Raw genomic sequence first — 57,671 nt, forward strand, 5'->3', positions numbered from 1 at the left:
GTCAGCGAACGTTCGCCACCTTCCGCACAGCGCTGCGCGCCGTGCCCTTCAACGTCTTGCTCATGTCGCCGCGGAGCGTCGACATCGAGTCGAGAATGTAGTTCTGACGGACCAACCAGGGACCGTGGTCACCCTGGCGGGGGAACTCGTCGATGGATCGCTGCACGTACCCCGACTGCAGATCGAGCAGGGGACGTTCCTCGAGCGGGCCCCGAGGTGACGGCACCACCGAGGCGAGATCGTTCTTGTCCATGTACTCGAGCACGCGGCAGACGAGACGCGACGTCAGATCGGCCCGCAGGGTCCACGACGCGTTGGTGTAGCCGATGCAGATGGCGAAGTTGGGAACGCCGGTCATCATGGCGCCCTGCCAGACGAACTGCTTCGACAGGTCGACGGCCACCCCGTCGACGTGCGGCGTGATTCCGCCGAATGCCAACAGCTGCAGTCCCGTTGCGGTGATGATGACGTCCGCGGGCAACGTCTTTCCGGACTTCAGGCGAATGCCGTCCGGGAGGACAGTGTCGATGTGATCGGTGACGACCGAGGCCTTGCCCTTCTTCATCGCCTTGAAAAGGTCCGCGTCCGGGATGGCGCACAGGCGCTGATCCCACGGGTTGTATTCCGGCGTGAAGTGTTCCGCGACCAGCTTCTCGTCACCGAGGATCTTGGTGGAGAACTTGGTCAGCAGCGCGCGCGCCGACTCGGGCCGGCGCCGGCAGAACTGGTAGAAGCCGGTGCTGAACAGGATGTTCTTCGTGCGAATGATGCTGTGCGCCATGCCCGCGGGGAGGTACTTGCGAATCCTGTCGGCCAGCTTGTCCCTGCCGGGCACCGCACTGATCCAGGTGGGCGAGCGCTGCAGCATCGTCACATGGTTCGCCGTGCGCGACATGGACGGCACGAGAGTGACTGCAGTGGCACCACTTCCGATCACGACGACATTCTTGCCCGCGTAGTCCAGATCCTCCGGCCAGAACTGCGGATGGACCGTGGTTCCGGCAAACGTGTCGAGGCCGGCGATGTCGGGGTTGTACCCCTTGTCGTAGTCGTAGTATCCGGCGCAGCAGTACAGGAAGCCGCACGTCATCTGCGTGGTGGAGACGCCGGACTCGTCGGTGACCTGCAGCGTGAGAGTCCACGTCGCATCGGCCGTGCTGTAGTCGGCGTCGACGACCTTCGTGCCGTACCGGATACGACGGTCGATACCGAACTCGGCGGCGGTCTCCTTGATGTAGTCCAGGATCGTCTCGCCGTCGGCGATGGACTTCTCCGCGCGCCACGGCTTGAACTGGTAACCCAACGTGTACATGTCGGAATCCGAGCGCACCCCCGGGTAGCGGAACAGATCCCACGTGCCGCCCATGCTGGTTCGCGCCTCGAGAATCGCCCAGGTCTTGCCGGGATGCTCCGTCGACAAGCGGTAGCCCGCGCCGATTCCGGACAGTCCTGCCCCGACGACGACCACGTCGACGTGCTCGAGGGTCGAATCGGTGAACGACGGATCGAGATGATCGGCTGTGGATGTCATACGACCAGTCTCCCGACTCCGACGCGACATTGCTTGACTCTGGACGACATGTCCTTGATTCTTGGCGACATGCCCGCCATTCGATCCGCCGGTTTGAGAGGCTTCCGCGCCACGGTGGCCGAACTGGGGGGCGACGCGGAGAGCTACGCGGTCGCCGCCGGACTTCCCGTTGCCGCGCTGGACGCGGACGACCTCCTGGTCGAGGACGTCGCCATGGCCGGCGTGCTCGAGATCGCGGCCGCGGAACTCGACTGCCCCGATCTCGGACTCCGCATCGCCCGCCGACAGGACCTCGGGATGCTCGGTCCTCTGGCGTTGGCTATCCAGAACTCGGCGACCGTGGGTGAGGCCCTCGAGTGCACGGAGCACTACCTCTTCATCCATGCCCAGTCGCTGTCTCTGCACCCCGAGCGTGACCCCTACGGAACACCGGGAATCGTCGGATTGAGGTACGGCACCAGGCCCGGCATCATCGCGCCGATCCAGGGCACCGACATGGGACTGGGATTCCTGCACCGGGCCACCATCGCGCTGGTCGGTGGTCCGTACGGTCTGAGGTCCGTCGAGCTCCCGTACGTACCCGTCGCTCCGGTGTCGGTGTACGAGAACTTTTTCGGCGTCGCCGTCCGAACCGGCCGACCCGCCGCCATCCTGCGGGTGCCGGCGTCCCTGATGGACCGGCCCATGCACGGCGGCGACTCCAACCTGCACCGGTTGGCGCTGGCGTTCCTGGCCCGACAGGGCGCCGGACCGACCACCGACGTCACTCCGCGGGTCCGGACCATCCTGCAGCAGTCACTCGGGACCACTCCCCCGCACATCGACCACGCGGCGCGCCTCCTGAGCCTGCATCCACGCACGCTGCAACGCCGATTGTCCGGCGAGAACACCACGTTCGCGGCGATCGTCGACCAGGTCCGACGCGAGGAGTCGCTCCGCTACCTGACGACGACATCGCTGCCCATGAGTCAGATCGCCGCCGCCGTCGGACTGTCCGAGCAGTCGACGTTCACCCGCGCGTGCCGCCGATGGTGGGACCTCACTCCCACCGACGTCCGTCGCCACAGTCCCGGCGACGGACGACGGCTCAGCTGAAAGCGCTGGACGGAAGCTCTTTCTCGTCGTCCACGATGGCACTTACGATGCGCGCGGCGACGTCGTCCGGATCGAGTCCCGCCGGCATCGACGGCGCAGTGCCGGAGATCGCACGCGTCGCCAGTCCGGTTTCGGTGTGGGGCGGACGGGCATCGACCACCCGCACCTTGCGCCGACGCGCCTCGGGTCGTACCGCCTCGACGAATGCGCTGATACCGGCCTTCGCCGCGCAGTAGGCCGCCATCCCGCCGACAGGCTTCTCGGCGATGACCCCACTGATGCTCAGGATGACGCCCCCGGCCTCGACGCGTGTCAGGGCGGACCGCACGAGGCGCAGCGGCGCCAGCAGGTCGACGAGCAACAGATCGTCCACCGTGTCGTCGTCCACCTCCGCGGCCGGCCCGAACGCCACGATCCCCGACGCGATCACGACTCCGTCGAGGTGGCCGACGTGCGACGTCGCCTGCACGACGAGGTCCTCCGGTGCACCGGGGTGGGCCAGGTCTGCTGCCACGACGTGCGCCCCGTCCACGCCGAGCGCGGACAGCGCGTCCGCCGACCGTCCCGAGATCGTCACGGTCGCACCCGCGTCGACGAGACGCGCGGTGATCCGCGAGCCGAGAGCACCCGAGGCGCCCGTGACCAGGAAATGCTTACCGGCGAGTTCCATGTCAGACGCCCATCTCGGAGAGCGAGCCGACGGTCGCCGCGGTGGCCGACCGCGTCCAGGCGACGGGATCCTGCCCCTGCGGGCTCACACACACCGTGTCGACGCCCAGGGCGGCGAATCCTTCCATCTCACGGAGGAACCCGGCACCGTCCGCGACCGGATCGAGCGAGGTGATGATGGTCTTCTCGATATCCGCGTAGTCGCGTCCCTCGCGCTCGCAGTGACCGCGCAGGACGTCGAGCTTGTGGGCGACGGTGTCCTGGTCGGGCGCGAAAAGGTTGCAGAGTGAGCCGTACCGCGCGACGAAGGCCAGCGTCTTCTTCTCCCCGGACCCGCCGATCATGATGGGCGGCTCGGGGCGCTGCAGCGGTTTCGGCTCACAGATCGTCTCGGCCAACGAGTAGTGCTGTCCGTCGAACGGACCGTCGTCGTCGCTCCACATCTGCTTGCAGATCCGCACGGCCTCCTCGAGCCGCTCGAATCGCTCGGCCATGGAGGGGAACGGGACACCCAACCCCTTGTGCTCGCGTTCGTACCAGGCTGCGCCGATTCCCAGCATCGCCCGACCCCCGGACAGGACGTCGAGCGTCGTGACGGTCTTGGCCAGCAGACCCGGATGACGGTAGGTCACGCCGGTGACCAGCAGGCCCAGCCTGATGCTCTCGGTCCGTCCCGCGAGGAACCCCAGCGAGGTGTAGCCCTCGAGCATCGGGTCCTGCGCGGTGGCGAGGTTCTCCATCTGGAACCAGTGATCCATCAGCGTGAACAGAGTGCACCCCCCGTCCTCCGCGGCGCGTGCGCTGTCCGAGAGCAGTCCGGCCGTCGCGGCGGCCCCGCCCGGAAGGGTGAAGTACGGATAATGAACGGCCAACTGCACGATGGGGTCTCCTCGTTCGTCTCTCGCAACGGATCTGCTGCTACTTCGTCCCTGCGTACGGTTCCGGACCGTCGGAAGCCACGGCGAGGGAACATTCGGGGTCGTCGCGCGTTGTTCGGAGTGTGAATGAATCGGCTCCGACTCGGACAGTAGTGGCAACGGCTTTCGGCGGCCCTGAGGTCGTCGAGCTACGTGAGGTGGACCTGGGCGAACCCGGCGACGGCATGGTTCTCGTCGAGGTACGGGCGGCCGGGGTGAACCCCATCGACTACAAGCTCTACAGCGGCGCGTTCGGCACCGACTCCAGTCGCCTTCCGATGCCGCTGGGTGCCGAAGCATCCGGTGTCGTGCTGGCCGTCAGCGCGAATGCCGACGGCCCCGCGGGTCCCGTGTCGGTCGGAGACGAGGTCATCGTTCTCGCCGACGGCGCGTATGCCGAGCGCATCATCGCCCCGGCGGGCTCGATCCTGCCCAAGCCCGCCTCTCTCGACTGGGCCGAGGCGGCGTCGTATCTCCTCACGGCTGCCACCGCCTGGGACATCGTCGAACTGTCCGGCGTCGGCGAGGGCGACTGCGTGCTGATCCATGGCGCGTCCGGGTCCGTGGGCTCACAGGCGATCCAACTCGCCGTCCATCGCGGTGCGCAGGTGATCGGTACCGCGAGTCCTCGCAATCTGGACGCGGTGCGTGCACTCGGCGCCGTGGCCGTTCCCTACGGCGACGGTCTGCTCGACCGTGTCCGGACTGCCGCACCGGACGGAGTCGACGTGGCGCTGGACACCGTCGGAACCGACGAGGCGGTGGACGTGTCGCTGGCCCTGGTCGAGGACCGCACCAGGATCGTCACCATCGCGGCCTTCGGCCGGGCCGCGGACGAAGGTTTCCCGTCCGTGGGCGGGGGGAACGCGGAGAGCGCAGCCCGTCGTGAACGTGCCCGCCTGACGTTGCTCGACCTCGCGGGGTCCGTGGTCACCGTGACGATCGCCGCGAAGTACCCGTTGGACAAGGCTGCGAGGGCTCATCGCGAACTGGGCACGAATCACCCGCGCGGAAAGTACGTTCTCGAACCCTGACCGGCAGGTCGGGCCGCAGCAGACTACCGTTGTCCCCGAGAACACAGACATTTTAGGAGTGGACACATGAGCGTCGAGACGAACGAGAAGAAGCGTCACCGCGTCGTCGTCATCGGTTCCGGATTCGGTGGCCTCTTCGGCACGCAGGCCCTCAAGCGAGCCGATGTGGACGTCACGCTCATCGCGCGTACCACCCACCACCTGTTCCAGCCGTTGCTGTACCAGGTTGCCACCGGCATCCTGTCCGTCGGCGAGATCGCCCCCGCCACCCGCGTCATCCTGCGCAAGCAGAAGAACGCCGAGGTGTTGATGGGTGACGTCGAGACCATCGATCTGACGAGCAAGACGGTCACGTCGCGTCTGCTCGAGCGCGAGACGGTGACGCACTTCGATAGCCTGATCGTCGCGGCGGGTGCCCAGCAGTCGTACTTCGGCAACGATCACTTCGCCGAGTTCGCGCCGGGTATGAAGACCATCGACGACGCCCTCGAGCTGCGCGGCCGGATCCTCGGCGCGTTCGAGCAGGCCGAGCTGTCGACGGACCCTGCGGAGCGCGAGCGTCTGATGACGTTCGTCGTCGTCGGCGCAGGCCCCACCGGTGTCGAGCTGGCCGGCCAGATCTCCGAGCTGGCCAACCGCACCCTCGACGGAGCGTTCCGCAACATCGACGCCAGGGACGCCAAGGTCGTCCTCCTCGACGCTGCGCCTGCCGTTCTGCCGCCGATGGGCAAGAAGCTCGGCGAGAAGGCAGCCAAGCGCCTCGAGAAGCTGGGCGTCGACATCCAGCTCAACGCGATGGTGACCGGCGTCGACAACGACGGTCTGACCGTCAAGGAGAAGGACGGCACCGAGCGTCGCATCGAGGCCCAGTGCAAGGTGTGGTCGGCCGGCGTGCAGGCCAGCCCCTTGGGCAAGCAGCTCGCCGACCAGTCCGACGGCACCGAGGTGGACCGGGCCGGACGTGTCGTCGTCGAGCCCGATCTGACCATCAAGGGCCACCCCGAGGTCTTCGTCGTCGGCGACATGATGTCGGTGAAGGACGTTCCCGGCATGGCGCAGGGCGCCATCCAGGGTGCGAAGTACGCCGTGAAGCAGATCAAGGCGTCGCTCGACGGTCAGAGCCCGGCAGAGCGCAAGCCGTTCTCGTACTTCGACAAGGGCTCGATGGCCACCGTGTCGCGTTTCAGCGCGGTGTGCAAGGTCGGCAAGCTCGAGTTCGGTGGCTTCATCGCATGGGTCGCGTGGCTCGGCCTGCACCTCTTCTACCAGGTGGGATACCGCAACCGCTTGACGACGGTCATCTCGTGGTTCGTGACCTTCCTGGGTCGCGGTCGCGCGCAGATGGCGTCGACCGAGCAGCAGGTGTTCGCCCGTCTCGCGATCGAGCAGTTGCACACTCTCGAGAAGGAGAACCGCGTCGAGGGCATCTCCATCCCGACGCGCACGGTCGAGGCGACCAGCAAGGCCGCCGACCGCGAGTCCGGCGTCACGGTGGACGCCGAGGGTCGGCAGAAGCAGCAGGACAGCACCGAGAAGCGTGCCGCGTCGGGTGCGTCCCCCACTGCGGAGGAACGTCAGGGAGCAGAACCGTCCTCGGCGGAGTCCGCAGGAGCCAAGCGCGCAGGCTGAACGACCGGTAGCCGATGGCCGAGCCAGGTGGAGAGAGTTCCACCGCCGGCCATCGGCATCGTCGTGTGCAGGCCCGATCGCACATCACCGGTGGCGTCCGGCAAGGCCGTCGAGGGGCACGTGAGAGTGCTCATCGCCGCCATCGGGGCGAACAGGGCGTCGTGACCGTCGGCTCCCGGCCCGAGGTCCAGCCGGTGACGGAGCACCGGCGTCGTACCGGTATCGACGTCGAACGTTCCCGTCCATCGCGCGAGGTGTTCGCCGGTGCGGCCGAGCTGCACCCGCTCGCGAACCACTGCCCGCGACCCCGTCCCGAGGTGCAGACCGACCGTCGAGTGATGCTCGGCCGAACCCGCGACGATGGTCGGCTCCGGGTCGAAGACCAGGTTTCCACCGTCGTGCACCTCGAGAGACCACCGCGCGTGTGAGACGTCGGTGATGCGTCCAGGGAGGGCCACCGACGCGGCGACGGTGCAGACCTCGAGTCGGGCACCCGCCTCTACGACGATGCGAACCTCGATCGTGTCCCCACCGAGAGGTGTTGCGGCAGAGCCGATCAGGTGCACCCGATGCGCTCCTGTCCGCCGCACCGCCAACCCACCGCGGGCCTCGATCCGCGGTGTGCGGGCACGCGACGCCACGATGGTCACGACGGACTGCAGCGTCCCGCGGCCGACCGGGGCCGTCGACTCAGACAGCGACGGCGGCGAGCTGATCTCGCACCCACCTCAGCACGTCGGTCGCGGCCGGATCCTCAGTCAGTGAGATCAACGCGGTCGGCCGCCCTTCGCGCACTCGGACAGCGTCGTTCTCCATGACCGTGAGATCCGCTCCCACCATCGGAGCCAGATCCGTCTTGTTGATGACCAGCAGATCCGAGTACGTCACCCCCGGACCGCCCTTGCGGGGCACCTTGTCGCCGCCGGCCACGTCCACCACGAAGATCTGGACGTCGATGAGTCCGGACGAGAACGTCGCGGTGAGGTTGTCGCCACCCGACTCGACGAGGATGAGATCCAGCGGCGGGTTCGCCTCGATCAAATCGTCGATGGCGTCGAGGTTCGCTGTGATGTCGTCGCGGATAGCGGTGTGCGGGCATCCCCCGGTCTGCACGGCCGTGATGCGCTGGTCGGGCAGCACCGCGTGACGACGGAGGAAGTCGGCGTCCTCCGTGGTGTAGATGTCGTTGGTCAGCACCGCGAGAGACAGCTCGTCCCGCAGTTGTCGGCACAGAGCAGCGACGAGCGCCGTCTTGCCGGATCCCACGGGGCCGCCGATGCCGACCCGCAGAGCCTCGCCGGGTGTGCGAGAACGCTTCGGGCGGTCCAGGTCGTGCGTGTGCGGTTCCCCGTCGATGAGATGCGGAGGCATCGTGAAGGCTCCTTCGGTGTTGTCGGTCAGGACGCGAACAGTGGTCGTTCACGCTGTACGTGGCGTTCGCCCAGGAAGTCGAGCAGCGGGTCGGACAGGTTCTCCAGTCGAGGGAGGCCGGCGGTGACCGAGTCGGCGATGCGGTCGCACTCGCTCGCGAGGCCGATGGTGCAGGCCGCCACGGCACCGGGGTCGAGAGCCAGGAGCCGCTGCGCGGCGATCGCCGCGCCGGTCATCGCGGTGTAGATCTGAACGGACGCGGTCTCCGACGGGGTGGACCCGGTGAGCGCACCGACGACACCGGCGACGACCGGAAGATGCGGACGACGACCGAGCGTCGACCAGTCGTGATCGGGCCACACGGTCTCGGCGAGTCGGCGCAGTCCCCGTCCCTGGGACCGAGAGGCCGCGCGCGCGGCGGGAGACGGTGTGCGAGCGTCCGTCTCGTGATCGGCGTCGACCGGGGACAGGATGCCCGCGCAGACGGCCGCCGCGAGGGACGCCGCGACCGCACCACTGATTCTCATCCGACGACGCAGGTACGCGTCGAGAGTCACCACGTCGCGCACGAGGCCTTCCGTGATCGCTTCCTCCACTCCACCGGAGTGCACGTGACCCCCGATGGGCAACCGGGAGTCGGCGAGGGTGAAGAGCATCGCGAGCCCGGACGGTGCAGACAGTGATGTCCTCGGATCCAGTGTCGTCATCAGAACAGGAAGTACCGCTGCGCCATCGGCAGTTCGGTCGCCGGCTGCTCGGTCCACACGTCGCCGTCGATACGCACGGTGAACGTGTCGGGATCCACCTCGATGCGCGGCACCGCGTCGTTGTTCACCATCTGCGCTTTGCCGATGCCGCGGACGTTGCCCACGGGCACCAGACGGCGGGAGACGTCGAGCCGGTTCGCGAGACCGTCCTCGAGTGCCTGCGGCGCAACGAAGTGCACGGACGTGGCCGCCGCGGCTTTCGGTGTCGCACCGAACATGGGCCGAGGGAGCTCGGGCTGAGGTGTGGGGATGGACGCGTTCGCGTCGCCCATCGTCGCCCAGGCGATCATGCCGCCCTTGATCACCATGTGCGGACGGACACCGAAGAATGCCGGTTCCCACAACACCAGGTCGGCCAGCTTGCCGGGTTCGATCGAACCGACCTCGGCATCGAGACCGTGCGCCACGGCGGGGCAGATCGTGTACTTGGCGACGTACCGCATGGCGCGGTTGTTGTCTGCGCGATAATCGCCGGCAAGGAAGCCGCGGCGCTTCTTCATCACGTGCGCGGTCTGCCACGTCCGCAGGACGACCTCCCCGATCCGGCCCATGGCCTGGGAATCGCTCCCGATCATGGAGATCGCTCCCATGTCGTGCAGCAGGTCCTCGGCGGCGATCGTCGACGGTCGGATCCGACTTTCCGCGAACGCGAGATCCTCCGGAATCGACGGACTGAGGTGGTGGCACACCATCAGCATGTCGAGGTGCTCGTCGAGAGTGTTGACCGTGTGCGGCCGAGTGGGATTGGTGGAACTGGGGAGTACGTGGGGCTGCGAGGCGACCGTGATGATGTCGGGTGCGTGACCGCCTCCGGCTCCCTCCGTGTGATACGAGTGGATTCCTCGACCGGCGATCGCACCGAGCGTGTCCTCGACGAAACCGGCCTCGTTGAGGGTGTCCGAATGGAGTGCGGCCTGCACGCCCGCCTGATCACACACCGTCAGGCAGGCGTCGATGGCGGCAGGTGTCGATCCCCAGTCCTCGTGCAGCTTGAACCCCGAGGCGCCGGCGCGTAACTGCTCCCACATCGCATCGGGTGAGACCGTGTTGCCCTTGCCCAGCAGCGCCACGTTCATCGGCCATCCGTCGAGAGCCTCGAGCATGCGTGCGAGGTGCCATGCGCCCGGAGTGACCGTGGTGGCCTTCGTCCCCTCGGCGGGACCGGTGCCGCCGGCGATGATCGTGGTGATGCCTCCGCCGAGCGCTTCCTCCATCAACTGCGGTGCGATCAGGTGCACATGGCAGTCGATGGCTCCGGCGGTGAGAATCCTGCCGTTGCCGGCGATGATCTCGGTGGAGGGTCCGATGACGAGGTCCGGATGCACCCCGGACATCGTGTCGGGATTGCCCGCCTTGCCCAGCGCGACGATACGGCCGTCGCGGATACCGACGTCGGCCTTGATGATTCCCCAGTGGTCGAGCACGACCACGCCCGTGATGATCGTGTCCGGCGCGCCGTCGGCACGGGTGGCGCGGGACTGACCCATCGACTCGCGGATCACCTTGCCGCCGCCGAAGACGGCTTCGTCACCGGCGAGACCCGGCCCGCCGCAACGGTCCTCGGTGATCTCGACGACGAGATCGGTGTCCGCCAACCGGATTCGATCGCCGGTGGTGGGCCCGTAGAGCTGCGCGTACCGCGATCGGTCGAGAAAGGACATCAGAGTCCGCCCGTCTCGACAGCATCCAGCCGACCGGGGGGTGTCAGGGAGATTCCATACACCTCACGGGATCCGCCGATGTCGACGGCGGTCACGCGATGCGCGATACCCGGTTCGAAACGCACGGCCGTTCCCGCAGGGATGTCGAGCCGCTTGCCGTGTGCCGCTTCGCGGTCGAACGTCAAGGCGGCGTTCGACTGCGGCAAGTGCACGTGGCTGCCGACCTGCACGGGACGGTCGCCGTCGTTGACCACGTCCAGCGTGACGGTTGCCCGGCCGGCATTGAGTTCGATGACACCGTCCTCGACGAGGATCTCACCCGGAACGATTCTGCCGTCATCCATGCGCTCGGCGCCCTTCATGAAATGGGATCGTGGACGGTGATGAGCTTGGTGCCGTCGGGGAAGGTCGCCTCGACCTGCACCTCGGGCAGCATCTCCGGGATGCCGTCCATGACGTCCTCCCGGGTGAGCACCTCGCGTCCCGACGACATCAGTTCGGCGACGGTCCGCCCGTCACGTGCACCTTCGAGGAGGTGATCGGTGATGACGGCGATCGCTTCGGGGTGATTGAGCCGCAGACCGCGCTGACGTCGCCGACGCGCGAGTTCGGCGGCGTAACTGAGCAGCAGTCGCTCCTGCTCGTGCGGCGACAGTCTCATGCCTCGACCCTGCTCACTGGTGTGACGTCCTTTCGGGAATGCGACTGCGGCTCCGCAATGCTGGCACGCGGCGGGGCATCGCGCACGGCAGGCGGGAATCGCCCGGGTTCAGGCTCCGCCGATGGCCGCGGTGTCCTCGATGTTCTGCAGCCGCACCTGACCGCGTGCGATCAGCCGGTCCGACTCGTCGGTGATCGTGACCGTCCAGATCTGCTGTGTGCGTCCGCGGTGCACCGGAACCGCTTCCGCGGTGAGGACTCCGGCGCGAGCTGCGCGGATGAAGTCGGTGGTGTTGTTCACTCCCACCACGTGGCCGCGGCCGCCGAGCCACAATGCTGCAGCGGTGCTGGCGACGGATTCGATGACGGAACAGTGCACTCCCCCGTGCACGATGCCGAACGGCTGCAGCAGCTCGTCGCGGACCGTCCACCGCGCGGTGACGCGATCGGGTTCGAGATCGTGGAACTCGAGCCCGATGAGCTTGCCGAAACCGGTGTCGAGCTGCGCTCTCATGTCGTCCAGGGACGTCGTGGGTTCGGTCATCGGGAGACTCCTCGTGGCTGCCGGGATGGGAGTCCCAGTGAACCAACAGGGTCCGACCGAAAAGTCGGCGGGCCTCGCAGTGGTGTGCGAGGCCCGCCGGGGCACGGATGCCGGTGTCGCTGCAGCCCTCAGGTCACCGGCACGGTCCGAAGTCGATGTGTGCTCGTCGGCACGGATTCAGCATATAGGACAGGCTTGCCTAAGTCACGGGTATCGACGACGGCGGACCTGCCACCCGGCGCCGGCCAGGGCGTCGAGAAGCATCTGGCCGCGTCGCCATCCCGCCTCCTGGTCGTGGTCGGTACCCAGCATCGGAACCCGCGCGGATGCACCCAGTACGGAGTCTCCGACGATGCGCCCCAGCCCGGTTCTGTCGATCGGTCCGAGCGTCGACAGTCCCTGAGCGGCGACGTCCAGCGATCGGGACGCGCGATGCGCGATCCAGGCTGCGAGAGCCTCGTCGCACGGCAGACCCACCGTGCCGCTACTTCGCCCGACCGACGCCGACGACACCGAGCGCAACGTGGTGTCGCGAACTCCCGCCCAGTCGACGCAGACGTCGCTGTCCAGATGGATCCACAGGTTCTCGGGGCCCGGGTCCCAGGACCGAGCGCACGCGACGAACGCTGCAGCGGAGCGTCCGACGACGGCGTGGACCAGCGCCGCCGACACCTGCTCGATCGCCCGATGTGGATCGGGGTGGTCGAGCAGGGCACGCCCGTGCAGTGCGGCGAAGCGGCCCGACTCGCATCCGGTGGCGAAGGACCACCACCGACGTTTGCTCTGTTCTGCCATGTCGGCGACCGCGTAGACGCGAGGAGCGTTCGCATCGAGGTGGCGGAGCGTGGTCATCGTGCGACGGAACTCGGCACCGACGGTCGCTCGGCGGTCCGGTGGCGAGACGACGATGTCGGCGAGAACTGTCATCGGTGTGCGCTCCTCATGATCGGACGGGACGGCGTTGCGCCATAAGGTAAGCCTAACCAATACTCGACGTGCAACCGGTTGTGGTGCGCGTCACCGACCGACCCTGCGTACGCAAGTGCTTAGGATTGCGTAACCTTCCAAGGAGAGACGTGAAGAGAACGACGTTCGACGGGAGGGATTCAGCGTGAGTGACACTGCACCCCTCGCGCACGCTCCCGACTCGGGTGCACTCCCGGAACCCGCGGATACCGTCCGCGCGGACCGCGACTACTCCACGCTCGACGAGACCCGCCAGGCACCCAGCGCCGCGTCGGTCGTCGCGGCAACTGCCGTGGACATCGCCCTCCCCCTCCTTCCTCTCGCCATCGGTGCGGTGATCGTGCGATCGCTGGCCGACGACAACGGCGGCGGCCAGGTCGACCGCGTCGTCTTCGCCGCCATCTCCGTTCTCGCCGCCGTCGCAGTCCTGGTGTGGAATCGCGGGGTTCGCGACGGGCGTGCCGGTCAGAGCGTCGGTAAGTCGTTGTTCGCGCTGATTCTGCGGACCAGCGACGGCAACGCCACCGGTGTACGCGCAGCACTGGGACACCGGCCGCGCTCGCGCATCACCACCGTCCGACTGTCCGTGGCGGTCGCCGACGGCTTCCGACCGATCGAGCAGGACACGTCGTCGGCCGCGGCGCGCCGGCGCCGGACGACCGGACTGATCATCCTTGCCGCGGCGCTGGTCCTGGTCGCCCTGATGAGCATCGCGGTCGGTGCGCGACCTCTCACCTTCGCCGAGATCTTCCATGCGCTGTTCTCTGCCACCGGAACCGACACGGACGTGATCGTGCGGTCCTTGCGACTTCCGCGCACCGTTCTCGGACTGGTCGTCGGCATCGCGCTCGGCGTCGCGGGTGCGTTGATCCAAGGACACACCCGTAACCCGCTTGCCGACGCCGGCCTGCTGGGACTGAACGCGGGCGCCGCGTTCTTCGTCGTCATCGCGATCTTCCTGTTCGGCATCACGTCCCCGAGCGGATACCTGTGGTTCGCGTTCGCCGGTGCGGCGGCCGCGAGCGTCGTCGTGTTCGGCACGGCCTCGCTCGGCGGAGCTCGCGCCAACCCTCTGTCTCTCGCGCTGGCGGGCGCGGCCATCGCGTTCTTCCTCCAGGCCATGACCAATGCCGTCGTCCTGCTGGATCAGACCACGCTGGACAGCTACCGCTTCTGGGTCGTCGGATCGGTGGCCGGACGAGGACTCGACATCTTCTGGACCGTGCTGCCGTTCATCGTCGTCGGCCTGATCATCGCGGTCGCCGGTACTCCCGCCCTGAACACCATCAGCCTCGGAGACGACGTCGCGCGGTCGCTGGGCACCAACATCACGCTCACTCGAGTCGTCGGCATCGTCGCGATCACGTTGCTCACCGGTGCTGCCACGGCCGCCTGCGGTCCCATCGCCTTCGTCGGACTGGTGGTCCCGCACGTGGCGCGAGCGATCACCGGACCCGACTACCGCTGGCTGCTGCCGTTCGCCGGCGCCCTCGGCGGAGTGCTTCTCGTCCTCGCGGACGTCATCGGCCGGGTTCTGGTGCGGCCCGGCGAGCTGCAGGTGGGCATCGTGCTCGCCCTGGTCGGAGCACCCTTCTTCATCGCCCTGGTGCGCCGCAGAACGCTGGTCTCGCTGTGACCCGCGCTCTGGAAGCCGACGTCACGTCGTCGGCGGTGGCAGGCAGGCCCGCGTTCCGGCTGGGCCCTCTCTCGACGGTGCGTCGACCGGCCCGGGTGATCGTCGCGATCGCTCTCGCGGCAGCACTGTTCCTGGTGTTCTGCCTGAACGTCGGGCGCGGCGACTACCCACTGTCCATCCCGGACGTCGTCCAGGTCCTGCTCGGTGGAGGTAGCCGGATCGAGCGCTTCGTCGTCATGGATCTGCGACTCCCCCGCGCGCTCACCGGCGTGCTCGTCGGGGCGGCACTGGCGGTGTCGGGCGCTCTCATGCAGTCGATCACCCGCAACGTCCTGGCCAGTCCCGACATCCTCGGCATCACCTCCGGCGCGAGTGTCGCGGCGATCTCGCTGATCGTGCTGTCGGGAACCAGCACCGCCGTGGGAGTGTTCGCGACGCTCGGTCTCACGATCGCCGCTCTCGTCGGCGGACTGCTCACTGCCGCGGCCGTCTATCTGCTCTCATGGCGCGGCGGCGTGCAGGGAATGCGGCTGGTGTTGGTAGGCATCGCCGTGAACGCCATGATGGTGGCGCTCATCGGATGGATGCTGGTCAACGCCGACATCACCGATGTCACCCGCGCTCAGCTCTGGCTCACCGGCACGCTGTCCGGCGCGACGTGGTCTCAGGTCTGGCCCGTCACGGCGGCGGTCGTCGTCCTCGGCGCCGCGTCGGTCGGTATGTCCTTCCGACTCACCGCGATGCGACTCGGCCCGGACACCGCCCGGTCGCTGGGCGTGAACGTCCAGAAGTCGCAGGCCGTGCTGCTCGTCATCTCCGTTGCATTGGCCGCCATCGCGACGAGCGTCGCAGGCCCCATCGGCTTCGTCGCGCTCGCCGCGCCGCAGATCGCAGTGCGACTGACTCGGTCGGCAGAGCCGCCCCTGATCGCGTCGGCACTGACCGGGGCGCTGGTCGTGGTGGGCGCCGACCTGGTGGCGCGGACCGTGCTTCCCGTGGAACTGCCCGTCGGCATCGTCACTTCCGTCATGGGCGGACCCTTCCTGCTTTACCTGCTCGTTCGAGTCAACCGAAAGGCGACGATATGAGTGCGCACACACAGGCCGGTGCGGCGGAGGCAGTGCATCCCCATCGCCTGGTCGCCGACAACATCTCCGTCGGCTACGGCGACCGCATCGTCATCGACAGCCTCGACCTCGAGGTGCACACCGGAGTCATCACCACCGTGATCGGGCCGAACGGCTGCGGTAAATCGACGCTGCTCCGCGCGCTGGGCCGTCTGCTGTCGCCGCGGCAGGGGCAGGTGACTCTCGACGGCAAGGCCATCGGCCACATGAAGACGAAGGACGTGGCCCGCACCCTCGGCGTCCTCCCCCAGTCGCCCATCGCACCGGAGGGTCTCACCGTCGCCGACCTCGTCGCCCGCGGCAGGCACCCGCACCAGTCGTGGATCCGCCAGTGGTCCCGCGACGACGAGTCCGAGGTGGCCCGCGCACTCCAGCTCACCGGCATCGAGGATCTGGCCGAGCGTCCCGTGGATCAGCTCTCCGGTGGACAGCGGCAGCGAGCATGGATCTCGATGGCGCTCGCGCAGGGGACGGACGTGTTGCTCCTGGACGAGCCCACGACGTACCTCGACCTCGCCCACTCCATCGAGGTGCTCGATCTCGTCGACAGGATGCACGACGAGATGGGCAGGACCGTCGTCATGGTCCTGCACGACCTCAATCTCGCCGTCCGCTACAGCGACCGACTCGTCGTCATGCACGAAGGCAGAATCGTCGCCAGCGGCACGCCGTCCGAGGTCATCTCGGAGGAGATGTTGGCCGACGTGTTCGGCCTGACCGCCGCCGTCATCGACGACCCGGTCTCGGACCGCCCCCTGATCGTCCCGATCGGCACCCGGCACGTCACCGTTCGATCATCGTCCTGACCAACTTGACGCCCTGCCCGAGGGACACGTCGGGCAGGTAGGCGCGGCCGATCGCGTTGGCGATGCTGGGCAGGGCCACCGCGTCGGGGAACGTCATGTACATCGGCTCGTACACGGGCTGGAACTTCGACTTGAAGGCCAGCAGCGACCGGAACCCGTACACCGGTTCCAGGGTGCGCCCCACGACGTCGAGCAACCGTTCGAGCAGAGCCGACAGGGTCGAGGTCGCCGGCGACTCCTCGGTGGGGTCGCCCACCTTCGCCAGCGGCGCACCCGACAGGCTCAGGAACTGCGCGCCCTCCTCCTGCAACGACAGGGCGGCCGAGGCGATGAGGAATTCCATCGCCGGCCGGAAGCCCTCGGACCGTCGACGCATGAAGTCGAGCGTCCATCCCACCACCTCGCCGTCCCGGTAGACCGGCATCCACGACGTGATGCCGTGCACCGTGCGGTGTTCGTCCACCGCGATGAGGCATCGGACCTGCGGATCGTCCACCTCGTCCAGACCGCCGAGAGTGAACCCCATCTCGGGCATGCCCTTGTCGGCCACCCACTCCTCGGAGATCGCCGTGATCTGATCGGTGATGGCCAGCGGCGCGGTCGGGAAGCTGATCCACTCGGCTTCCACGCCGGCCTTCTTGGCCCGGTTGACGGCTGTACGCACATCCTGGAACTTCTTGCCCGTGAAGGCGAGACCGTCGAGAGGGAGCACGGTCTCCTCCCCCACCTGGATGCTCTCCCACCCGAGCGCGCCGGTGATGGACGCGACGTCGGGAGTCACCGAGTAGAAGCAGGGAGACCAGCCGTTGGCCGACGCGTACTCCGAGAAGCCGACGATGGCCGCCTTCCGGTCCGCCGGGGGCCCGACCGGATCTCCGGTCGTCAGGGCGATACCGGAGATCACGCGGAACGCGACGTAGCTTCGGCCGTCGCCGGAGAACCAGTAGCGATTGCCGCTCCACGTCGTCATCCAGGACAACGCGCTGCCGCTGCTCGCCGACAGCACTGCGCGGGCACGCTCGGTCGCATCGGTGTCGACGCCGTACGCGGGCTTCACGAACGATCCGGCCGTCAACACGATCAACGTCGCCCAGAAGGCGATGCCCGTCCACTCGTACAGGACGGTCGCGAGTCCGCTGTCCGGAAGGAACGGCGGGTCGAACCACTGCAGCAGGATCGGGGGTACCAGCCGCTGCGGGAAGTCTCCCAGCAGCGCCAGGGCGGACGGACTGCCGTCGAAGCCCCCGCGCACCAGGGTCCCGACGGCCACGTAGATCACGGCCAACGCCACCGCAGCCGACGCGGTCCCGACCCACACACGGCGATAGGTATCGGCCGGTGCCCGCACGTCGAAGTTCTTCCTCGTGACCACCAGCAACGTCAGGACGGCCAGCGGCACCAGGAACGGGACCGCCGTGCGGTACAGCGTCGCATCGCCGACGCCGTAGTAGAGCGTCTCGCCGTTGTCGAGGTCCGCGAATCTGATGAGGTAGTTGGCCAGCGCGAGGGCGACCAGGACGAACTGGGACAACACCGCGCCGATCCACGCGAACCGTCGCCCGCGACGTAGGCCGTCGGCAAGAACGAGCAGATAGAGCGACGGCAGCACGCTGGCGACGGTCGGGCCGACACCGCCGAGGCGTAGGTCGAGCAGACCGCGTCGGCAATCGGTGGACCCCGGGTCGGCGCCGCAGACCAGGTCGACTTCGTCGACGGTCCACTGCTGACTGCGGAACAGCTCACGCAGGACAGCGAACGGGCCGACCGCGTTGGGCGAGAACGCCGCGATCATCGGACCGACGGCGCTGGCCGCGACGATCAACGCGACCAGGACGCGACCCTCGCGGCGCGTACCGGCCAACCTCGACGCGCGGGGAGACTTGCCTACGATCAGCGGTCCGGCGAGCCCGCCCACCAGGACGGATCCCAGTGTCGTGATGTCCGTGAGGTGGCCACCGAAGAGAGCCATGACCACTGTCAGGGCCACGAGACCCACCCGCACTCGACGACGCCACAAGGTGCCCATGTCGGAGCTGGCCACCATCAGGGTTCCGAGGATCCAGGCCGTCGGTCCCGAGGTGACACCGAGATGAAGTTGGAAACCCCACCCCTCGTCGAGAAGTTGGCCCAGCGCAGCGAGAGCCAGACCGAGCAGTGACCCACCGATCTGCGTCACCAGGACCGCCACGGCGAAGCGCCGGGTGCCCATCCGGTGCTCGACCGGCGCCGCGACGAGAAGGAACAGAAGCGTGGAGACGACCAGCGCCGCGACTCCGAGAGCGAACAGTCCGGACGTCACCGGGGTCCAGAGTCGAACGTTCTCGATCGGCACTATGCCCACGGCGATGTGGTGGTCGAGGAAGCTGCGGTAGCTGCGGGTGGTCAGCGAGATGACGACGACGCCGATCCACATCGCGGCGAGCAGCGTCAGGCTGACGGGCGCACCCTTCGCGCCGTACGCGACAGTGGAACCGACCCGCGCACCCTGCCGGCGCGTGCGTGCCCACCAGGCGGCGACGTCCGTGCGGACACGGCCGAGGCGGCTCGGCGCATCGGTGGTGGGGTCGCCGTCGTCCGTGGAGGTCGCGGTCACGAGGTGAGCCCCAGACGCGTTGCCAACCAGCCGATCTCGAGTTCCAACCCGGCCGACCAGGTCTCGTAGCTGTGTCCCCCGGGGACCTCCGCGTACTGCACGTTCATACCGGCTTTCTGTGCGGCGGCGAGCAATTGCTGCGCCGACTTCTGGTAGTCGGGGTCGCTCGCACCGACGACGAAGACGCCGGCGGTGTCGGGGAACTGCGTCGATGCCATCAGGTTCATCGGGTTCACGGCCTCGAACGCGGCTTCACTACCTCCGAACGCCGCGTCGAGAGTGCGCTGCTTGTCGCCGAGCGTCGGCTCGAGTTGTCCGGACAGCACCAGGAACGTGGGATAGATCGCCGGGTAGTTCGTGGCCATCTGCAGCGCGCACGTGCCGCCGTACGAGAGTCCACCGACCGCCCAGTGCTTCGGGTCCGGATCCACCTGCAGCGTGGAGTTCACCCAGGCCGGCACATCCTTCGACAGATACGTGGCCACATTGCCGAGCGGCGAGTCGACGCACAGAGGATTCGCGATGGTCGACCCGGTGGCGTCGGCGACGACCACCACCGGCGCCAGACCCTTGTGCTGTTCCGCGAAGCGATCCATCGTCGACACCAGGCGCCCGCCGGTGAGCCAGTCGTCGGGTGAGCCCGGTTGTCCGGCCATCAGGACGAGGACGGGGAGCAGTGGGCGCCGGTCGGTGAAATAGGCCGGCGGCAGGTAGACCTTGGCGTCGCGGGCCGAGAAGCCGGATGCCGTACCGGGGATCGGCGCGTCCAGGATGCGGCCTCCCGCCGGCATCTCGGCGGGGGCGGTCCACGATGCCTCGAGCGGAGTACCGGTCACAGGATCGGCGGTGCGCCCGGTCACCTCGTCGACGCCGACCTCCTCGACCGACGAGATGCCCACGGCGGTGCCGACGGTCGGGTAGGCGTCGAAGACGAGGTTGACCTGAGCTGCCGCGGTCGCGACGACCGCGATGAGCGCGAGGACGGTGATCACCTTGGACCACCACCGTGCTGCGGCGAGCAGGCGAGGAACCGTCAGCAGCAGCCCGAACACTCCGAGTCCGACCCACACGTAGACGGATATCTCCACCGGATCGGGAAACACGCGCCAGATCTTCTCGATGATCACCCAGGATGCGACGGTCAGTGCTGCGGCGATCACGAGGGTGATCGGCACGGCACGGGTCAGATGCCGTCGACTGCGGGCGAGAACGAGCCACACCAGACCCAGGACACCGGCCACCGTGACGACGATCGGAACGGGTCCGCTGACCAACGACGTGTCCAGGATTGCCACGGCGCAACAGTAGCCGCGGCGCCCGTCCGACGGCGCGCGTTGCGAGCGCGCCGCGCCGCGTTCACGTGCGACGACCCGCTGCTACACCCTGTAGTACGCATTCGCGTCGGAGGAGACGTATCATTTCCGGAATGGCAGGCCTGGGCGATCTCGAACGAGCAGTGATGGAACATTTGTGGTCGAGTTCGGAGCCACAGACCGTGCGCCAGGTGCACGAGGCACTCGCGGAGAAGCGCGAGCTCGCCTACACCACGGTGATGACCGTGCTGCAGCGTCTGGCGAAGAAGAAGCTCGTCACCCAGCAGCGAGACGACCGCGCCCATCGGTACGCTCCAGTACATGGGCGCGAGGAACTTGTCGCGAGTCTCATGGTCGACGCTCTCCAACAGGCGGATCGATCCGGAGGCCGCGCTGCTGCGCTCGTGCATTTCGTCGGGCAGGTGGGCGCCGACGAGGCCGCTGCGCTCCGTGAGGCGCTCGCAGCGCTGGAGAAGCAGGACGACTCCCGACGCGGGACCGTCTGAGCGACCAGGCAGGCTCATCACCACTTCGGCACCGACGGTGAGGACATGAACGCACCGACAGCAGTGATCTTCGCGGTACTCGCGTTGATTCTGGCGGGCCCCGTTCCCGCACTGCTGGCCCGCGCCACCTGGCCGCACCGCACTCCGCGCGCAGCTCTCGTCCTCTGGCAGGCCATCGCGTTGGCCGCCGTGCTCTCCGCCTTCAGTTCGGGGCTGGCCATCGCCAGTCAGCTGCTCGTTCCCGGGGCGGACGGTCGCCCCACCACCTCCCCCACGGCGGAGATCGACGCTCTCGGACTTCCCGTGTGGATCCTCTACGTTTCGGTGCTCGCCATCACCCTCGTCATCGGCGCTCGACTGCTCTGGGCCACGTCCCTGGTGGCCGTGAAGACGAGGCGACGGCGCGCTCGGCACCGCACACTCGTCGACATCCTCGACCGCAGCGCCGATCAGGTCAGTCCGCACGGCACCGACGTCCGCGTCCTGGAGACTCTCGATCCCATCGCCTACTGCCTGCCCGGGCTCCGGCAACGTGTCGTCCTGAGCGAAGGCACACTGTCCAACCTGGACGACGACGAGCTCGCCGCCATCCTCACCCACGAGCGGTCGCACCTGCGCGCGCGCCACGACCTGGTCCTCGAAGCTTTCATGGCCGTCAACCAGGCGTTCCCGTACTTCGTGCGTAGTCGCTCGGCCCTGGGTTCGGTCCAGTTGCTCGTCGAACTTCTCGCGGACGACTCCGCGGTCCGCGTCACCGGGCCCCGGCCCCTCGCTCGAGCCCTGGTCGCATGTTCGGGATCCTCGGCTCCGCGAGGTGCGCTTGCGGCGGGTGGTCCCAGCACGCTGGTCCGTGTCCGCCGCCTCGCCACCCCGGGCTCGACGCCCGGCGTCGCCCCGTTGGCGTACCTGGCGTCGGCCGCCATCCTCGTGGTCCCGACTATTTACGTCGCCGTGCCGTGGCTGACCGAGCTGAACCGGCTTCTCCAGCACCGACCCTGACACTCCGTCCCCTGACACCCCGGGAGTCGACTGGCTCACACGAGTCGGCATGTGGAGCGCCCATCGCGTAGGGTTGACCTCGGTTCATCAGAACCATCCGTTAGTCGATATGGCACAAACTTCGCCGTCGGACAGCGCGAGTTCATCGAACTCCCGCACCGTACGGACGACAAGACACCTCACATTGCGCCCGAGCTCCGCTTGCGCATCGATGACCAGGTGATGTGTGCCCTGGCTCGTTACTGCTGCGCGGTGATCATTCGTTGCTGCGTGGCGACGCGCCTGCAACCCCGAGAGGTACCACCGCGTTGACCAGCGCTACACCCGTTTCTGATTCTGCTACCAGCACCACCGGCCCCGTGGCCGAGTCGGTCGACACCACCACCGTCGACGGCACCCCCGAAGGTGCGACCAGCACCGAGACCACGTTCTCCGATCTCGGTCTTCCCGCAGCCATCGTTGCGGCACTCGCGAAGAACGGCATCACCGTTCCTTCCCCCATCCAGAAGATGGCCATCACCGACGCACTCGGCGGACGTAACGTCCTGGGCCGTGCGCAGACCGGTTCGGGCAAGACCCTCGCCTTCGGTCTCCCCATGCTCACCCGCCTCGCGGAAGCCGGCGTCAAGCCCGCCGCGAAGCGCCCCCGTGCACTCGTTCTGGTTCCCACCCGTGAGCTCGCCTTCCAGGTGGTCGATTCGCTGCAGTCCTACGCCACGGTGCTCGGACTGAGCGTCCGTCCCGCTGTCGGCGGCACCCCCTTCGGTCGGCAGGCCGATCAGCTCCGTCGCGGCGTCGACGTTCTCGTCGCCACCCCCGGACGCCTCGGCGACCACCTGCGTCAGGGCACCTGCGTCCTTGAGGCAGTGGAGATCACCGCACTCGACGAGGCCGACCAGATGGCCGACATGGGCTTCCTGCCCGAGGTGCGCGACATCCTCGGACAGACCGCGAACGGTGGCCAGCGCATGCTGTTCTCCGCCACGCTCGACCGTGAGGTGCAGTCGTTGGTCCGCCAGTTCCTGGCCGACCACGTGCAGCACTCGACCGGTGACAGCAAGGCTGCCGTCGAGTCGATGGATCACTACATCCTGAACGTCGGCCGCGGTCAGAAGGACATCGTCCTGTCCGAGATCGCTGCTCGCGAGGGTGGCCGGACCATCATGTTCGCCCGCACCAAGCTCGGCTGCGACGGCATCACCGACCGTCTGCGCGCCGTCGGCATCCACGCCGAGTCGCTGCACGGCGGCAAGGCGCAGAACCAGCGCACTCGCGTTCTCGATCGTTTCAAGAGCGGTCGCACCCCGGTGCTCGTCGCCACGGACGTCGCTGCACGCGGCATCCACGTCGACGGCATCGACCTGGTCGTCCACGTCGATCCGCCCGCGGATCACAAGGACTACATGCACCGCGCCGGCCGTACGGCTCGCGCCGGCGCTGCGGGCACCGTCGTCGCCATCGCGCTGCCCAACCAGCGACGCATCATCAGCCGCCTGACCGGTCAGGCCGGCGTCAAGGTCAAGTCCGTCGACGTCTCCCCCGGTTCGGCCGAACTCGGCTCGATCACCGGCGCCAAGGCGCCGTCCGGCGAGCCGGTGCGCGAGGCACCGCGTCGCGAGCGTCCGAGCGGCCCGTCGCGTTTCGGCGCATCGGGTTCACCTCGTACGGGTGGCTACCGCGGCGGCGACTCCGGTGGTTACCGGGGCCGTGACGAGAACCGCACCGGCGGCTACCGCGGCGGCGAATCGAGCGGTGGCTACAAGGGCCGCGACGAGAACCGCACCGGCGGCTACCGCGGCGGCGAGTCCAGCGGTGGTGGCTACAAGGGCCGCGACGAGAACCGTACCGGCGGCTACCGCGGCGGCGAGTCCAGTGGCGGCTACCGCGGACGCGACGAGAACCGTTCGGGCGCAACGGATTCACGCTCCGGCGGCTTCCGCAGCCGCGCTGCGGGCACCGCGCGCGACTGACAGCTACACCCTCCTTGTCCGGCCCCGACTTTCGCGTCGGGGCCGGGCAGGGAAAGCTGGGGGAATGACTTCCTCTGAATCCACTCCTCTCGCTCAGATCGGTGTCACCGGACTCGCGGTCATGGGATCGAACCTGGCGCGCAACTTCGCCCGGCACGGACACACGGTGGCGGTGCACAACCGCAGCTACGCCAAGACGCAGACGCTCCTGGACACCCACGGTGGTGACGGAACCTTCGTCGCCTCGGAGAGCGTGAAGGACTTCGTCGCAAGTCTCGAGAAGCCGCGCAAGGTCGTCATCATGGTCAAGGCCGGAGACCCCACCGACGCCGTCATCGAGGAACTCGCCGGTGTCATGGACGAGGGCGACATCATCATCGACGGCGGAAACGCCCTCTACACAGACACCATCCGCCGCGAGTCCTCGCTGAAGGACCGCGGCCTTCTGTTCATCGGCGCCGGAATTTCCGGCGGTGAAGAGGGCGCATTGAACGGCCCGTCGATCATGCCGGGCGGACCCGCGAAGTCCTACGAGTCGGTCGGACCGCTGCTGGAATCGATCTCCGCCCATGTCGACGGCACCCCGTGCTGCACCCACATCGGCCCGGACGGGTCCGGCCACTTCGTCAAGATGGTGCACAACGGCATCGAGTACGCCGACATGCAGTTGATCGGTGAGGCCTACAACCTTCTCCGCGACGCGCTGGGCATGGACCCCGATGCCGTCGCCGGCGTGTTCCGGCAGTGGAACGAGGGCGACCTCGAGAGCTACCTGGTCGAGATCACCGCGCAGGTTCTCTCCCACAAGGACGCGAAGACGGGCAAGCCTCTCGTCGACGTCATCGTCGATGCCGCCGAGCAGAAGGGCACCGGCCGCTGGACCGTCAAGGCAGCGCTGGACCTGGGCGTCCCGGTCACAGGAATTGCCGAGGCCGTGTTCGCCCGCGCGCTGTCGGGCGCACGCGGACAGCGCGAGGCGTCCAAGGGTCTGGCGTCGGGAACGCTGTCGGCGAAGCCCGAGGACATCGAGACCTTCACCGAAGACATCCGCTCCGCGCTGTACGCCTCCAAGGTCGTCGCCTACTCACAGGGCTTCGACCAGATCGCCGCAGGCTCGGCCGAATACGACTGGAACCTGCACCCCGGCGACCTCGCCACCATCTGGCGCGGTGGATGCATCATCCGTGCCCGGTTCCTCAACCGCATCAAGGATGCCTACGACGAGAACCCGGAACTGCCCGCACTGTTGCTGGCGCCGTACTTCCGTGACGCGATCGAGAACGCCGTCGACAGCTGGCGCCGTGTCGTGTCCACGGCGACACTTCTCGGCATCCCGGTGCCCGGCTTCGCATCCGCCCTGTCGTACTACGACGGACTGCGCGCGGAGCGTCTGCCTGCCGCGCTGACGCAGGGTCTGCGTGACTTCTTCGGCGCGCACACCTACGAGCGCATCGACGCCGAGGGCAAGTTCCACACGCTGTGGAGCGAGGACCGCTCCGAGATCGACGCCTGACACACCCGTGAGTTCGCCCGTCCTGGCAGTTCTGCTGTCGCTGGTGGCTGCGTTCCTCTTCGCCTGCGCCGCGGTGGCGCAGCAAAGCGCGGCCTCGGCAGTCCAGGACGGGCGTTCTCTCGTGTCCGGCCTCGCCACCAGCCCTCGGTGGTGGGCGGGGGTCGTCGGTGATCTGGGTGGCTATCTGGTCCAGGTCGCCGCCCTGGCGGTGGGATCGGTCAGCGTCGTGCAGCCTCTCCTGGTCAGCATGCTGCTCTTCGCGCTTCCCCTGGCGGCCAAGTATTCGGGGCTCCGCATGCGCCGGGCCACGTGGCTGTCCGCAGTCGGCCTCACCACCGCCCTCGTCGCGTTCGTCGCGGTGGGCGATCCCACGGAGGGCAACTCGAACGCACCGCTGTCGGAGTGGGCGCTTCCCGTCGCGGCCGTGGTGGTGATCGCGCTGATCGGCGCGGTAGCCGGTGCCGCCGTGAACGACAGCGGCCGCGCGGCGCTGTTCCTCGGGATAGGCGGCGGGTTGCTGTTCGGTGTCGCGGTGGCGTTCACCAAGTACGTGACGGACCTGGTGGAGGCAGATCCCCTGGGAGCCCTCGCCGCCTGGCAGACGTACGCGCTGGTGGCGTCGGGCGTGGCCGGCTTCTATCTCCAACAACGGGCCTTCCAGGCCGGTCCGCTGGCGGCCTCGCTCCCGGCCGTGACGGTGTGCGAGCCGTCGGCAGCGGTGTTCCTGGGGGTCGTCGTGCTGGACGAGCGCATCACGATGGACGGCGCGCGGGGGCCGATCGTCGTCGCGGCGGCACTCGCGATGGTCGTCACCACCGTGGTCCTCTCGCGTGAGCAGGGGCGTGAGCACGCACCCACGCCCGACGCGGCGACTCGCCACCGCTGAATCGCGTACTCTTGTGCCCCGTGCATTTCCTTCGTGACCAACGGCCGCCCTACGACCTGACGTACGACGACGTCTTCCTCGTTCCGAACCACACCACCGTCACCTCCCGCTTCGATGTGGACCTCTCGAGCGTCGACGGCTCGGGAACGACCATTCCGATCGTCGTGGCGAACATGACGGCTGTCGCGGGTCGCCGGATGGCCGAGACCGTCGCTCGCCGCGGCGGCATCGTCGTCATCCCGCAGGACCTCCCGACGGCCGCGGTCGCGGAGACAGTCGCCTTCGTCAAGAGCCGCAACCTGGTGGCGGACACCCCCGTGGTGCTGACGCCCGAGGACTCCGTGTCGGATGCGCTGGCGCTGATGCCCAAGCGCGCGCACGGTGTCGTCGTGGTCGTCGAGAACGGTCGGGCCGTCGGCGTGGTGTCCGACGCCGCCTGCAGCGATGTCGATCGCTTCGCGCGCCTGTCGACGGTCATGGACAAGGACTTCGTCACGGCCTCCGTCGAGACCGGCCCCCGCGAGATCTTCGAGATGCTCGAGTCTCGGCACGAGAATCTCGCCGTGCTCACCGCGTCCGACGGGACTCTGGCGGGTGTGCTGACCCGCACCGGAGCGCTCCGGGCCGGGATCTACCGTCCCGCAACCGATTCCGACGGTCGGCTGCGCATCGCGGCGGCCGTCGGCATCAACGGCGACGTGGGCGCGAAGGCGGCGGCACTGGTCGAGGCCGGCGCCGACGTGCTCGTGCTCGACACCGCGCACGGTCACCAGCAGAAGATGCTCGACGCCCTGCGCATCGTCGCCGCTCTCGATCTCGGTGTTCCCCTCGCCGCGGGCAACGTGGTGTCCGCAGCCGGCACCAGGGATCTGATCGAGGCCGGCGCCGACATCGTGAAGGTCGGTGTCGGTCCGGGTGCGATGTGCACCACTCGCATGATGACCGGGGTCGGCCGCCCGCAGTTCTCCGCGGTGGAGGAGTGCGCTGCCGCCGCTCGCGCTCTGGGCAAGCACGTGTGGGCGGACGGCGGCGTACGACATCCGCGCGATGTCGCTCTGGCTGTCGCCGCAGGCGCATCGAACGTCATGATCGGATCCTGGTTCGCCGGTACGCACGAGTCGCCCGGTGACCTGCGTGTCGACTCCGCGGGGGTCGCCTACAAAGAGAGCTTCGGCATGGCGTCCAAGCGCGCCGTCGCCGCCAGGACCGCCGCGGACAGCGCCTTCGACCAAGCGCGCAAGGGCCTGTTCGAAGAGGGCATCTCGAGTTCGCGGATGCGCCTGGACCCCGAACGTCCCGGCGTCGAGGATCTGATCGACCACATCTGTGCCGGAGTGCGCAGCACATGCACCTACGCCGGGGCACGCTCGCTCGAGGAACTGCACCGCGACGCCGTGTTGGGAATCCAGTCCGCGGCGGGATTCGCGGAGGGACGGCCACTGCCCTCCGGTTGGTGACCGACCGGCCACACCCCGGTGAGTCGGTGCCGAGGGCGCAGCGACGATACGATGACGGCGATAGCGGCACCCGTTCGCGGGTACAGCTGTGATGCGCGTGCGCGGCACTTGCCGGTGCCGACTCCTCCACTCGAGGAGCAGCCGCACTCCGACAGGAAGGACACCGGTGCCCGAGGCACCCACGACGACGCCGACCGCAGGGTCCGGCCCCACGTCCCCACCCCCGCTCGGCGGCGACAGCCCCGCCGAGGACGGTTCCCGATCGGAGGGATCCTCTAGGTCGCCGGGTCTACCCGGCATCTACAGGCGAGTCCGCGCGGCGGTGACGAGCACATGACCGCGTTGATCACCGTTCTGTCCCTGGTCGGCTTCGTCGCTCTGACAGTCGGCACAGCCATCTTCGTCGCCGCGGAGTTCTCTCTGACCGCACTCGAGCGCAGCACGGTCGACGCTGCGGCTCGCGACGGCGACATGAGGTCGCGGCAGGTCCAGCACGCGCACAAGACCCTCTCGTTCCAACTCTCCGGTGCGCAGCTGGGCATCACGATCACGACGCTGATCACCGGATACATCGCCGAGCCGGTACTCGCCCGGTTCATCACGCCCGTGGCGGAGGCTCTCGGAGCGTCGGAGTCGGTCGCCGGAGTCATCTCTCTGGTGGCTGCGCTGCTGATCGCCACGTCGGCGTCGATGGTCTTCGGAGAACTGGTGCCGAAGAACATGGCGATCTCCAATCCCATGAAGGTCGCCCGGGCCACCGCCGGACTGCAGGCCGGGTTCTCGCTGGTGTTCAAGTGGGCCATCAACGGTCTGAACGGATCCGCGAACTGGGTCGTCCGACGCCTGGGCGTCGAACCGGCGGAGGAACTGCGCTCGGCCCGCTCCCCGCAGGAGCTGGGATCGCTGGTGCGGACCTCCGCCGAACACGGCTCCATCGACGAGCGCACTGCGCTCCTCGTGGACAGATCACTGCAGTTCGGTGAGCGCAGCGCGGAAGAACTGATGACTCCGCGCGTGAAGATCGAGACCCTCGCAGCGGACGACACGGTCGCCGATCTCATCGACACCGCAGCGCGCACCGGTTTCTCGCGGTTCCCGGTCGTCGCAGGGGATCTGGACGACACTCTCGGCGTCGTCCACATCAAGCATGCGTTCACCGTCCCGTCCGGTGAGCGAGCCACCACCACGGTGCGGTCCCTGGCCCAGCGGGTGCCCAATGTGCCCGCCAGCCTCGACGGCGACACCGTCATGGAACGGGTGCGTGCCGACGGTATGCAGGTGGCCATCGTCGTGGACGAGTACGGCGGCACCGCCGGCATCGTGACCATGGAGGACCTGATCGAGGAGATCGTCGGCGACGTCCGCGACGAGCACGACAACCCGGAAGTCGACGTGCAACGCGTCGCCGACGGGTGGCTGTGCTCCGGACTGCTCCGCATCGACGAGGTCGGCGAGTTCACCGGATACGCGGCGCCCGAGGGCGAGTACGACACCCTCGGGGGCCTGGTGCTGACGCAGTTCGAGCGCATACCCGACGCCGGTGACCAGGTCGTCCTCCCGGCTCCGAGTGGTGATCTCGAGTCCACCGATGCCGGTGGATGGATCGCCCGCGTCGACTCGATGGACGGCCGCCGCATCGACCGGATCCTGGTCCGTCCCGCAGCCGAGGACGAGATCGCGCGATTGCGGTCGGAGACGGACACACGGAGGGAGGCTCACGATGGGTGACGTCTACGCGGTGCTGCTCGCCGTGCTGCTGCTGTTGTTGAACGCCTTCTTCGTCGGTGCAGAGTTCTCTCTGATCTCGGCGCGCCGCGACCGGCTCGAGAGTCTCGTCGTCCAGGGGAAGAAGCGCGCACAGACGGTCATCGAAGCGGGCCAGAACCTGTCGATGATGCTCGCCGCAGCTCAGCTGGGCATCACGATCTGCTCGATCCTGCTGGGTCGAGTCGGTGAGCCGGCTGTCGCGCACCTGATCGAGAAGCCGTTCGACGTACTCGGTGTGCCCGAATCCCTTCTGCACCCCATCGGCTTCGCACTCGCGCTGGCCATCGTGGTGATCCTGCACATCCTGATCGGCGAGATGGTTCCCAAGAACATCGCGATCGCCGGACCGGAGGCCACAGCGATGCTGCTGGTCCCGATCCATCTGTGGTGGCTGCGTGCCGCCAAACCCCTGATCTCGTTCTACAACCTCTGCGCGAACGGCTCGCTGCGGCTGCTGCGCGTGGAGCCGAAGGACGAACTCGAATCCGCCGTGTCGGCCGACCAGTTGTCGGACATGATCGGCGAGTCGCGGTCCGAGGGCCTCATCGATGCGGAGGAGCACCGTCGTCTGACGCAGGCTCTCGAAACGTCGGGACGCACGGTCCGCGAGGTGCTCATCCCGCTCGACCGGGCCCGAACGGTGGTCTGCGGTCCGAAGGGGCCGACACTCGGCGCCATCGAGGACGCCGTCCGCGAGACCGGGTTCTCCCGATACCCGGTCCGCGACGAGGTCGACGGTCTTATCGGCTACCTGCACATCAAGGACGTCCTGGACCTGATGGCGGACCCACTCGCCGACAGCGACACCGTGATCCCCCGCTCCGATGTCCGCCTCCTGCCGATCATCGACGCCCGTACGCCGCTGGACGAAGCGCTCGCAGGGCTGCGTCGACGCCGTAGCCATCTGGGCGCCGTCGTCGAGTCCGGTAAGGGCACCATCGGCATCGTCGCACTCGAAGATCTCGTCGAGGAATTCGTGGGTACCGTCCGCGACGGAACGCATCTCGTCGAGGACGTCGTGCCGGGACCCGACGGGAACGCATGACGGCGCCGGCGCAGACCCTCGACGTGCTGGACGCCGCCGAGTGGCACGGTCGTCGCGCGGCGCACGTCGATGGGGTGAACGACCTGGTCGGGCAGTACCTCGACCGTCGTGCCGCCGGGCACGCGCACCCCGTCCTCGACTTCCTCTTCACGTACTACAGCCTGAAACCGGCGCATCTGCGGCGGTGGCATCCCGGCTTCGGAGTAGCACTGATCGGGGACGGCATCGAGGACTATCGAGGGCGCTCCGGATACGGGGACACGACGGTGCGGGGAGTTCCCGCGGTGACGGTCACGTCCGATCTCCTGGAACGCCGAGGGTCCGCGGTCGACTTCGTCTCGACACTCGTCCGGCGAACGGCGGCTCGGCCGGCCCAGTTGGGCTGCTTCGGTCTGCACGAATGGGCGATGGTCTACCGCGGGGGCGACGCTGCTCTGCGTCACGACGTCCCGCTACGGCTGGGACACGACGGCACCGACGCCGTCGTGGAGTCGATGCCGCTGCGGTGCACGCACTACGACGCGTTCCGCTTCTTCACCCCGGAGGCGGTTCCGAGGAACGCGCTCGAGCTGACTCCGGATCACCGTCTGCTCACCGAGCAGCCCGGATGCCTGCACGCGTCGATGGATCTGTACAAGTGGGTCGCGAAGCTGGGTCCGCTGCTGCCCTCGGACCTGCTGCTGGACTGCTTCGCCGTCTCGATGACTGCCCGCGAACTCGACATGCGGGCGAGCCCGTACGACCTGACGGAGTACGGCTACTCCCCCGTGCGCATAGAAACGCCGACCGGACGCGCGGAGTACGTGCGCGCCCAGTCGGCGATCGCCGAGTCCGGCTCGGATCTCCGGCGGCGGCTCGGCAGGGCGCTGGACGCCCTACCTCGCTCGACCACCTGACAGGTCAGGCTCCGATCGCGGACAGTTCCTCGAACTCGTCGTCGGTGAGCTCGATCCCCGCGGCCGCCACGTTGTCCTCGAGGTGGCCGACGCTGGACGTCCCCGGGATCGGCAGCATGACGGGCGAGCGACGCAGCAGCCACGCCAGTGCCAGCTGGGATGGCGACACGCCGTGACGCGTCGCGAGTTCGGTGAGCGGGCTGCCCTCGCCGGTCAGCTGACCGGTGGCCAGCGGGAACCACGGGATGAAGCCGATGTTCTGCTCGGTGGACCAGTCGAGCAGTTCCTGCGAGGACCGGTCGGTGAGGTTGTAGAGGTTCTGCACGGAGACGATCTCGGCGACCTTCTGCGCCTGCTTCACCTCGTCGACGGATACCTGACTCAACCCGATGTGGCGGATCTTGCCCTCGTCCTGCAGTGCCTTGAGCTCGCCGACCTGATCCTCGACGGGAACCTCCGGGTCGATGCGGTGCAGCTGGAACAGGTCGATGCGGTCGAGTCCGAGACGACGCAGGCTGAGCTCGGCCTGCTGGCGGAGGTAGGCGGGGCGACCGACCGGGTACCACTGGCCCGGTCCCTGCCGCGTGAGGCCGGCCTTCGTCGCGATGACGACGTCGTCCGCGTACGGATGAAGCGCCTCGGCGAGAAGGTCTTCGGCCACCTCGGGCCCGTAGCTGTCGGCGGTGTCGAAGAAGGTGACGCCGAGTTCGACCGCGCGACGCAGGACGCGGATCGCCTCGTCCCGATCACGAGGAGGACCCCAGACGCCCTCACCGGGAAGTTGCATCGTGCCGTATCCGAGTCGGACGACCTCGAGGTCGCCGCCGAGCAGGAAGGTGCCCGACGAGCGGGCCGGGGCTGTGGTGTCGGAAGAAGTCATAGGCGTTACGACGCCGCGCGGACGACTTCTATTCCGCTGCACCTCGGGTGACGCGACGAGCGAGATCTACCTCTGGGTAACATCGGGGCGATCCAGCGCGGCACTGTGGCCGCGGTAGACGATTCTAGTGAGGGGCTGTGATGACCGAACGCGTTCAGGTCGGCGATCTGCAGGTGGCGGCTGTGCTGCACGAATTCGTGGAGAAGCAGGCGTTGCCGGGTACCGGAGTTGATTCCGACGCGTTCTGGGCCGGTGTCGGTTCCATCATCGCCGACCTCGCACCGAAGAACCGTGCGCTGCTCGACGTCCGCGACGACATCCAGGGCAAGCTCGACGCCTGGCACTCCGAGCATCCCGGCGCGGACTACGACAAGGCGAAGTACAAGGCGTTCCTGTCGGAGATCGGCTACCTGCAGGACGAGCCGGCCGCCTTCCACATCACCACCGAGGGCGTCGACACCGAGATCACCACCACCGCCGGGCCGCAGCTGGTCGTGCCCGTGCTGAACGCACGGTTCGCGATCAACGCGTCCAACGCCCGCTGGGGATCGTTGTACGACGCGCTCTACGGAACCGACGCCATCTCCGAGGCCGACGGTGCCGAGAAGGGCACCGGCTACAACAAGGTGCGCGGCGACAAGGTGATCGCGTTCGCGCGCGGCTTCCTCGACGACTCCGTCCCGCTCACGTCCGGTTCGCACGTCGATGCCACCGCGTACGTGATCGACGGATCCACGCTCGCCGTCACGCTGTCCTCCGGTGAGACGGTGGGCCTCGCGTCACCCGACGCTCTCCTCGGATACACCGGCGACCCGAGCGCGCCCACCGGAATCCTGTTCGTGCACAACGGCTTGCACTTCGAACTGCAGATCGACGCGGAAAGCCCGATCGGTAAGACCGACGCAGCCGGCGTCAAGGACGTCGTGCTCGAGTCCGCTGTCACCGCCATCATGGACTTCGAGGACTCCGTCGCGGCCGTCGACGCCGACGACAAGGTGCTGGGCTACCGCAACTGGCTGGGACTGATGCGCGGAGACCTCGCCGAGGAGGTCACCAAGGGTGGCAAGACCTTCACACGCACGATGAATCCGGACCGGGTGTACACGGCCCTGGACGGATCCGAGCTCACCCTGCACGGTCGGTCGCTGCTGTTCGTCCGCAACGTGGGACACCTGATGACCACGGACGCGATCCTGGACAAGGACGGCAACGAGATCCCCGAGGGCATCCTCGACGCGATCCTGACCTCGCTCACCGGAAAGCACAGTCTCGCCGAGGGCGTGGCCCTGAGCAACAGCCGTACGGGATCGCTCTACATCGTCAAGCCGAAGATGCACGGCCCCGACGAGGTGGCCTTCACGAACGAACTGTTCGGACGCGTCGAGGACGTGCTCGAGCTGCCTCGCAACACCCTCAAGGTCGGCATCATGGACGAGGAACGACGCACCACGGTCAACCTCGCCGCCTGCATCCTCGCGGCGAAGGAACGCGTCGTGTTCATCAACACCGGCTTCCTCGACCGCACCGGCGACGAGATCCACACCTCCATGGAGGCGGGCGCCGTCGTGCGCAAGGCCGAGATGAAGAAGCAGACGTGGATCGCCGCCTACGAGGACTGGAACGTCGACACCGGCCTCGCTGCCGGCCTCGAGGGCAAGGCTCAGATCGGCAAGGGCATGTGGGCGATGCCCGATCTCATGCACGACATGCTCGAGCAGAAGATCAACCACCCGAAGGCGGGTGCCAACACCGCGTGGGTTCCGTCTCCCACCGCGGCGACTCTGCACGCGACGCACTACCACCAGGTCGACGTGTTCGCGCGCCAGGAAGAGATCGCGAAGTCCAGGCGGGCATCCGTCGACGACATCCTCGAGATCCCGCTGGCGTCGGACACGTCGTGGACCGATGCCGAGAAGCAGAACGAGCTGGACAACAACTGCCAGTCGATCCTCGGCTACGTCGTTCGCTGGATCGACCACGGTGTCGGCTGCTCCAAGGTGCCGGACATCGAGGACGTCGCACTCATGGAAGACCGTGCCACGCTTCGCATCTCGAGCCAGCTGCTGGCCAACTGGGTGCGTCACGGCATCGTCTCCGAAGACGACGTCGTCGCATCGCTGAACCGGATGGCGCCGGTGGTGGACCGTCAGAACGCCGACGACCCCACGTATCGGCCGTTGGCTCAGGACAGTGAGAACAACATCGCGTTCAACGCGGCCAAGGATCTGATCCTGCTGGGCACTCGTCAGCCCAACGGCTACACGGAGCCGATCCTGCACGCGCGTCGCCGCGAGTTCAAGGCTGCCGAGGCGTCCTGACCCGTAGATTCGAGGTCGACGGAGACCCGGGGGCAGCCGGGTCTCCACAGACATCACGAGAGGGCACGGGGACGACATGGGTGAGCACCGTCGGGCGGGATCCACGACGGTAGGGCGACGCGGCGTGAGCCGCGGGCCCATCGTGGTCCTCGTCGTCCTCGTGCTGATCGTGGCTGCCGTCTTCGGGTGGTTCGCGTTGCGGGATCGCATCGTGAACGAGGGCGAGCAGGCAGCCAAGGCGTGTGTCGAGGGGCCTGCGACCTTGGCTGTCACCGCCGACCCCGACATCGTCGACGCGGTGCGCAGCGTCGCCGCGGCCTACGACGCGACCGCACCGGTCGTACGCGATCACTGCGTGAGCACCACGGTCACCGCGACGCCGTCCGCTGCGGTCGCGCAGGCGCTGGCGTCCGAGAACTACGACGAGTCGCAGGCCGGTCCCCGACCGTCGCTGTGGATCCCGACGTCGTCGGGCGATGCCGCCGAGGTCGTTGCGGCCCGCTCGGTCGACAGCACGCCGCGGTCCCTCGCCACCAGCCCCGTCGTACTCGGGGTCGCACCGGGACTCGCGGACACCCTCGGCGGCGCCGCCGTGGGATGGGCGGATCTCCCACGTCTCGCCACACAGTCGCAATCCCTCGATGCCATCGGGGCAACCGGCTGGGGGTCGCTTCGTCCTGCACTGCCCTCGTCACCCTCCACGACCGCAGCCGTGGAGGCGATCGCTGCGGCGACCGCGGATCCGGCGGCGACCGGCGCTCCCAGCGCGGAACAAGCCGCGAGCCCGGCCGTCGTCGCCGCGATCTCCCAGTTGTCCCGCGCCGCCTCGTCGGCGGCGTCGACCCCGCCTGCCGATACCGACGCCGCGCTCGATGCGATGGTGCAGGCCGGGGATCCCGCGGCAGCGCCCGTCCACGCCGTTCCCGTCACCGAGCAACAGCTCTTCGGCCGCATCTCCGAAGGCCAGCAACTTGCTGCCTTCCGGCCGGCCGGCGCCACACCCGTCGCCGATCATCCCGCTGTCGTGCTGTCCGGATCGGACGACACGCAGCGTGCCGCGGCCGCCGAGTTCGCCGAGTTCGCCCGCGCGTCCGATCAGCACCGGACGTTCCTCGACCGGGGTTTCCGGATCCCGGCTGCCTCCGGCGGTACCGACACCACGCCGGCCCCCGTCGCCGGCCTCACATTCCCGGCCGTCGGGCAACCGGCAGCGGTGACCGATCCCGCCGCGCGTCGAGCAGTGCTGGCCACCCTCGCATCGCCGACGCGTCCGTCCAGCACCACCGTGCTTCTCGACGTGTCGGGGTCGATGGAATCCCTCGACGGCGGTTCGACACGGCTGGCGAATGTCACCGCGGCACTTCGCGGAGCGATCGACTCGGTGCCCGACGTCGGACGAGTCGGATTGTGGACCTACAGCCGAGCACTGGACGGACCGCGCCCGTACCGTGTCGAACAACCGCTCGGTGACCTGACCGCCGACACGCGTGCTGCCCTGGACGCGTCACTGTCCTCGCTGACGCCCGCCACCGCGACGTCGACTTATGCGTCGGTGCAAGCTGCCTATGCGTCGGCAGTTCAGAACAAGGGTGGAGACGGAATCGACTCGGTTCTGCTCATCACCGACGGGCCCAACGACGACACCTCCATCTCGTCCGCACGCTTCCTGCAATCCATCGCCGACGCGTCCGACCCGGCTCGGCCGGTGCGCGTCGACGTCGTCTCCCTCACGGACAACACCGACATCGACACGCTGCGCACACTTGCCCAGCAGACTGGTGGAGAACTCGTCGAGGTGTCGTCGTCCGATCCGACGCTCGCCGCCACCCTCGGTCGACTCTCGACCGACCGGTAAGTCGCCCTACCCGCTCCCGAAGGGCACCCCCTGTGATCCGCATGCTCACCTTCGCCGTCGTTCTGGCGATCGTCACCTACGTGCTCCACCGACGCCTCGTCGTGGCGACACGGCTGTCCGGTACCGCCCGCCACGGCGCCGACCTGGTACTCGTCCTGTTCTGGGCCGCGGCCGTCATCGGAATAGGGAGCGGCGAAGTGCTGAACCCGTCCTGGGCACGCTACGTCGCGTACCCCGGTCTGACCTGGTTGGCAGCGCTGCTCTATCTCTCGCTCGGGGCGATCGTGCTCGCGCTCGGCGCGCTGGTCGTCCGCATCGCCGGACGACTCTCCCGCCGTGACACCTCTCGCGCGCGGGCCACGTTCCTGCGCCGCTCTACGGCGGTGCTCGTACTCGGCACCGTCGCGGCAGTGGCGTACGGAGTCGTCGAGGCCGCCACACCACGCGTCACCCGGACGACCGTCGAGCTGTCGGCACTTCCGCCGTCCTTCGACGGGATGCGCGTAGGGCTCGTCTCCGACCTGCATGTCGGTCCGGCGCGAGGACGCGCGTTCGTCCAGAGTGTCGTCGACTCGCTGATGGCGGAGAAGCCCGATCTGATCATCGTCGCCGGCGATCTCGTCGACGGCACCGTCGACCTGGTGGGGCCGTCGCTCGAACCGCTGAGCCAGCTGTCGGCTCCGCAGGGCGTCGTCGTCACCAGTGGGAACCACGAGTTCTATGCCGGTGACGGAGGCGCCTGGTTGGACCTGTACGACTCGCTGGGACTGACCGTGCTCCGCAACGAGACACTGTCACTGGATCGAGGTGTGGACTCGATCGACCTGGTCGGCATCGAGGACCTCACCGCACCCGAACCGTACGAACCCGACCTGGCCTCGGCGCTCGAGGGCACGGACCCCGACGATTTCCAGTTGCTCGTCGCGCACCAGCCGAAGCAGGCTGTCGAGGCGTCGGAGCTCGGGGTGGACATGCAGGTGTCCGGGCACACGCACGGCGGTCAGATCTGGCCGATCGTGTATCTCGTTCCGCTGCAGCAACCGTCGGTCGAAGGGCTGGACACGGTGGGAAGGACCACCCTGTTCACCACGCGCGGCGCCGGCGCGTGGGGTCCTCCGGTGCGTATCGGCGCGCCGCCCGAGATCTCCGTGCTGGAGCTTCGGACGGCGCGCTGACGGTCGGACCCGAAGGTCAGGCGAAGGCTTCGATCGGCGGGCACGAGCAGACGAGGTTGCGGTCGCCGTGTGCACCGTCGATGCGACGCACGGACGGCCACACCTTCGGCCGAGACGTTCCCGCCGGGTAGACGGCGATTTCCCGCGAGTAGGCGTGGTCCCACTCGGTGACCAGGCAGTGCGCGGTGTGCGGTGCACCCCGGAGCGGATTGTCGTCCACGGTCCACTCACCCGACGCGACGCGGTCGATCTCGGCGCGGATGGAGATCATCGCGTCCACGAAAGCGTCGATCTCGTCGAGGTTCTCGCTTTCCGTCGGCTCGATCATCAAGGTTCCCGACACCGGGAAGCTCATCGTCGGGGCGTGGAACCCGTAGTCCGCCAACCGCTTCGCGACGTCATCGACTGTGACGCCCGTGCGCTTGGTGATCGGCCGCAGATCGAGGATGCACTCGTGTGCCACCATCGAGCGGTCACCGGTGTAGAGCACGGGGAAGTACTCGTCGAGTCGACGCGCGATGTAGTTGGCCGACGCGATGGCGGTGAGCGTCGCGCGGCGCAGGCCGGCAGCACCCATCATCCGGATGTACGCCCACGTGATCGGGAGGATGGAGGCGGACCCGTAGGGAGCTGCGGAGATCGCGCCCGTCTCGCCGAGACCCTCGACGAACGGGTGACCCGGCAGGAACGGCGTGAGGTGCGACCGCACACCGATGGGACCCACTCCGGGTCCGCCGCCGCCGTGTGGGATGCAGAACGTCTTGTGCAGGTTGAGGTGGCTGACGTCGCCGCCGAAACGACCCGGCCGTGCGACACCAACCAGCGCGTTGAGGTTGGCTCCGTCGACGTAGACCTGGCCACCGGCGTCGTGCACTGCGGCGCAGATGTCGCCGATCTCGTGCTCGAAGACTCCGTGGGTGGACGGGTAGGTGATCATGATCGCCGCGAGGGCCGCCGCGTGCTGGTCCACCTTGGCGCGGAGGTCGTCGACGTCGACATCGCCGTTCACACGGCAGGCGACGACGACGACCTTCATTCCCGCCATCACGGCGGACGCCGCGTTGGTCCCGTGTGCGCTGGACGGGATCAGGCAGATCGTCCGTCCGTCGTCGCCCCGGCTGCGGTGGTAGTTGCGGATGGCGAGCAGTCCCGCGTACTCGCCCTGGCTGCCGGCGTTCGGTTGCAGGGAGACCGCGTCGTATCCCGTGACGGCGACCAGCCATTCCTCGAGATCGGAGATGATCCGCGCCATGCCCGGCGCATCGTCCGCGGGAGCGAAGGGGTGCACCCCGTTGAAGCCCGGCCAGGTGATGGGCTCCATCTCGGCCGTCGCGTTCAACTTCATGGTGCAGGACCCCAGCGGAATCATGCTGCGGTCCAGCGCGATGTCCTTGTCGGACAACGCCCGCAGGTACCGGAGCATGGCCGTTTCGGTGCGGTAGCGCGTGAAGGCCGGGTGCGTCATGAACTCCGTGGTGCGCGTCGACTCCGCGGGGATCGCCGGCTCCGCGGGCTGGGCAGGTGCCGTCACTCCGAAGGCGTGTAGCACAGCGTCGATATGCGCATCGACGGTCGCCTCGTCGCACGAGATACCGACGTGGTCGTCGTCGACGAAACGCAGGTTGATCGCCGCACCGGACTTGGCAGAGGCGACGACGGAGGCCGCGCGTCCGGGAACGTGGGCCAGCACCGTATCGAAGTAGTGCGCGTGCACGACGGTGACGCCACCGGCGGTCAACGCGGCGCCGAGCGAGGCTGCGTGGCCGGCGACGCGGCGTGCGATCGAGGTCAGTCCGTCGGCGCCGTGGTAGCTGCCGTACATCGCGGCGACCACGGCCAACAGCACCTGTGCGGTGCAGATGTTCGACGTCGCCTTCTCGCGGCGGATGTGCTGCTCGCGAGTCTGCAGGGCGAGGCGGTAGGCGGGGGCACCGTCGGCGTCGACGGAGACTCCGACGAGGCGGCCGGGGAGCTGACGGGCATGAGCGGTACGCACGGCCAGGTAGCCGGCGTGCGGTCCGCCGTACCCCATCGGGACGCCGAAGCGCTGCGAGGTGCCGAAGCAGGCGTCTGCACCCTGTTCACCCGGTGAGTGGATCAGGGTGGCGGCGAGCAGGTCGGCTCCGACGGCGACCAGGGCACCACGCTCGTGCGCGTCGGCGATCACGGACGTCAGATCGACGATTCGTCCGGACGCTCCCGGAGTCTGTGAGATGACGCCGAAGAAGTCACCGTCCGGCAGACCCACGGCGAGATCGGCGTCGACCAGGTCGATACCGAGCGGCTCCGCGCGCGTCGCGATCACGGCGCGCGTCTGCGGGAACAGGTCCGTGTCCAGCACCAGGCGCGGGGACTTCGACTTGCCCGCGCGGCGGAGCAGCGTCATCGCCTCGGCCGCGGCGGTGCCCTCGTCGAGCATGGAGGAATTGGCGATGTCCATCCCGGTCAGGTCGGACACCATCGTCTGGAAGTTGAGCAGGGCTTCGAGTCGGCCCTGGCTGATCTCGGGCTGGTACGGCGTGTACGCGGTGTACCAGGCCGGGTTCTCGAGAATGTTGCGGACCAGCACCGGCGGCGTCAGCGTGTCGCTGTATCCCTGCCCGATCATGGACGTCGCGACGGTGTTGCTCGCGGCGAGCGCAGCCAGTTCGGCGAGCGCCTCGTGCTCCGACACCGGAGTCGGCAGAGCGTCGAGCCCGGCGGCGATACCGTCGGTCGTTGCATCGAGGATGTCGGCCGGAACGGCGGCAGCCGCGAGATCGTCCAGACTCGACACCCCGATGACATCGAGCAGACGTGCGGTCTGGTCGGCGTCGGGACCGATGTGCCGGTCGACGAACGTGCGGAGTTCGGGTGTGCGAGGTTCGGCGGTCACGTGTACTCCCGGGGTGGTGGCGAGGTGCACGCCCCCCACGCAGGGAGAGGCGCCCCTCTCCCTCTGTCGCGATGCCCTGCCGCAGCGGGGCGCCTGAGAGATTCGGTCACCGCGAGCGGCGCCTTTCCCCGTGGGCGGGTGGTCGATTCCACCACTTTCCAGAGGCGTCGGAGCCCGCACGGTCCGGGTGCCTGAGAGATTGACGGAGAGGTGCTGCTCCTTCGGCGCTCGCCCGGGCTCGTTCGGTGAAAGAACGTGTCCGGTCGAAGCTCTCCCGTGCGGCGTCGACGCAGAGTCGAGTATATGTGACCGGCGCCGGAAGTAGCGTGCGGGCGGTCAGCCGGTCTTGCGGCTCGCGCGGTTCTTGCGGCGTGACGCCAGCTCGTCCTCGGGGGTCGGCTGGGCCTCGCCACCGTCGGCGCGCTCGGCCGGGAAGTCGGCGATGGCACCGGTGAGCTCGCGCATCGCACCGCTGACGGCGATACCGAAGACGCCCTGACCGCCCTGCAGGAGATCGACGACCTCCTCGGCAGAGGTGCATTCGTAGACCGTGGTGCCGTCCGAGAACAGCGTGATGCGGGCCAGATCGGCGACGCCGCGTCGGCGCAGATGGTCGACGGCCACGCGGATGTTCTGCAGCGAGATACCGGTGTCCAGGAGCCGCTTGACGATCTTCAGGACGAGAATGTCCTTGAACGAGTAGAGACGCTGACTACCGGAACCGGCAGCACCACGAATGGACGGTACGACCAACCCGGTCCGCGCCCAGTAGTCCAGCTGGCGGTAGGTGATGCCGGCGATCTGGCACGCACTGGGAACCCGGTAGCCGACCAACTCGTCCGGAACCGAATCGTCGGGGAACAGACCTGGCTGGGCCTCGTCCACGTCGTTCGATGCCGGCAGGTTCGTCTGCTCCGGCTCCTGCGGCTGATCTGCCACGTGCTTTTCTCCCTCTCGGACGACTGTGGTCGTACTCCCCAGATCGGTGAGTGCGACGACGACGTCCGTGGCGTACGGCGAGGTCGAGAATACGCCCCCGTCGAGAAGAACGACACGTCCTTCATCGACCCGAACGCTATGGACAGAATCGGGCGAATTCAACGCGCCACGCGGTAAGCCTCAACCTCAACTCAAGGGTGAGACTCGATCGTTATGAACCGCCGCTCGCCTTGAAGTCGTCCGGCGAGATGGTGTCCAGGAATTCCTTGAACTTCTCGACCTCGTCCTCGCGCTCGTCCGGCATGACGAGCCCGGCCTCGGCCAGAACCGGCTCTTCCGCGTAGATCGGAACTCCGGCCCGCAGAGCGATCGCGATGGAGTCCGACGGGCGCGCCGAGACCCGCACGTTCTGGTCGAACACGAGGTCCGCGTAGAAGGTGCCCTCCTGAAGGTCGACGATGCGTACTTCCTTCAGGGATCGACCCAGAGCGGTGACGATGTCACCGATCAGATCGTGCGTCAGAGGACGAGGGGGTTGGACACCCTGCTGCTCCAACGCGATGGCCGTGGCTTCGGTCTGACCGATCCAAATCGGCAGGTAGCGTTCACCATCCGACTCCCGCAACAGAAGGACCGGCTGATTCTGCGGCTGCTCCACCCGGATACCGATCACGCGCATCTCACCCATTGCGCCGCCTCCCAGCTGCTGTGTCTCGACCGTGATTCACCAGACTCGCGGACGTCTACTCCAGTGTATCGACCGCACCGCCGACGACCGATCCGACAAACGATCCGGCGACGGACCGTGCGGTGGACCGGAGTTACTTGTCCAGTATTCCGTGGACCGCGGACTTGACCAACGACGTGTGCAGCGACAGCGAAAGAGCCGCGAGTTCACGGATCAACTCTTCGGCGCGATCCCGGGCACCCGCGTCGCGGCCCAAGGCCACGGGCCCTGCCACCTGAGCCAGCAGGGTCGCCTCCCTGTCCGCGGCGAGCTTGAACGCGCGCAGATGACGGACCTCGAGCCCGTACTGCGCCATCGCCGCCGCGGTGGACACGAGGACCACCGCTTCCTCGTCGTAGAAGCCGGCGGGCCCGGCCGAGAGGAGTCCGCTCTTCTGTAGTTCGAGCAGGAAGCTCTCCTCGACGCCCGTGCGGGTGAGCAGATCGTCCCTGCTCATCCGGACACGTCGTTCCCCCAGGAACTCCGTCGGCGACACGCTGCCGGGTGCCAACGCCAGGATCCGGGCGCTCCGAGGTGCGGACGTACCGTCCACCACCGCGACGGTCGCCCGACTGTCAAGAGCGTCGAGCTGCTCCTTGATCACCTTGAGCGGAAGGTAGTGATCACGTTGAGCCGTGAGTACGTACCGCAACCGCTCGCAGTCCTCGATGGAGAACCTGCGGTAACCCGACGCCGTTCGTTCCGGGGAGATCAGTCCCTCGGCCTCGAGAAAACGGATCTTCGAAATGGTGACGTCGGGGAAGTCGGGGCGCAGTCGATCGAGTACGGACCCGATCGACATGCCACCACCGGACTGTTGCCCGACAGCCGTCATCAGCTACCTGCGCCGGCAGACGTCTCGCCGAGCTGTCCGCCTGCAGCCTGGCCCTTGGGGCCGGTGAGGAAGACGAGACGGAACTTGCCGATCTGCACCTCGTCGCCGTTGGCGAGGACGGCCGAGTCGACCGGTTCACGATTGACGTACGTGCCGTTCAGGCTGCCGACGTCGACGACCTGGAAGTCCTCGTCGTCCTGACGGAACTCCGCGTGGCGACGGCTGACCGTGACGTCGTCGAGGAAGATGTCGCTGTCGGGGTGGCGTCCCGCGGACGTCGTGGGCTGGTCGAGCAGGAAACGGGACCCGGCGTTGGGACCGCGCTTGACCACCAGCAGGGCGGAACCGACAGGCAGGCCCTCGACACCGGACACCGGTGCTTCGGACGATCCCTGGGGCGCTGCTGCGGAGTCGATCTCGTTCAGGAAATCCGCTCGGAAGACCGATGTGGTCTCCGCGGGGGATTCTCCGTACACGCCGTCGTTGCCGTTATCGCTCACGTTTCTCCTCCTCGATCTGACCGCCCCTCACCCACGGGACGATTCAGCACATTCTCTTGTCACGCTTGTCTGACGGTTCTGCGGTTCCCCGACCGGGGTGCCGCGCGAACCACGTGAGGACCTTACCGACCGTACCTTGCGGACCGGCCCCGGTGGGCACGCTTACGCGGCCGTCCTGCCCCGCTGTTATGTGGATGTGATCGACGCGTATCCCTCGGCGTCCAACATGGACTCGAGGGCGTCGTCGAGTTCGGATTCGGAGTCCACCGACAGGTCGACGAGCCATCCGGCGCCGTAGGGGTCGGAGTTGACCAGTTCGGGGTCACCGTCCAACTCCCCGTTCACCGCAACCACTTTGGCGGACAGCGGGGCATAGATGTCCGACACGCTCTTGGTGGACTCGACCTCGCCGAGGGACTCCCCCGCGGACACCGCGTCGTCCTCGGTGGGCAACTGGACGAACACGACGTCGCCCAGCTGGGACTGCGCGAAATCGGTGACACCGACGCGCACCGTCGTCGGGCCGGTCCGCTGGATCCACTCGTGCTCGGCGGTGTACCGCAACTCGGTGGGAATGTCGGTCTGGCTCACGTGAACCGGGTCCTTTCGTCACGAGCGGCCCACACGTCGTGGGAGTGGCAGAAACGATGTGTCCTGACGAGAAACGCTCTGCGCAGAGCGTATTGGCGTCCTTTCCCCGTCCGCAAGGCGGGAGTCACCGTCCGACGAGAGGCAGCCGCCGTACGGGCCCCAGGGCGAGCGCGAGATAGAGCGCCCCCGTCCAGATGTAGAGCGCGGTCCCCCACACCAGCAGCGCCAGCGCCGGAACCTCGATGATGTCGGCGCCGGACCAGTCGACGCGCGCCGCGAGGAGGAACGGCAAGGCACTCATCAGGACGAACGTGGCGGCCTTGCCGAGGTAGATGACCTCCGGTGGCGCCAGACCTCGACGTCGATAGAGCAGCAGTGTCGCCGCCAGGATCGCGTCGCGTCCGATCAGCACGAGGGCCACCCACCACGGGAGGATCCCGGCGATGACGAACCCCACCAGCGTCGTCACGACGTAGAGGCGGTCGACGAACGGGTCGAGGAGCGCACCGAGCGCGGAGGACTGATCGAGCAGTCTCGCCAGCTTGCCGTCCAACCAGTCGGTCGCACCGCTGACCAACAGCAGCACCAGAGCCCACCCGTAGGCGTGCTCGACGAGCAGCAGCCACAGGAACACCGGCACGCCGATCAGCCGGACGAGACTCAGGGCGTTCGGCACCGTGACGATGCGATCGTGCGCCACGTCGGCGATCACGTGTCGTGCGGTGTCGGACACCGGATCGGTCATGCTCCGAGCTTTCCACACCTCACCGCCGGAGCGGGGCCTACCGCCACGCGAACACCGGCTGCTCGTAGTCGTGTACCCGAGTGCTCCGGCCACCGAGGACGACCTCCCGGAACTGATGGACGACGGCGCCGGTCGGAGCGTGGACAAGGGTGGTGCGGAACGGCCATTGGACCACCGGCCGTGGCGATTCCGGGATGTCGACGAAGCGGGCGTCCACGTCGAGTTCGTCGGCGGACACGCTATACAGGAACTCGACCTCGTCCGGGTTGGGCGTCAACTCGCCGGGGACATCGGCGATCCACACGACGAACGGGCGGATCACGTACCCGGACCGTGTGCGGTAGTCGTCGAGCGTGCCCAGGATCTGCTCCGCTCCCACACGGACGCCGACTTCTTCGTCGAGTTCGCGCAGAGCGGCCTCGGCCGGTGATTCACCGTCGTCGACACGACCTCCCGGCAAGGCGAACTGTCCCGGATGCGCGCGCATCCGGGAGGGCCGTTTGGTCAGCACCATGTGCCGCGAGCCCGGCGTTCCGCCGATGGCGACCGCCACCGAGGCGCGTCGTTCGTCGCCGCCTTCGATCACGCGTGCATCGAAGGCGCCGAGCGCCCTGGTGATCTCCGCACGTTCGAGCCTTGTGTCCATCGACCGAGACTAGCGAGACCCGTCAGGGCTGCACACGGAAGGCGCGCACCGCCGGCGCTTCCGAGAACGGCAGGATTCTCGACCTGTCGTCGGGCAGCGTGAGTTCGATTGCCGCCGAGTCGTCCACTCGATACGGCTGCGTCGAGACCAACCCGGCGAACGTCTTCCGGAGTCGAGACATCTCGGCACGGACCGTGATGGAACGGCCGTGGTCGCCGAAGAGGTCGGTGGCCAGTTCCGCGGCGGTGCGACCCCCGCGGTGGACGGCAAGGAGGAATAGGATCTCGGCGTGCCGTGGGCTGGGACGGTACGACCATCGCCCCAGTTCGCCGCGAACCTCCACGACGGTCTGCCGCGGGTCCGACACGTCGATACGCACCGTCGTCGGTGTGGCGTCGGTTCCGGTGATCACGTCCTCCCCCGAGCTCGACGGCCGCACCATCCACCCGCCCGGGAGCGGCTCGATGTCGCACACGCCCAGGGTGGGGACCCACGCCCGGCCGGCAGTGAGGTCGTCGGGCAGCGCGACCCGGTTGCAGATCGGCACCGCAGCCAGTGCGGCCACCCACCCGTGGTTGTCCACGGCCAACGCGGGGCGGCCGGTGCCGGCCAACATCGGCGCCGCGACGGAGCGGAGGCTGTCGAGTGTCAGTCGGTGCTGCTCTCGTAGCTGCGATTCCGCGAGGCGTGACACGGCGTCGATGAGCGCGAGCGTCGTGGGATGAACCGACGCGGCGGGTCCGCTGACATCGACGAGGCCCAGCACCCGTCCCGTCCGCGGATCCTTGATCGGAGAACTCGCACACGTCCACGCGTGGTGGGAGCGGACGAAATGCTCCGCGGAGAAGATCTGCACGGCCGAACGCGAGACCAGCGCGGTGCCGATGGCATTGGTTCCGACACTGTCCTCCGACCAGTCGGCACCGTCGACGAATCCCAACCGGTCCGCACGGTCGAGCACCGCGGGCGAACCGCTGCGCCACAGGACTCGGCCGAGCCGATCGGCGACGACCAGCAGGTTGTCGGAGTCCTGAAGTACGGACCGGAGACTTCCGGTCAGGTCGGGAAGGATGTCGACCAACCCGGATTCACGACGCATCTGTTCCAGTGCAGATGCATCGACCGCCGCGGCCGGTCCGTCGTTCTCGGGATCGACGCCCAGATCCATGACCCGCTGCCAGGAGTCTCCGATGACGCCGCGGGGGCGGGCCGGTGCGCGTGTGCCGGACATCGTCGCGTCGTAGACGCGGGTCAGCAACTGGGCGTATCGACGCGGGTCCTCGCCCGCCGCGACGGCGGGCTCGGGTTCGGAGGTTCGAGTCATCGACACCGATTGTGCTCCACATCACATATGGCGTCATCCCCGGGTCTTCTCCGATCGGTCATCGGTAGACGAGTCCACCGTCGATGAGACCAGCTTGACCGGTCATGTACGCCGCGTCCGGTCCTGCAAGGTAGGAGACGTATCCCGCGACGTCGTCGGGAGTCTCGGCACGGCCCAACGCGATACCGCCCACGAACTTCTCGTAGGTCGCGCCCTCCTCCGCGCCCGTCAGTTCGGCGAACCGCTTGTCGATGGTGACCCACATGTCCGTGCCGACCACACCCGGGCAGTAGGCGTTCACGGTGATCCCGGCGGAGGCGTACTCCTTGGCGGCGGCCTGCGTGAGACCGCGCACGGCGAACTTGGTGGCGCTGTACACACCGAGCATCTCGAACCCGTCGTGCCCCGCGATGGACGACGCGTTGATGATGCGGCCGGGCCGACCGAGCTCGACGAACTTCGCGGCAGCCGCCTGGATACCCCACAGCACACCCTCGACGTTGATCGACAAGATTCGGCCGACCTCCTCCGGCGTGGCCTCGGACAGCGGGCCGACGAGTGCGATCCCGGCATTGTTGACGACGATGTCGAGGCCTCCCAGCTCCGAGGCGGCCCGGTCGACGGCGTCGAACACCTGACGGCGATCGCTGACGTCGGCGACGATCGTCGTGGCTGCGCGACCGAGCTCCCGCACCTCGTCGGCGACCCGGCCGATGCCGTCGTCGTGTACGTCGACGAGGGCGACGTCCGCGCCGTCCCGTGCGAGTCGGAGAGCGATTCCCCTCCCGATTCCCTGTCCTGCGCCGGTGACGAGTGCGACCTGTCCGTCGATGCTCATGCGTGTCTCCTTCTCGTGTGATGGTGGGTGTCGGGGACGGAGGTCAGAGCGATGGATCGACGAGGACCTTCATCTTCGTGCCGGCGTGCAGTGCCTCGAAGCCGTCGTCGATCACCGCGTCCATCCCGATGCGCGACACCCACCCGGTGGGGTCGTACACGCCGTCGGCCATCAGTGCGATGACGGCGTCGTAGTCGGCGGAGGTGTAGCAGAGCGACCCCTGGATGCGGGCCTCCTTCATCACCAGGTCGAGAAGCGGTGTGGTGAGCGGTTTCTCGTAAATGGCCACGCTGACCATCGGCTTGCGGGACCCGACGCACGCCAGCGCGGTCGCCACCGCCGGCGCGACACCGGCCGCGTCGTACACGGCGTCGGCACCGCGCCCGTCCGTCTCATCGGCCACCAGCGCGGGGACGTCGACGGACGTGGGGTCGAGAGTGCGTGCACCGAGCGCCTCGATCGCCGCCCGCCGGGTCGCGGACGGCTCCACCACGAGGATGTCGTCGAGCCCCTTGCCGCGCAGCGCGAACCAGAGCCCGATGCCGATCGGTCCCGCCCCGAACACCATCGCGGTGTCGCCTTCGCGCACCTCACCCAGAGTCGCGGCGTGGTACGCCACCGACATCGGCTCCACCAGCGCACCCAGATCGAGGGACACCGAGTCCGGCAGCGCGTGCAGCATGTCGGTCGGCACCACCGTGTACTCGGCCATACCGCCGTCGGACATCAGTCCGTGGAAGCCGATCGACTGGCACACGTTGTAGTTGCCGGCTCGACACGGACCACAGTGCCCGCAGCGGTACAGCGGTTCGATGGCGACGCGGTCGCCGATCGACCACCCCGTTACTCCCGCGCCGAGCTCGGTGATGGTGCCGGAGAACTCGTGTCCGAGAATCAGCGGCATCTGCTGACCGGTCAGGGCGTGCGGCTCGGTGGGGATGAAGATCGGACCGGCGTAGTACTCGTGCAGGTCGGTACCGCAGATGCCGTTGGCACCGACGGCGATCTTCACCTGATCCGGTCCCGGATGGGGCTCCGGGACATCGGCGATCTCGACCTTGCCGGGCCCGTGGTACACCGCTGCGCGCATCGTTCGACTCCTCACCGGCCGTCCCAGCGACGGCCGTGGTCACCGTTCTATGTGACACGCAGCACAGCAGGACAGGGTTGCAGTCGGTTGCACGTGCCACTCGCCCGTGACTGCAACCCGCTGCAACTCTTCCTCCCGGCCGCTGCGTGGCGTGTGCTGTGCATCACACCGGTACGAACACAGCTCAACGCACGGAAATCGGAGTTTTCATGACCCAGACCCTCGAGCCACCCACGCAGACCACACCGCAGGAGCGAGTGGATACATGGCTGGCCGACTTCGAAGAAGCGCTCGCAGCACGCGATGTCGACCGCGTCGCCGCGATGTTCGCCGTCGACAGCTTCTGGCGCGACCTCGTGACGTTCACCTGGAACCTGAAGACCGTCGAGGGACGCGACGGCATCGCGGACATGCTGACGGCTCGTCTGGACGATGTCGACCCGCGCGGCTTCCACACCACCGAGGCCCCGGACGAGGCCGACGGCGTCATCTCCGCCTGGATCGAGTTCGAGACGGCGGCTGCGCGCGGTAAGGGCCATCTACGTCTTCGCGAGGACGCCGACACCGGCACGGCCCTCGGGTGGACGCTGCTCACGACGATGCAGGAACTCAAGGGGTACGAGGAACCGCGAGGGCACTCGCGACCGATGGGTGCCGTGCACGGATCGAACACGGAGACGAAGACCTGGGCCGAGCGGCGCGAGGCCGAGGAGAAGGACCTGGGATACGGTATCCAGCCCTACGCCCTGATCGTCGGCGGCGGTCAGGGCGGCATCGCTCTCGGCGCGCGTTTGCGTCAGATGGGCGTTCCCGCCATCGTCGTCGACCGCGGCGAGCGGCCCGGTGACCAGTGGCGGGGTCGATACAAGTCGCTGTGTCTGCACGATCCGGTCTGGTACGACCACCTCCCCTATCTGCCGTTTCCGGACAACTGGCCCGTGTTCGCGCCGAAGGACAAGATCGGCGACTGGCTCGAGATGTACACCAAGGTCATGGAGGTCCCGTACTGGACCAAGACCACGGCGGTGTCGGCGAGCTTCGACGAGACGGCCGGCGAGTGGACCGTCGTGGTCGATCGCGACGGCGAGGAGGTGACGCTGCGACCGAAGCAGTTGGTGATGGCGACCGGCATGTCCGGTAAAGCCAATATTCCGAACTTCCCCGGCATGGACGTCTTCCAGGGCGAACAGCATCACTCCAGTCAGCACCCCGGCCCCGACGCCTACGTCGGCAAGAAGGTCGTCGTGGTGGGATCCAACAACTCGGCGCACGACATCTGCAAGGCGTTGTACGAAACGGGCGCCGACGTGACGATGCTCCAGCGATCGTCCACGCACATCGTCAAATCCGATTCGCTGTGCGAGATCGCTCTCGGCGACCTGTACTCCGAGCGCGCCGTCGAATCCGGAATGACCACGCAGAAAGCGGATCTGACCTTTGCGTCACTTCCCTACCGGATCATGCACGAGTTCCAGATCCCGGTGTATCAGCAGATCGCGGAGAAGGACAAGGACTTCTACGACCGCCTCGAGAAGGCCGGCTTCCAGCACGACTTCGGCGACGACGGCTCCGGACTCTTCATGAAGTACCTGCGGCGCGGCTCCGGCTACTACATCGATGTCGGTGCCTCGGAGCTGGTGGCGGACGGCAGCATCCACCTCGTCGGCGGCCAGGTCGATCACCTCACGGAGAACGCGGTGGTGCTGTCCGACGGGACTGAACTCGAGGCCGACCTGGTCGTCTACGCGACGGGCTACGGATCGATGAACGGCTGGGTGGCCGACCTGGTGGACCGGGAGACGGCCGACAAGGTGGGCAAGTGCTGGGGCCTCGGTTCCGACACCACCAAGGACCCCGGCCCGTGGGAGGGCGAGCAGCGCAACATGTGGAAGCCGACCCAGCAGGACAACCTGTGGTTCCACGGCGGCAACCTGCACCAGTCGCGGCACTACTCGCTCTACCTCGGCCTGCAGCTGAAGGCTCGGTACGAAGGCCTGGACACCCCCGTGTACGGGCGGCAGGAGGTCCATCACCTCAGCTGATCAGCATCTCGTCGAACTGCCGGTGTCGTCTTCCAGAAGTGGAGGACGGCATCGGCGACCGCCGCCGGTTGCTCGACGGCCGGCAGCACCCTCGACCCGGCGATCGTCACCTCCCTGGCATCGACCATCGTCCGGGCCACGGCCCGAGCCTCGTCCGGAGTCCACTCCCCGCGGTCGTCCGTCGTCAGGAACAACACGGGACACGCGATGCTGCGCGCGGCGGCGGACAGGTCCGTGCGATTCATGGCGGCCGTACGTACCGAGGTGATCACGTTTCCCCGACCGGCACGCCTCACGGCGGCGCGGTAGAGGTCGACCGCTTCCGGGTCGGACGCCCTCGTCGCCTCGGTGAAGAGGGTGTCCTCGATGGCGGAGCGCACGGGACCGCGCGGGCCTATCAGTCGGTAGAGGGGAAGCAGTACGGATATCTTCCGGCGGAGATCGGGGCCGAGCGGATGGGTCGGGGAGCTGATTGCGACGAGGCTGCGCACGGACTCCGGCATCGTCGCGGCGACCACCATTCCCACGTGCCCACCCCACGCGTTGCCGATCCAGTCCACCGTCGGCACTCCGACGCGCCCGGTGACCTCCTCGACGACCTGCGCCGCCGCTGCGGCGCACGCCTCGATGGTTGTCGGCTCGCGAACGGACTCGCTGCCCCCGCACCCCGGCGCATCGATCATGTACACGGTCCGTTCACCGGCGAGAGCGGGAAGCACACGATTCCAGCTGGTCGAGTCCACGAAGAGGCTGTGCCATGCGAGAAGTGGTGGCCCGTCCCCGGCGATCGTGACGTGAAGCCGCCCGAGATCGGTGTCGATATCCATCGTGCGTGTCATGCGAAACCTTCCGTCGTCGTAATTCACATTACACGGCGTAAGATCAAACCTGTCTACACTTGATCGATGCCGAGGACCTATACGTCAGACGTGCGCGCCGAGCGTGCGCGGGCCAGTCGCGACGCGGTCGTCGCAGCGGCCACCGACTCGTTCCTCCGACGCGGGTGGGCCGGGACCACCATGGCCGACGTCGCGTCCGCCGCCGGGCTCACTCGGCAGACCGTCTACGCCGGCTTCGAGGGCAAACTGGCGCTTCTCGACGCCTGCATCGACGCCGCACTGTCCGACGGCCGATACGTCGCCGTGCGGGAACTCCCGGAGTATCGCGCCATGGCCGACGGCGATCCGATGACACGCGTCGCAGCGGCTGCCCGATGGCTGCGCGGAGCTCACGAGAGGTCGGCCGCGATCCAACACGTCCTCGACGAGGCAGCCGTGATGGACCCGGTCGCCGCCACGCGCCTGGCCGAACGTGAGCGCACACGATGGGACGAGGTGCGGTGGGCCGGCGGATTGGTGCTCGGAGTTCCACCGGCCGATCACATGACCGACGCGCTGTGGATCCTGGCGTCCCGGTCGGTGTGGCTCAGACTGACCGGCGAGCGGTCGTGGACCGGCGACCGATGGGAAGCGTGGTTCGCCCGTCAGACGGCCGACACGCTCGAGGTTCGTTGATTCTCTACTGGCCCAACCAGAGTCGCTTGCGGCACACGGCCAACATTCCGTCCGACACCGTGCGGTCGGTCACTGGACTGCCGGTCTCGAGCAGGGTCCGGACCCTGGCGAAGTAGTCGACAGGGGCGATGCCGAACTCCACGAGGATGTCCTCGGCTCGGCCGCCGCCGTAGACGTACCAGCGTCGGAGAAAAGCGATCATGGCGAGATCGTCGTCCGACGGAGCAGTCGGATCGGACGACATCGTTGCTGCGCCGGGCGTCGTCGACCGGGAGGCAGCGGGAAAGGGAGTGCGCGTCACGTCGGAAAGTATTGCCCATCGGACCGACAACTCGATGGCGGTTCGGTGAACACGCCGAGTAGTCACAGATTCTTCTCAGCGAGATCGGTCATCGGAGACATCTCCGGCTCCGAACCATGTGTGATAACGAACACGACATCGACCGGCGAGACGCGACAAGTGTTCGCGCACCCATAGATTCACGGGTGGAACAGTCGTCCGTCGACGGCACGGGGATGCAAGGGGCATGGCGATGAGCGGCTGCAGCACGACACGACGAGGACGACACCTGCGGCGGCTTGCCGTACCGCTGGCGGGCATGGCTGCACTCCTGGCCGTCGCGTCACCCGCACAGGCGGCTCCGCTGCTCGGCCCGGGAGATCTCGACGCAGTCCCGAGTCGCACCTCGCTGTCGTACACCTCGTCCACCGGTGTCCATGTGGGCACGGCCAACGAGAACGACGCGCGTCCGGGCCTGTCCACGGTCAAGCTCTACATCGCGGACTACGCCCTGCGGCGCGGTGACTCCTCGCAGGAGGACCGGGATCTCGCAGCACGGATGATCCAGGCCAGTGACGACGGGGCGGCATCGCAACTCGACGCGAAATACCCGAGCGCCATCGATTCCGCAGCAGCCGAATACGACCTGACGTCCACCTCACGCGGAAGTTTCTGGGGTGACTCCTACACCAGCACCGCGGACACGGTCCGTTTCCTCGACACCAAGAAGCGCACGGATCCGGCCAGCCCCGTCCTCGGCTGGATGACGACGGCGCAACCGGTAGCCGCGGACGGAACCGCCCAGAACTGGGGCACCGGCCTGCTCCCGGGCGCCACCGGAACCAAGTGGGGATGGGCCGACGACAGCTCCAGCGTGGTGGCCTCGGCCTCGATCGGCCCCGGATGGACCGTCGCCTCGAACACCTACGGCGGACCGGCGGACCAGAGCGACGACGTCCTGACAGCACTGACTCCGTTCGATCTCACGGCCCCGTCGATCGTGCCGATGCCGCAGGTGCCGTCACTTCTCGACACCATTCTCGGGATCCGCTGACCCGCAACCGGTCGACGGCGTAACCCGACGGATCAGGCATCACAGGCGATAACGTGACGCTCATGAGACGACGGACCACGATGCTCGCCCTGACCGCAGTGTCCATGATCGTCGGTGGCGGCCTGGTCGCCACGGCTCCCGCAGGTGCGGCGGAGCCCGCTTGGAACGGCCGGTACTCGCTCGAGCGATCCGCCGCGAGCAAGACCGGCACCAGCCTCGCCGCGCGACAGGGTGAGCCGGACTTCTCCGACACCTACACCTTCACATCGATGTGCTTGGGCGGGACCTGCAGCGCTGTGGTGACGGGCGGACCGGCACCGAAGAATGCGACCCTCCCCCAGCCGCCCGTCTACACCTGGAACGGGACGAGCTGGGTGCACGTCTACGACTGGCAGTGGGACTGCTATATGGGCGAAGGGGTCGAGAAGGTCTACGCGCCGGCGCATTCCGAGGCGTACTACACCCCGCAGCCGGACGGAACCTTCACCGGAGCCTGGACCACCACGATCACGGGCGGCCCGTGCAACGGCGACGTGACCATGAACGTCGCGGCCTACCCCGTCGGACCCGCAGCAGCACCGTTCGGGAGCTGACGACGCACCGCACTCGACGAACAGACAAGAATGGCCTCGGACAGTGTCCGAGGCCATTCATTGTCGGGCTGACAGGATTTGAACCTGCGACCACCTGACCCCCAGTCAGGTGCGCTACCAAGCTGCGCCACAGCCCGCAATCCCCCGAAGGGAACGAGGAAACACTACCCCAGTGGCGACGCTGGACGCCAATCGCCTCAGCAGCACCACCGGGGCAGTCCCCTACTTCTTCTTGCGGTCCCGCTTCTCACGGATACGCACCGAGATGCGCACCGGACTGCCGTCGAAGTTGAACTCCTCACGCAGGCGACGCTCGAGGAACCGTCGGTAGCCCGCCTCGAGGAAGCCCGTCGTGAACAGGACGAACGTCGGCGGGCGCGTCCCTGCCTGCGTTGCGAACATGACACGCGGAAGGCGACCGCCGCGCATCGGCGGCGGTGTGGCGGCGACGACCTCCTTCAGCCACGAGTTGAGCTGACCGGTCGAGATGCGCTTGTCCCACGACGCGAGGGACGTCTCGAGTGCCGGAACGAGCTTCTGGACGGCGCGACCGGTCTTGGCCGAGACGTTCACGCGCTGAGCCCACGGCACGCGCATGAGATCGCGGTCGATCTCCTTCTCGAGCTGGCCGCGGCGATCGTCGTCGACGAGGTCCCACTTATTGAACGCGATCACCAGGGCGCGACCTGCATCGGCCACCATCGACAGCACCCGCAGGTCCTGCTCCGAGATGACCTCGGACGCATCGAGCAGCAGAATCGCGACTTCCGCGGCGTCGATCGCACCCTTCGTCCGCAGCGAGGCGTAGAACTCGGCACCGCTGGCGTGACTGACGCGCTTGCGCAGGCCGGCGGTGTCGACGAAGCGCCAGACCTTTCCGCCCAGTTCGACCAGTGAGTCGACCGGGTCGACGGTCGTGCCGGCGACGTCGTGGACGACCGAACGCTCGTCGCCGGTGAGCTTGTTCAGCAAGCTGGACTTACCCACGTTCGGCTTGCCCACCAGGGCGACGCGACGGGGTCCGGCGACACCGGTGCCTTCGCGAGGTGTCTCCGGCAGCACCGCCAGGACGTCGTCGAGCAGGTCGCCGGTACCGCGGCCGTGGGTCGCGCTGACCGGGCGGGGCTCTCCGAGGCCGAGGGACCACAGGAGTGCGGCCTCGGACTCGGTCCGCTCGTCGTCGACCTTGTTGGCCACGAGGATGACCGGAGTCTTCGATCGACGCAGAACGCGGGCCACGGCCTCGTCGGTCGCGGTGGCGCCGACGACGGCGTCGACCACCAGCAGGATCGCGTCGGCGGTCTGCATGGCCATCTCTGCTTGACGGGCGATGGACTGCTGCATCCCCTTCGCGTCCGGCTCCCAGCCACCGGTGTCCTGCACCATGAATCGGCGTCCGGCCCAGTTCGCCTCGTACGAGACGCGGTCACGCGTCACGCCGGGCACGTCTTCGACCACCGCTTCACGACGGCCGATGATGCGGTTCACGAGCGTCGATTTGCCGACGTTGGGCCGTCCCACCACTGCCAGTGTCGGGACGGCGATCTCGGCCTCGGCGTCACCGTCGTCGTCGAAATCGAGGCCCTCCCAGTCGGATTCCTCGGACCAGATGCCGTCGGATGCGAAGACCTCGGTGGCGTCGGCCGTGAAGACCCGGGTCGTGTCGAAGGTGTCGTCGCTCATGATCGTGCTCCTTCCGGGGCATCGGACGGGAGTTCGGTGACCAGGCGGAGGAGCTCGTCGATGACAGCGTCCTTGCCCAGGTCGCTGGTATCGACGGTGACCGCGTCGTCGGCGGGGCGCAGAGGCGACATCACGCGCGTGGAGTCGGCGTGGTCGCGTCGCTGCACGTCGGCGAGGACGGCGGCGTAGTCGTCACCACGGCCTTCGGCGACGTTCTGGTCGTTGCGTCGTGCGGCCCGTGTCTCCGCCGACGCCGTGAGATAGATCTTGATGTGGGCGTCCGTCAGGACGACGGTGCCGATGTCTCGGCCCTCGACGACGATGCGCCCAGCGGACTCCGCGATGTCGCGCTGCAGGGCGACGAGTCTGTCACGCACTGCGGGTACCGCCGACACGGCCGAGACGGCCGCGGTGACTGCGTCGCCACGGATGGGTCCCGTGACGTCCTCCCCCGATACCCGGACACTCTCACCGGACGGATCGGTCCCGATGGTCAGGTCGAGAGTGTCGGTGACGGCGGCAACGGCGTCCGCGTCGGACGGATCGACGTCGTTCTTCAGAACCCACACGGTCGCGGCCCGGTACATCGCTCCGGTATCGAGGTACGACGCGTCCAGCCGGGACGCGAGCATCCGCGACACCGACGACTTGCCGGTACCGGACGGGCCGTCCATCGCCACGATCAGGCGATCGCCGGCGGTCACAGGCCCACCGCCCCGTACAGGCTGCCGACCTCGCCGCGGCCGAGGACGCGCAGCGTTCCCGGTCGCTGATCACCGAGGGCGACGGCACCGATGTCGGTGCGCACCAGCCGCTTGACCGGGTACCCCACCTCGTCGAACAACCGGCGGACGATGTGCTTGCGGCCCTCGTGGAGGACCACCTTGACCAGCGTCTTGCCTTCGTTGACGTCGAGCACCGCGTAGGAGTCCACCTTGGCGGGACCGTCGTCGAGCTCGACTCCGGAGCGCAGCTTCTTTCCTGCGTCGCGGTCGAGGACACCCTGCACGGTGGCGAGGTACGTCTTGGACACCTCGAACGACGGGTGCATCAGGCGGTGTGCCAGGTCGCCGTCGTTGGTGAGGAGGATCAGTCCCTCGGTGTCGGCGTCGAGGCGTCCGACGTGGAAGAGACGCTGACCTGCTTGCACCCGCTCGGAGACGATGTCGCCGATGCACGGTCGACCGAGGTCGTCCGACATCGTGGACTGCCATCCGCGCGGCTTGTTCAGGGCGATGTGGACCAGGTCGGCCTTGATGACGACGCGGGTGCCGTCGACACGCACCACGGCGACCTCGGGATCGACCCGGACGCCCTGCTCGCGCACGATGCGACCGTCCACCTCGACCCGACCCTCGTCGATCAGCTGCTCGGCCGCGCGGCGCGAGGCCACCCCGGCCTGGGCGAGCACCTTCTGCAACCGCACGCCGTCCTCGGGCGCCACATGCGGGCGCGGGGAGTTGTCGGTGTGCTGATGGCGGGCGGGCTTGGCGTTGCTGATGGTCGGAGCGGCGGTCGTCTTGCGCTCCGGCTTCGGCTTCTTGCCGGCCTTCGCGGCCGCGGAATTCTTGGGGGCCAGACGGGGATATCCCGACTTCCCGCCGGGCTTACGGCCCTCCGTGCGCTTGGTGTACGCAGCGGCGGCGACCTTCTTGTTGGGACGCTTCTTCTTACGTTCGGGCGAGCCCTCGGGAGTCTCGTCCCGGTCCGGTGTGCCATCACGGCGAGCGGAGTCGTTCACGTTGTTACCTATTCGTCTGTGTTGTCGGTGCCGAACTCGATGGTCGAGTTCGACTCGGTGTTCTCTCG

Annotated in this window: 52 protein-coding genes, 1 tRNA gene, 1 pseudogene and 1 riboswitch (1 of these 55 cut by a window edge); of the genes and pseudogenes, 22 read left to right on the forward strand and 32 right to left on the reverse strand. The window is 67.8% G+C overall.

What is annotated here, in order from left to right; translation table 11 throughout:
• Position 1 precedes the first annotated feature (1 nt).
• The gene (locus ASG64_RS17690; RefSeq protein ID WP_056074909.1) at positions 2-1,531 is read right to left on the reverse strand and encodes a flavin-containing monooxygenase; all 1,530 of its coding nucleotides are present in this window, start codon (positions 1,529-1,531) and stop codon (positions 2-4) included.
• Between the two features lie 48 nt (positions 1,532-1,579).
• Between ASG64_RS17690 and ASG64_RS17695 the strand changes: the two genes are divergently transcribed.
• A complete protein-coding gene (locus ASG64_RS17695; protein ID WP_235579645.1) occupies positions 1,580-2,626 on the forward strand; it encodes an AraC family transcriptional regulator in 1,047 nt (348 codons plus the stop codon).
• Here ASG64_RS17695 and ASG64_RS17700 read toward each other — a convergent pair.
• Complete coding sequence (locus ASG64_RS17700) at positions 2,619-3,296, reverse strand: SDR family NAD(P)-dependent oxidoreductase (RefSeq protein WP_056074913.1); 678 nt, start codon at positions 3,294-3,296, stop codon at positions 2,619-2,621. The two genes, ASG64_RS17695 and ASG64_RS17700, sit on opposite strands and share 8 nt — an antisense overlap.
• A 1-nt stretch (position 3,297) precedes the next feature.
• Positions 3,298-4,173, reverse strand: a complete 876-nt coding sequence (locus tag ASG64_RS17705) for an LLM class F420-dependent oxidoreductase (protein ID WP_056074915.1) — start codon at positions 4,171-4,173, stop codon at positions 3,298-3,300.
• Between the two features lie 152 nt (positions 4,174-4,325).
• Between ASG64_RS17705 and ASG64_RS17710 the strand changes: the two genes are divergently transcribed.
• Positions 4,326-5,246, forward strand: coding sequence for an NADP-dependent oxidoreductase (locus tag ASG64_RS17710; RefSeq protein ID WP_056074917.1), 921 nt, complete (start codon positions 4,326-4,328; stop codon positions 5,244-5,246).
• A 66-nt stretch (positions 5,247-5,312) separates the two neighbouring features.
• Positions 5,313-6,653, forward strand: a pseudogene (locus ASG64_RS17715) (NAD(P)/FAD-dependent oxidoreductase); the annotation flags it as partial.
• A 167-nt stretch (positions 6,654-6,820) separates the two neighbouring features.
• Here the strand turns inward: ASG64_RS17715 and ASG64_RS17720 are convergent.
• From ASG64_RS17720 to ASG64_RS17755, 8 genes are all read right to left on the reverse strand, one after another.
• A complete protein-coding gene (locus tag ASG64_RS17720) occupies positions 6,821-7,525 on the reverse strand; it encodes an urease accessory protein UreD (RefSeq protein ID WP_327212906.1) in 705 nt (234 codons plus the stop codon).
• Between the two features lie 40 nt (positions 7,526-7,565).
• Complete coding sequence (ureG, locus tag ASG64_RS17725) at positions 7,566-8,246, reverse strand: urease accessory protein UreG (protein ID WP_042575668.1); 681 nt, start codon at positions 8,244-8,246, stop codon at positions 7,566-7,568.
• 26 nt (positions 8,247-8,272) lie between these two features.
• Entirely contained in the window at positions 8,273-8,953 is a 681-nt protein-coding gene (locus ASG64_RS17730; RefSeq protein WP_082518575.1) for an urease accessory UreF family protein, read from the reverse strand.
• The gene (locus tag ASG64_RS17735) at positions 8,953-10,674 is read right to left on the reverse strand and encodes an urease subunit alpha (RefSeq protein WP_042575667.1); all 1,722 of its coding nucleotides are present in this window, start codon (positions 10,672-10,674) and stop codon (positions 8,953-8,955) included. Before ASG64_RS17735 ends, ASG64_RS17730 begins: the two co-directional genes overlap by 1 nt.
• Positions 10,674-11,036 (reverse strand): urease subunit beta, encoded by a 363-nt coding sequence (locus ASG64_RS17740; RefSeq protein ID WP_235579646.1) that lies wholly within the window; start codon positions 11,034-11,036, stop codon positions 10,674-10,676. The genes ASG64_RS17735 and ASG64_RS17740 overlap by 1 nt, the downstream gene beginning before the upstream one ends.
• Positions 11,033-11,335 carry an urease subunit gamma gene (locus ASG64_RS17745; RefSeq protein ID WP_042575666.1) on the reverse strand — a complete coding sequence of 101 codons (303 nt, stop codon included), beginning with the start codon at positions 11,333-11,335 and terminating at the stop codon, positions 11,033-11,035. The genes ASG64_RS17740 and ASG64_RS17745 overlap by 4 nt, the downstream gene beginning before the upstream one ends.
• Before the next feature lie 108 nt (positions 11,336-11,443).
• Complete coding sequence (locus ASG64_RS17750; RefSeq protein ID WP_042575665.1) at positions 11,444-11,878, reverse strand: PaaI family thioesterase; 435 nt, start codon at positions 11,876-11,878, stop codon at positions 11,444-11,446.
• Between the two features lie 204 nt (positions 11,879-12,082).
• A complete protein-coding gene (locus ASG64_RS17755; RefSeq protein WP_056074923.1) occupies positions 12,083-12,805 on the reverse strand; it encodes a hypothetical protein in 723 nt (240 codons plus the stop codon).
• A gap of 184 nt (positions 12,806-12,989) precedes the next feature.
• On the opposite strand from ASG64_RS17755, the gene ASG64_RS17760 reads away from it, so the two are divergent.
• Genes ASG64_RS17760 through ASG64_RS17770 form a run of 3 tightly spaced genes read left to right on the forward strand, consistent with a single transcriptional unit; the run spans position 12,990 to position 16,413 of the window.
• Positions 12,990-14,480 (forward strand): FecCD family ABC transporter permease, encoded by a 1,491-nt coding sequence (locus ASG64_RS17760; protein ID WP_082518576.1) that lies wholly within the window; start codon positions 12,990-12,992, stop codon positions 14,478-14,480.
• Complete coding sequence (locus ASG64_RS17765) at positions 14,477-15,568, forward strand: FecCD family ABC transporter permease (protein ID WP_056074925.1); 1,092 nt, start codon at positions 14,477-14,479, stop codon at positions 15,566-15,568. The genes ASG64_RS17760 and ASG64_RS17765 overlap by 4 nt, the downstream gene beginning before the upstream one ends.
• Entirely contained in the window at positions 15,565-16,413 is an 849-nt protein-coding gene (locus tag ASG64_RS17770) for an ABC transporter ATP-binding protein (RefSeq protein ID WP_056074927.1), read from the forward strand. Before ASG64_RS17765 ends, ASG64_RS17770 begins: the two co-directional genes overlap by 4 nt.
• Here ASG64_RS17770 and ASG64_RS17775 read toward each other — a convergent pair.
• Both ASG64_RS17775 and ASG64_RS17780 read right to left on the reverse strand, forming a co-directional pair.
• Positions 16,391-19,006: a bifunctional lysylphosphatidylglycerol flippase/synthetase MprF gene (locus tag ASG64_RS17775; protein WP_056074929.1), complete on the reverse strand. Its 2,616-nt coding sequence runs from the start codon at positions 19,004-19,006 to the stop codon at positions 16,391-16,393. The two genes, ASG64_RS17770 and ASG64_RS17775, sit on opposite strands and share 23 nt — an antisense overlap.
• Complete coding sequence (locus ASG64_RS17780) at positions 19,003-20,301, reverse strand: alpha/beta hydrolase (RefSeq protein ID WP_056074931.1); 1,299 nt, start codon at positions 20,299-20,301, stop codon at positions 19,003-19,005. Before ASG64_RS17780 ends, ASG64_RS17775 begins: the two co-directional genes overlap by 4 nt.
• 131 nt (positions 20,302-20,432) lie before the next feature.
• Between ASG64_RS17780 and ASG64_RS17785 the strand changes: the two genes are divergently transcribed.
• From ASG64_RS17785 to ASG64_RS17825, 9 genes are all read left to right on the forward strand, one after another.
• Positions 20,433-20,825, forward strand: a complete 393-nt coding sequence (locus tag ASG64_RS17785) for a BlaI/MecI/CopY family transcriptional regulator (protein WP_042573704.1) — start codon at positions 20,433-20,435, stop codon at positions 20,823-20,825.
• A gap of 45 nt (positions 20,826-20,870) precedes the next feature.
• The gene (locus ASG64_RS17790; protein ID WP_042573705.1) at positions 20,871-21,824 is read left to right on the forward strand and encodes a M56 family metallopeptidase; all 954 of its coding nucleotides are present in this window, start codon (positions 20,871-20,873) and stop codon (positions 21,822-21,824) included.
• Positions 21,825-22,183: 359 nt separating this feature from the next.
• Positions 22,184-23,794 carry a DEAD/DEAH box helicase gene (locus tag ASG64_RS17795; protein WP_082518577.1) on the forward strand — a complete coding sequence of 537 codons (1,611 nt, stop codon included), beginning with the start codon at positions 22,184-22,186 and terminating at the stop codon, positions 23,792-23,794.
• A gap of 64 nt (positions 23,795-23,858) precedes the next feature.
• On the forward strand, positions 23,859-25,307 hold the full coding sequence (gene gndA / locus ASG64_RS17800) for an NADP-dependent phosphogluconate dehydrogenase (protein ID WP_056074933.1): 1,449 nt from the start codon (positions 23,859-23,861) through the stop codon (positions 25,305-25,307).
• 7 nt (positions 25,308-25,314) lie between these two features.
• Positions 25,315-26,193 carry a DMT family transporter gene (locus tag ASG64_RS17805; RefSeq protein WP_056074934.1) on the forward strand — a complete coding sequence of 293 codons (879 nt, stop codon included), beginning with the start codon at positions 25,315-25,317 and terminating at the stop codon, positions 26,191-26,193.
• A gap of 20 nt (positions 26,194-26,213) precedes the next feature.
• Complete coding sequence (locus ASG64_RS17810) at positions 26,214-27,650, forward strand: GuaB1 family IMP dehydrogenase-related protein (RefSeq protein ID WP_056074936.1); 1,437 nt, start codon at positions 26,214-26,216, stop codon at positions 27,648-27,650.
• A gap of 333 nt (positions 27,651-27,983) precedes the next feature.
• Positions 27,984-29,378, forward strand: a complete 1,395-nt coding sequence (locus ASG64_RS17815) for a hemolysin family protein (RefSeq protein WP_056074940.1) — start codon at positions 27,984-27,986, stop codon at positions 29,376-29,378.
• Complete coding sequence (locus tag ASG64_RS17820) at positions 29,371-30,462, forward strand: hemolysin family protein (RefSeq protein ID WP_042573710.1); 1,092 nt, start codon at positions 29,371-29,373, stop codon at positions 30,460-30,462. The genes ASG64_RS17815 and ASG64_RS17820 overlap by 8 nt, the downstream gene beginning before the upstream one ends.
• Positions 30,459-31,358, forward strand: coding sequence for a hypothetical protein (locus tag ASG64_RS17825; protein ID WP_056074943.1), 900 nt, complete (start codon positions 30,459-30,461; stop codon positions 31,356-31,358). Before ASG64_RS17820 ends, ASG64_RS17825 begins: the two co-directional genes overlap by 4 nt.
• 4 nt (positions 31,359-31,362) lie before the next feature.
• On the opposite strand, the gene ASG64_RS17830 is transcribed toward ASG64_RS17825, so the two are convergent.
• Positions 31,363-32,238, reverse strand: a complete 876-nt coding sequence (locus tag ASG64_RS17830) for an aldo/keto reductase (protein WP_056074945.1) — start codon at positions 32,236-32,238, stop codon at positions 31,363-31,365.
• Between the two features lie 140 nt (positions 32,239-32,378).
• Here ASG64_RS17830 and ASG64_RS17835 point away from each other — a divergent pair, with 140 nt between their 5' ends.
• From ASG64_RS17835 to ASG64_RS17845, 3 genes are all read left to right on the forward strand, one after another.
• Positions 32,379-34,556, forward strand: coding sequence for a malate synthase G (locus tag ASG64_RS17835; protein ID WP_056074949.1), 2,178 nt, complete (start codon positions 32,379-32,381; stop codon positions 34,554-34,556).
• 124 nt (positions 34,557-34,680) lie between these two features.
• Entirely contained in the window at positions 34,681-36,411 is a 1,731-nt protein-coding gene (locus tag ASG64_RS17840) for a VWA domain-containing protein (protein WP_056074952.1), read from the forward strand.
• Between the two features lie 32 nt (positions 36,412-36,443).
• Positions 36,444-37,586 carry a metallophosphoesterase gene (locus ASG64_RS17845; protein WP_056074955.1) on the forward strand — a complete coding sequence of 381 codons (1,143 nt, stop codon included), beginning with the start codon at positions 36,444-36,446 and terminating at the stop codon, positions 37,584-37,586.
• A gap of 16 nt (positions 37,587-37,602) precedes the next feature.
• Here ASG64_RS17845 and gcvP read toward each other — a convergent pair whose 3' ends face one another.
• The 11 genes from gcvP to ASG64_RS17900 all read right to left on the reverse strand — a co-directional run bounded on the left by gcvP (position 37,603) and on the right by ASG64_RS17900 (position 48,696).
• Complete coding sequence (gcvP, locus tag ASG64_RS17850) at positions 37,603-40,461, reverse strand: aminomethyl-transferring glycine dehydrogenase (RefSeq protein ID WP_056075209.1); 2,859 nt, start codon at positions 40,459-40,461, stop codon at positions 37,603-37,605.
• Positions 40,462-40,630: 169 nt separating this feature from the next.
• A riboswitch (glycine riboswitch) is annotated at positions 40,631-40,748 on the reverse strand.
• 49 nt (positions 40,749-40,797) lie between these two features.
• A complete protein-coding gene (locus tag ASG64_RS17855) occupies positions 40,798-41,364 on the reverse strand; it encodes a MerR family transcriptional regulator (RefSeq protein WP_156148818.1) in 567 nt (188 codons plus the stop codon).
• Positions 41,365-41,611: 247 nt separating this feature from the next.
• On the reverse strand, positions 41,612-42,088 hold the full coding sequence (locus tag ASG64_RS17860; RefSeq protein ID WP_042573717.1) for a bifunctional nuclease family protein: 477 nt from the start codon (positions 42,086-42,088) through the stop codon (positions 41,612-41,614).
• 133 nt (positions 42,089-42,221) lie between these two features.
• Positions 42,222-42,962 carry a transcriptional regulator FtsR gene (ftsR, locus tag ASG64_RS17865; RefSeq protein ID WP_056074959.1) on the reverse strand — a complete coding sequence of 247 codons (741 nt, stop codon included), beginning with the start codon at positions 42,960-42,962 and terminating at the stop codon, positions 42,222-42,224.
• The gene (gene garA, locus ASG64_RS17870) at positions 42,962-43,462 is read right to left on the reverse strand and encodes a glycogen accumulation regulator GarA (RefSeq protein ID WP_042573719.1); all 501 of its coding nucleotides are present in this window, start codon (positions 43,460-43,462) and stop codon (positions 42,962-42,964) included. The genes ftsR and garA overlap by 1 nt, the downstream gene beginning before the upstream one ends.
• 186 nt (positions 43,463-43,648) lie before the next feature.
• Positions 43,649-44,053, reverse strand: coding sequence for a glycine cleavage system protein GcvH (gene gcvH, locus ASG64_RS17875; protein ID WP_042573720.1), 405 nt, complete (start codon positions 44,051-44,053; stop codon positions 43,649-43,651).
• A 124-nt stretch (positions 44,054-44,177) separates the two neighbouring features.
• On the reverse strand, positions 44,178-44,798 hold the full coding sequence (locus tag ASG64_RS17880) for a CDP-alcohol phosphatidyltransferase family protein (RefSeq protein WP_056074962.1): 621 nt from the start codon (positions 44,796-44,798) through the stop codon (positions 44,178-44,180).
• Positions 44,799-44,835: 37 nt separating this feature from the next.
• Positions 44,836-45,444, reverse strand: coding sequence for an NUDIX hydrolase (locus ASG64_RS17885; protein ID WP_056074966.1), 609 nt, complete (start codon positions 45,442-45,444; stop codon positions 44,836-44,838).
• A gap of 22 nt (positions 45,445-45,466) precedes the next feature.
• Positions 45,467-46,768, reverse strand: a complete 1,302-nt coding sequence (locus ASG64_RS17890) for a GAF domain-containing protein (protein ID WP_056074969.1) — start codon at positions 46,766-46,768, stop codon at positions 45,467-45,469.
• Positions 46,769-46,826: 58 nt separating this feature from the next.
• Entirely contained in the window at positions 46,827-47,606 is a 780-nt protein-coding gene (locus ASG64_RS17895; protein WP_056074971.1) for an acetoin reductase, read from the reverse strand.
• Positions 47,607-47,649: 43 nt separating this feature from the next.
• A complete protein-coding gene (locus tag ASG64_RS17900) occupies positions 47,650-48,696 on the reverse strand; it encodes a 2,3-butanediol dehydrogenase (RefSeq protein ID WP_056074975.1) in 1,047 nt (348 codons plus the stop codon).
• A gap of 209 nt (positions 48,697-48,905) precedes the next feature.
• Between ASG64_RS17900 and ASG64_RS17905 the strand changes: the two genes are divergently transcribed.
• The gene (locus ASG64_RS17905) at positions 48,906-50,738 is read left to right on the forward strand and encodes an NAD(P)/FAD-dependent oxidoreductase (protein WP_056074977.1); all 1,833 of its coding nucleotides are present in this window, start codon (positions 48,906-48,908) and stop codon (positions 50,736-50,738) included.
• On the opposite strand, the gene ASG64_RS17910 is transcribed toward ASG64_RS17905, so the two are convergent.
• A complete protein-coding gene (locus tag ASG64_RS17910) occupies positions 50,726-51,577 on the reverse strand; it encodes an alpha/beta fold hydrolase (protein ID WP_056074980.1) in 852 nt (283 codons plus the stop codon). The two genes, ASG64_RS17905 and ASG64_RS17910, sit on opposite strands and share 13 nt — an antisense overlap.
• Before the next feature lie 66 nt (positions 51,578-51,643).
• Here ASG64_RS17910 and ASG64_RS17915 point away from each other — a divergent pair, with 66 nt between their 5' ends.
• Positions 51,644-52,252, forward strand: a complete 609-nt coding sequence (locus ASG64_RS17915; protein ID WP_056074983.1) for a TetR/AcrR family transcriptional regulator — start codon at positions 51,644-51,646, stop codon at positions 52,250-52,252.
• Positions 52,253-52,256: 4 nt separating this feature from the next.
• Here ASG64_RS17915 and ASG64_RS17920 read toward each other — a convergent pair whose 3' ends face one another.
• Positions 52,257-52,553, reverse strand: coding sequence for a DUF3263 domain-containing protein (locus ASG64_RS17920; RefSeq protein ID WP_156388453.1), 297 nt, complete (start codon positions 52,551-52,553; stop codon positions 52,257-52,259).
• Positions 52,554-52,851: 298 nt separating this feature from the next.
• Between ASG64_RS17920 and ASG64_RS17925 the strand changes: the two genes are divergently transcribed.
• Both ASG64_RS17925 and ASG64_RS17930 read left to right on the forward strand, forming a co-directional pair.
• On the forward strand, positions 52,852-53,586 hold the full coding sequence (locus ASG64_RS17925; protein ID WP_200933492.1) for a hypothetical protein: 735 nt from the start codon (positions 52,852-52,854) through the stop codon (positions 53,584-53,586).
• Positions 53,587-53,666: 80 nt separating this feature from the next.
• Positions 53,667-54,179: a hypothetical protein gene (locus ASG64_RS17930; protein WP_442971163.1), complete on the forward strand. Its 513-nt coding sequence runs from the start codon at positions 53,667-53,669 to the stop codon at positions 54,177-54,179.
• 63 nt (positions 54,180-54,242) lie between these two features.
• Here the strand turns inward: ASG64_RS17930 and ASG64_RS17935 are convergent.
• The 5 genes from ASG64_RS17935 to scpB form a co-directional block, all read right to left on the reverse strand.
• Positions 54,243-54,316: transfer RNA gene (locus ASG64_RS17935), tRNA-Pro, on the reverse strand.
• 85 nt (positions 54,317-54,401) lie between these two features.
• The gene (gene der / locus ASG64_RS17940; protein ID WP_042573731.1) at positions 54,402-55,862 is read right to left on the reverse strand and encodes a ribosome biogenesis GTPase Der; all 1,461 of its coding nucleotides are present in this window, start codon (positions 55,860-55,862) and stop codon (positions 54,402-54,404) included.
• Positions 55,859-56,536, reverse strand: coding sequence for a (d)CMP kinase (cmk, locus tag ASG64_RS17945; RefSeq protein WP_042573749.1), 678 nt, complete (start codon positions 56,534-56,536; stop codon positions 55,859-55,861). Before cmk ends, der begins: the two co-directional genes overlap by 4 nt.
• A 26-nt stretch (positions 56,537-56,562) precedes the next feature.
• Entirely contained in the window at positions 56,563-57,603 is a 1,041-nt protein-coding gene (locus tag ASG64_RS17950) for a pseudouridine synthase (protein ID WP_082042943.1), read from the reverse strand.
• A gap of 8 nt (positions 57,604-57,611) precedes the next feature.
• Positions 57,612-57,671, reverse strand: the 3' portion of a protein-coding gene (gene scpB / locus ASG64_RS17955) for an SMC-Scp complex subunit ScpB (RefSeq protein ID WP_042573732.1). Its footprint extends 636 nt past the window's final position; the window shows 60 of its 696 coding nt (coding positions 637-696); its start codon lies beyond the right edge, outside the window; the stop codon is at positions 57,612-57,614.

It is taken from the genome of Rhodococcus sp. Leaf247 (assembly GCF_001426185.1).
GTDB lineage: Bacteria > Actinomycetota > Actinomycetes > Mycobacteriales > Mycobacteriaceae > Rhodococcoides.

Coding starts and splice junctions, on each gene's coding strand:
- der (WP_042573731.1), bottom strand. CDS start 55,862: ATGAGCGACGACACCTTCGACACGACCCGGGTCTTCACGGCCGACGCC.
- ASG64_RS17900 (WP_056074975.1), bottom strand. CDS start 48,696: ATGCGCGCAGCGGTGTACCACGGGCCCGGCAAGGTCGAGATCGCCGAT.
- ASG64_RS17750 (WP_042575665.1), bottom strand. CDS start 11,878: ATGACCGAACCCACGACGTCCCTGGACGACATGAGAGCGCAGCTCGAC.
- ASG64_RS17745 (WP_042575666.1), bottom strand. CDS start 11,335: ATGAGACTGTCGCCGCACGAGCAGGAGCGACTGCTGCTCAGTTACGCC.
- ASG64_RS17830 (WP_056074945.1), bottom strand. CDS start 32,238: ATGACTTCTTCCGACACCACAGCCCCGGCCCGCTCGTCGGGCACCTTC.
- ASG64_RS17755 (WP_056074923.1), bottom strand. CDS start 12,805: ATGACAGTTCTCGCCGACATCGTCGTCTCGCCACCGGACCGCCGAGCG.
- ASG64_RS17700 (WP_056074913.1), bottom strand. CDS start 3,296: ATGGAACTCGCCGGTAAGCATTTCCTGGTCACGGGCGCCTCGGGTGCT.
- ASG64_RS17690 (WP_056074909.1), bottom strand. CDS start 1,531: ATGACATCCACAGCCGATCATCTCGATCCGTCGTTCACCGATTCGACC.
- ASG64_RS17880 (WP_056074962.1), bottom strand. CDS start 44,798: ATGACCGATCCGGTGTCCGACACCGCACGACACGTGATCGCCGACGTG.
- cmk (WP_042573749.1), bottom strand. CDS start 56,536: ATGGACGGCCCGTCCGGTACCGGCAAGTCGTCGGTGTCGCGGATGCTC.
- ASG64_RS17790 (WP_042573705.1), top strand. CDS start 20,871: ATGAACGCACCGACAGCAGTGATCTTCGCGGTACTCGCGTTGATTCTG.
- ASG64_RS17885 (WP_056074966.1), bottom strand. CDS start 45,444: ATGGACACAAGGCTCGAACGTGCGGAGATCACCAGGGCGCTCGGCGCC.
- ureG (WP_042575668.1), bottom strand. CDS start 8,246: ATGCCTCCGCATCTCATCGACGGGGAACCGCACACGCACGACCTGGAC.
- ASG64_RS17825 (WP_056074943.1), top strand. CDS start 30,459: ATGACGGCGCCGGCGCAGACCCTCGACGTGCTGGACGCCGCCGAGTGG.
- ASG64_RS17730 (WP_082518575.1), bottom strand. CDS start 8,953: ATGACGACACTGGATCCGAGGACATCACTGTCTGCACCGTCCGGGCTC.
- ASG64_RS17835 (WP_056074949.1), top strand. CDS start 32,379: ATGACCGAACGCGTTCAGGTCGGCGATCTGCAGGTGGCGGCTGTGCTG.
- ASG64_RS17735 (WP_042575667.1), bottom strand. CDS start 10,674: ATGTCCTTTCTCGACCGATCGCGGTACGCGCAGCTCTACGGGCCCACC.
- ASG64_RS17740 (WP_235579646.1), bottom strand. CDS start 11,036: ATGAAGGGCGCCGAGCGCATGGATGACGGCAGAATCGTTCCGGGTGAG.
- ASG64_RS17930 (WP_442971163.1), top strand. CDS start 53,667: ATGCTCGCCCTGACCGCAGTGTCCATGATCGTCGGTGGCGGCCTGGTC.
- ASG64_RS17925 (WP_200933492.1), top strand. CDS start 52,852: ATGGCTGCACTCCTGGCCGTCGCGTCACCCGCACAGGCGGCTCCGCTG.
- ASG64_RS17820 (WP_042573710.1), top strand. CDS start 29,371: ATGGGTGACGTCTACGCGGTGCTGCTCGCCGTGCTGCTGCTGTTGTTG.
- ftsR (WP_056074959.1), bottom strand. CDS start 42,962: ATGACGGCTGTCGGGCAACAGTCCGGTGGTGGCATGTCGATCGGGTCC.
- ASG64_RS17860 (WP_042573717.1), bottom strand. CDS start 42,088: ATGGGTGAGATGCGCGTGATCGGTATCCGGGTGGAGCAGCCGCAGAAT.
- ASG64_RS17695 (WP_235579645.1), top strand. CDS start 1,580: ATGTCCTTGATTCTTGGCGACATGCCCGCCATTCGATCCGCCGGTTTG.
- ASG64_RS17770 (WP_056074927.1), top strand. CDS start 15,565: ATGAGTGCGCACACACAGGCCGGTGCGGCGGAGGCAGTGCATCCCCAT.
- ASG64_RS17890 (WP_056074969.1), bottom strand. CDS start 46,768: ATGACTCGAACCTCCGAACCCGAGCCCGCCGTCGCGGCGGGCGAGGAC.
- gndA (WP_056074933.1), top strand. CDS start 23,859: ATGACTTCCTCTGAATCCACTCCTCTCGCTCAGATCGGTGTCACCGGA.
- ASG64_RS17905 (WP_056074977.1), top strand. CDS start 48,906: ATGACCCAGACCCTCGAGCCACCCACGCAGACCACACCGCAGGAGCGA.
- ASG64_RS17815 (WP_056074940.1), top strand. CDS start 27,984: ATGACCGCGTTGATCACCGTTCTGTCCCTGGTCGGCTTCGTCGCTCTG.
- ASG64_RS17895 (WP_056074971.1), bottom strand. CDS start 47,606: ATGAGCATCGACGGACAGGTCGCACTCGTCACCGGCGCAGGACAGGGA.
- ASG64_RS17915 (WP_056074983.1), top strand. CDS start 51,644: ATGCCGAGGACCTATACGTCAGACGTGCGCGCCGAGCGTGCGCGGGCC.
- ASG64_RS17910 (WP_056074980.1), bottom strand. CDS start 51,577: ATGACACGCACGATGGATATCGACACCGATCTCGGGCGGCTTCACGTC.
- ASG64_RS17785 (WP_042573704.1), top strand. CDS start 20,433: ATGGCAGGCCTGGGCGATCTCGAACGAGCAGTGATGGAACATTTGTGG.